29 protein-coding genes are annotated in these 41,423 nt (G+C 49.6%); 18 read left to right on the top strand and 11 right to left on the bottom strand.

All coding sequences use genetic code 11. From position 1 onward, the window contains the following. The first annotated feature begins 712 nt into the window (after positions 1-712). The 7 genes from PSHG_RS07845 (at position 713) to PSHG_RS07815 (ending at position 8,992) form a co-directional block, all read left to right on the top strand. Positions 713-1,414 (top strand): response regulator transcription factor, encoded by a 702-nt coding sequence (locus PSHG_RS07845; protein ID WP_010271594.1) that lies wholly within the window; start codon positions 713-715, stop codon positions 1,412-1,414. Further along, positions 1,414-2,343, top strand: a complete 930-nt coding sequence (locus PSHG_RS07840) for a sensor histidine kinase (protein WP_010271592.1) — start codon at positions 1,414-1,416, stop codon at positions 2,341-2,343. The genes PSHG_RS07845 and PSHG_RS07840 overlap by 1 nt, the downstream gene beginning before the upstream one ends. Positions 2,344-2,414: 71 nt before the next feature. Then, positions 2,415-3,344, top strand: a complete 930-nt coding sequence (locus tag PSHG_RS07835; protein ID WP_454184947.1) for an ABC transporter ATP-binding protein — start codon at positions 2,415-2,417, stop codon at positions 3,342-3,344. Beyond that, on the top strand, positions 3,337-4,086 hold the full coding sequence (locus tag PSHG_RS07830; RefSeq protein ID WP_010271590.1) for an ABC transporter permease: 750 nt from the start codon (positions 3,337-3,339) through the stop codon (positions 4,084-4,086). Before PSHG_RS07835 ends, PSHG_RS07830 begins: the two co-directional genes overlap by 8 nt. A gap of 401 nt (positions 4,087-4,487) precedes the next feature. Next, complete coding sequence (locus PSHG_RS07825) at positions 4,488-5,810, top strand: LLM class flavin-dependent oxidoreductase (RefSeq protein WP_010271587.1); 1,323 nt, start codon at positions 4,488-4,490, stop codon at positions 5,808-5,810. A gap of 88 nt (positions 5,811-5,898) precedes the next feature. Continuing rightward, positions 5,899-7,563: a thiamine pyrophosphate-binding protein gene (locus tag PSHG_RS07820; RefSeq protein ID WP_010271585.1), complete on the top strand. Its 1,665-nt coding sequence runs from the start codon at positions 5,899-5,901 to the stop codon at positions 7,561-7,563. Positions 7,564-7,573: 10 nt separating this feature from the next. Then, positions 7,574-8,992, top strand: a complete 1,419-nt coding sequence (locus tag PSHG_RS07815) for an NAD-dependent succinate-semialdehyde dehydrogenase (protein ID WP_010271583.1) — start codon at positions 7,574-7,576, stop codon at positions 8,990-8,992. Positions 8,993-9,128: 136 nt separating this feature from the next. Here the strand turns inward: PSHG_RS07815 and PSHG_RS07805 are convergent, their stop codons facing one another. The 6 genes from PSHG_RS07805 to PSHG_RS07780 all read right to left on the bottom strand — a co-directional run bounded on the left by PSHG_RS07805 (position 9,129) and on the right by PSHG_RS07780 (position 16,108). Next, the gene (locus PSHG_RS07805) at positions 9,129-10,055 is read right to left on the bottom strand and encodes an ArsR/SmtB family transcription factor (protein WP_010271580.1); all 927 of its coding nucleotides are present in this window, start codon (positions 10,053-10,055) and stop codon (positions 9,129-9,131) included. 268 nt (positions 10,056-10,323) lie between these two features. After that, positions 10,324-11,289 (bottom strand): ABC transporter ATP-binding protein, encoded by a 966-nt coding sequence (locus PSHG_RS07800; protein ID WP_010271577.1) that lies wholly within the window; start codon positions 11,287-11,289, stop codon positions 10,324-10,326. Further along, on the bottom strand, positions 11,282-12,265 hold the full coding sequence (locus PSHG_RS07795; protein ID WP_010271575.1) for an ABC transporter ATP-binding protein: 984 nt from the start codon (positions 12,263-12,265) through the stop codon (positions 11,282-11,284). The genes PSHG_RS07800 and PSHG_RS07795 overlap by 8 nt, the downstream gene beginning before the upstream one ends. Before the next feature lie 11 nt (positions 12,266-12,276). Continuing rightward, complete coding sequence (gene opp4C, locus PSHG_RS07790; RefSeq protein ID WP_042121567.1) at positions 12,277-13,161, bottom strand: oligopeptide ABC transporter permease; 885 nt, start codon at positions 13,159-13,161, stop codon at positions 12,277-12,279. 117 nt (positions 13,162-13,278) lie between these two features. Beyond that, positions 13,279-14,232, bottom strand: coding sequence for an ABC transporter permease (locus tag PSHG_RS07785; protein WP_010271571.1), 954 nt, complete (start codon positions 14,230-14,232; stop codon positions 13,279-13,281). A gap of 127 nt (positions 14,233-14,359) precedes the next feature. Next, a complete protein-coding gene (locus PSHG_RS07780) occupies positions 14,360-16,108 on the bottom strand; it encodes an ABC transporter substrate-binding protein (protein WP_010271569.1) in 1,749 nt (582 codons plus the stop codon). A gap of 525 nt (positions 16,109-16,633) precedes the next feature. On the opposite strand from PSHG_RS07780, the gene PSHG_RS07775 reads away from it, so the two are divergent. After that, positions 16,634-17,539: an NAD(P)/FAD-dependent oxidoreductase gene (locus PSHG_RS07775; RefSeq protein ID WP_010271567.1), complete on the top strand. Its 906-nt coding sequence runs from the start codon at positions 16,634-16,636 to the stop codon at positions 17,537-17,539. 136 nt (positions 17,540-17,675) lie between these two features. On the opposite strand, the gene murQ is transcribed toward PSHG_RS07775, so the two are convergent. The 4 genes from murQ to PSHG_RS07755 all read right to left on the bottom strand — a co-directional run bounded on the left by murQ (position 17,676) and on the right by PSHG_RS07755 (position 22,390). Further along, a complete protein-coding gene (gene murQ, locus PSHG_RS07770) occupies positions 17,676-18,671 on the bottom strand; it encodes an N-acetylmuramic acid 6-phosphate etherase (protein ID WP_010271564.1) in 996 nt (331 codons plus the stop codon). 114 nt (positions 18,672-18,785) lie between these two features. Continuing rightward, positions 18,786-19,658, bottom strand: coding sequence for a carbohydrate ABC transporter permease (locus tag PSHG_RS07765; RefSeq protein ID WP_010271562.1), 873 nt, complete (start codon positions 19,656-19,658; stop codon positions 18,786-18,788). A 20-nt stretch (positions 19,659-19,678) separates the two neighbouring features. Beyond that, positions 19,679-20,629, bottom strand: coding sequence for an ABC transporter permease (locus PSHG_RS07760; RefSeq protein WP_010271560.1), 951 nt, complete (start codon positions 20,627-20,629; stop codon positions 19,679-19,681). Between the two features lie 147 nt (positions 20,630-20,776). Beyond that, a complete protein-coding gene (locus PSHG_RS07755; protein WP_010271559.1) occupies positions 20,777-22,390 on the bottom strand; it encodes an extracellular solute-binding protein in 1,614 nt (537 codons plus the stop codon). A 1,165-nt stretch (positions 22,391-23,555) separates the two neighbouring features. Between PSHG_RS07755 and recQ the strand changes: the two genes are divergently transcribed. Next, a complete protein-coding gene (gene recQ, locus PSHG_RS07745) occupies positions 23,556-25,907 on the top strand; it encodes a DNA helicase RecQ (RefSeq protein WP_010271554.1) in 2,352 nt (783 codons plus the stop codon). A 750-nt stretch (positions 25,908-26,657) separates the two neighbouring features. Continuing rightward, positions 26,658-26,996 (top strand): hypothetical protein, encoded by a 339-nt coding sequence (locus PSHG_RS31835; protein ID WP_316244836.1) that lies wholly within the window; start codon positions 26,658-26,660, stop codon positions 26,994-26,996. On the opposite strand, the gene PSHG_RS07740 is transcribed toward PSHG_RS31835, so the two are convergent. Further along, positions 26,908-28,290: a glycine--tRNA ligase gene (locus PSHG_RS07740; RefSeq protein WP_010271553.1), complete on the bottom strand. Its 1,383-nt coding sequence runs from the start codon at positions 28,288-28,290 to the stop codon at positions 26,908-26,910. The genes PSHG_RS31835 and PSHG_RS07740 overlap by 89 nt on opposite strands. Before the next feature lie 457 nt (positions 28,291-28,747). Between PSHG_RS07740 and PSHG_RS07730 the strand changes: the two genes are divergently transcribed. The 8 genes from PSHG_RS07730 to PSHG_RS07695 all read left to right on the top strand — a co-directional run bounded on the left by PSHG_RS07730 (position 28,748) and on the right by PSHG_RS07695 (position 41,311). Continuing rightward, the gene (locus PSHG_RS07730; RefSeq protein WP_010271552.1) at positions 28,748-29,869 is read left to right on the top strand and encodes an ABC transporter ATP-binding protein; all 1,122 of its coding nucleotides are present in this window, start codon (positions 28,748-28,750) and stop codon (positions 29,867-29,869) included. A gap of 41 nt (positions 29,870-29,910) precedes the next feature. Then, positions 29,911-33,021, top strand: a complete 3,111-nt coding sequence (locus tag PSHG_RS26890; RefSeq protein ID WP_010271551.1) for an extracellular solute-binding protein — start codon at positions 29,911-29,913, stop codon at positions 33,019-33,021. Beyond that, positions 33,008-33,976: a carbohydrate ABC transporter permease gene (locus PSHG_RS07720; protein WP_010271550.1), complete on the top strand. Its 969-nt coding sequence runs from the start codon at positions 33,008-33,010 to the stop codon at positions 33,974-33,976. Before PSHG_RS26890 ends, PSHG_RS07720 begins: the two co-directional genes overlap by 14 nt. After that, positions 33,976-34,884: a carbohydrate ABC transporter permease gene (locus PSHG_RS07715; protein ID WP_010271549.1), complete on the top strand. Its 909-nt coding sequence runs from the start codon at positions 33,976-33,978 to the stop codon at positions 34,882-34,884. The genes PSHG_RS07720 and PSHG_RS07715 overlap by 1 nt, the downstream gene beginning before the upstream one ends. 93 nt (positions 34,885-34,977) lie before the next feature. After that, positions 34,978-37,134, top strand: coding sequence for a YIP1 family protein (locus PSHG_RS07710; RefSeq protein WP_010271547.1), 2,157 nt, complete (start codon positions 34,978-34,980; stop codon positions 37,132-37,134). Continuing rightward, on the top strand, positions 37,131-39,443 hold the full coding sequence (locus tag PSHG_RS07705) for a DUF5696 domain-containing protein (protein WP_010271545.1): 2,313 nt from the start codon (positions 37,131-37,133) through the stop codon (positions 39,441-39,443). The genes PSHG_RS07710 and PSHG_RS07705 overlap by 4 nt, the downstream gene beginning before the upstream one ends. Continuing rightward, positions 39,440-40,306: a carbohydrate ABC transporter permease gene (locus tag PSHG_RS07700; protein ID WP_010271543.1), complete on the top strand. Its 867-nt coding sequence runs from the start codon at positions 39,440-39,442 to the stop codon at positions 40,304-40,306. Before PSHG_RS07705 ends, PSHG_RS07700 begins: the two co-directional genes overlap by 4 nt. Before the next feature lie 15 nt (positions 40,307-40,321). Then, positions 40,322-41,311 (top strand): carbohydrate ABC transporter permease, encoded by a 990-nt coding sequence (locus PSHG_RS07695; RefSeq protein ID WP_010271541.1) that lies wholly within the window; start codon positions 40,322-40,324, stop codon positions 41,309-41,311. Positions 41,312-41,423: the final 112 nt, after the last annotated feature.

The raw sequence follows: 41,423 nt of genomic DNA, 5'->3' as shown, positions 1-41,423 counted from the left end.
CGCGCTAGCCCTTGAGCCCGCCAATCCTGGCTATTTTCATGCTGGAGTTGTGCCTGAAAATTTAATGGCATGACTGTTTCCGCATACATTTCCCCTGTGGACGCAAGGCGGAGCCGAAATGTATACGATTTTCCGTATACATTTCGCGGTTTCCCCCAGTTCCGGCACTTACTATATGAAATATTGCATATCTAAACCAGGAACCTGTCCGAAAAGCAGCTTTTTAGTATGATACCTTAAAAAGTTAACACCCAAGATGCTTAAAATCGACATTCTTGGGGGCATTTTGTCATTTTGGCACCTTTACATTGAAAGAAAAGAGGACCTATTAGACGGTCTCTTTAATTTCTGTGCATGTTACTCACTGCTCACTCGAAAATGGACTTTCGTATTATTAGGTCAACCAGGAATTTCTGGCGGGCTTTTCTTTATGGTCGTTTCGGGACAGTCCCTGATTGGTTGACCCAAAATATCGTGCAGTTTCTTCCTGATCAGCTTTAAGACAGACCTGCTTCCTCACCTTCCCTCGCAATCCCTTTTTGCGTAAACTACCGAATGAACGGTATTATATTAATACGATATTATACTTATGCGGAATCGTACTTAACGCGGAGTCGTACTTAACGCGATATCGTACTTATGCGTACTTTTAAGATAGTGTTTGGGAGATAAGGGTATTTCAGCGGGTGACGAAGAGGAGGGGCGGTAAACGATGAGTAAAAAAATTGTTATTATCGATGATGATATAGATTTATGCACGCTGCTTACGAAGACGTTGCAGACAGAGGGATATCAGGTGAAGGCTTGCCACTGCGGAGAAACCGGTCTTGCGGAGGCGATCACTGGCGATTACCAGCTTGTCGTGCTGGACATTATGCTTCCCAAGTTAAGCGGGTTTGAGGTGTTGACGGGCATAAGACAGAGAAGCAATGTTCCTGTTCTGATGCTGACAGCTAAAGACGGAGAAATAGATAAAGTATCCGGTCTTCGTATGGGAGCTGATGATTATATGACCAAGCCGTTTAGCAATCATGAGTTTCTGGCTCGGGTAGCTTCTCTTTTGCGGAGATATACGGTTTTTAATACAAGCGGCGAGCTTCCCGTGCAGGTGCTGGATATCGGCAAGCTGCGCATCGATCCGTTAAGGCATGAGGTGCGAACCGAACATGGCGTGATTAAGCTGACAGCCAAAGAGTTCGATCTGCTTTATTTTCTAGCGAGAAACCAGGGCAGGGTGTTCACCAAAAAACAGATCTATCGTTCCGTATGGGATGACGAGTATGCGTTTGATGACAATAATATAATGGTTCATATCAGGCGCCTGCGCAAAAAGATCGAGCCGGACCCCGAGAACCCAATCTATATTTTGACTGTATGGGGAGTTGGATATAAATTTGGCGGTGATCCCGCGTGATGGAATGGCTGTTGGTGATTATGCTGTTCATTTGCATAGGCCAGATCTTTTATATTTACCGCCTGCGGCAGATAACGAAGCAATGGTACGGAGCGCTGCGCGGCTTTCGGCAGGGCAGACAGGAAAAAATTTTTACAACCAGCAAGGGATTGCTGGCTGATATTAGCTACGAGCTCAACGGGATAATGGAAGCGAACCGGAATCAAATTGCTCAATTGAAAAAATCGGATGAAGCGAGCAGGCAAATCTTAACCGGTCTTTCCCACGATGTCCGGACTCCGCTTGCTTCTTTGCTTGGTTATCTGGAGGCGCTAAACCAGGGAATGCACGATGATAAGGAGCAAAGAGAATACATCTCGGTGGCCTACCGAAAGGCTGCGGACTTGAAAGCTCTGGTTGATAAGCTTTTTGAGTGGTTCAAGCTCAATTCCAATGAACAGCAGTTTTCCATGGAAGAAACAGACATAAATGAATACACTAGAGAGATTCTAATCGATTGGCTGCCTGTTCTGGAGCAGTCGCACATTTCGCTGGCAGTGAATATTGAAGACGATGATCTTGTCCTTTCCTTAGATCAAATGGCCTATCGGAGAATAATGGACAATTTGCTGCAAAATGCCGTTCGCCACAGCGGCTGCACTCAGATTACTATTGCGGTTCGCCCCCTGCCTGGCTCAGTGCTGCTTGAGGTAGCCAACAATGGGCGGGCTATCCCTGCCCAACAGCTGCCTTTTATTTTTGAGCGGTTATATAAAGGGAATGCTGCCCGTTCCGATAAAGGCAGCGGCCTCGGGTTAGCCATTACCAAAGAGCTGGTTACAGCGTTAAAGGGGGAGATTTCGGTCTCCAGCAATCCCGGCAATGATACTGTGTTTTCTATACGGCTTCCGCGTCAGGTGAAGGAAGCCGCCAGTAAAATTCAGAAGTAAGTAAAAAGTAAGTTTTGCTAAAGGCCTATGTCAGCCTTGGTTGGTACAATAGATACCAGAAAGGCGGAGGAATCCCTATGGGCGACTATGTAATTGAAACGGTCAGGTTGACCAAACAATTTGATAAGCAAATGGGTGTGAAGGACCTGCAGCTGCATGTTCCGCGAGGGAAGATATATGGTTTGTTAGGAAGAAACGGGGCGGGCAAAACTACAACTATGCGGATGCTGTTAAATCTCGTCCGTCCGACCAGCGGAACTATTCTGCTGTTTGGAGAAGATTATAGGAAGCAGCCGGACAAAACGTACCGAAAAATAGGCTCCATTATTGAGTCGCCGGGTTTTTACGAGAATTTAACCGGCCGGGAAAATCTGCAGATCCTGGCCCGGCTGCGCGGACAGCACCGCAAGGATGGAATTGAGCATGCTCTGGAGGTCGTAGGGCTCAGCGATGAAACCGATAAGCTGTTTGCCAACTATTCTCTAGGCATGAAGCAAAGACTGGGCATTGCCGCAGCCATTATGCATGAACCGGAAATGCTTATACTGGACGAGCCTATCAATGGGCTTGACCCGATTGGCATTCATGAAATCCGCAAGTTCTTGCTGGCGCTTTGCAAAGATAAAGGTACGACAATACTTATTTCGAGCCATGTGCTCAGTGAGATTGAGCAAGTAGCCGACATAATTGGAGTGATGCACGATGGGTGCCTGCTTGAAGAAGTGGACATGGCAGACCTGCGCAAGCGGAACAGACAGTATGTCGAGTTCGAGCTTTCCGATGTGAATACGGCGGCACTTTTGCTGGAGAGGCAAATTGGCACGACCGATTATACGGTTTACGATGATAACACAATAAGAGTATACGATTGCCTGGATAAGCGGGGAGAGATGAACCGCTGTTTCGTAGAAAACAATTTGTCTGTCACGCAGTTCCATGTTAGCTCGGACAAGCTGGAAGACTACTTTTCCGAATTGATTGGAGGCGGCGGCATTGGCTAATCTGATCTACTGCGAATTATTGAAGCTCAAACGTTCCAAAATGCTGCTTATCAGCTTTCTAGGCGCGCTGGTAACGCCGCTGATGATGATTGCCGACGGCATGAAGGTGCATTTCTCTGAGCCGGATATTGAAATTACCCTGAGCGGCCTTTATTTCAGCTGCTCTCTCTATACAATGGTGCTGTTCGGTCCAGTCGTCTATTCCGTCATTGCAGCGCACCTGTTCAGCCGCGAGCATTCGGAACAGACGCTCAAAACAGTACTCACGGTTCCTGTTTCCAAGCTGTCGTTTATGGCCAGCAAATTTATTATGCTGCTGATCTGGATTATGGGGCTGACCTTGGTTACATGGGCAGCTATGTTTATTTTAGGCGCCGCTTTTGGTGCTGTGTTTGGTATTGCCGAATTTAGCTTCATGGTTGCGATCCGGTATCTGGGTGAAATGATTCCCGGCGGTTTGCTGATGTTCTTAACGGTTTCCCCCTTTGCTTATTTGGCCGTTCGTTCCAAAGGCCTGGTGCTGCCCATTATAGCAGCGGCCACCGTCGTAATGGGAAATGTAGGCTTATCTAACGAAGCATTGGGAGCTCTCTATCCATGGACGGCTATTTATTTGGTGGTTAGCGGCGGAATTGCGCAAACGGGCTACCCGGTCAGCATAGCGGTTGCCTTAATTGCTTTGGTGTCTATTCTTGGTTTTCTTCTCAGCTTCGTGCATTTTCACAGAGAAGATATTAAATAAGAGGAGCTGCGGTCTGCTTCTTTCATTGAAAATCATCTTGCTGCGGACTCAAGGGCAGCGATGATATAAGAGCTCTTTGATCGCATCCAGGATATCAACACCCCCCTGAAATTTATACGTTTAATCTCATATCTCCATATAATTCTGACCCTTTTACTTTGATTTATCTTGTGTTACAATATCACCAGCAACTAATAATCGAGTCCGAAAAGGGTGGAGATTCGAGAACTCTCGCCGTTATTGACTATGAAAAGAAGCTCTCGGGATAAATCATCCTGAGAGCTTTTGTCATGTTGAGGAAGGGCTCCCCGGTTTTTGCCAAATGCCATGCAGCGTTAGGAGATCGGGGCAGGAATAGTGAACATGAATAGTAAAAGATTACCGACAGGAGACGGGTAGAAATGAAGAGTGGTAAAAGACAACTGAAATTAGGGCTGTTCCTGCAAGGAGCCGGCCATCATATCGCTGGCTGGCGGATGCCGAATGCCCAGTCGGGCAGTGAAAATTTGGAGCTGATCGTACAGCTTGCCCGGATTGCTGAAGACGCCAAATTCGATATGATTTTTTTGGCGGATGGATTAACGACTTCCCGGCAGGCTACGCCTTCGGTTATTGCCCGCTTCGAGCCGATAACCCTTCTGGCTGCATTGGCAATGGCCACTCAACGGGTCGGGCTCGCTGTGACAGCTTCAACTACGTATTATGAGCCTTACAATCTGGCGCGGCTGCTTGCATCGGTCGATCTGATTAGCGGCGGGCGCGCAGCATGGAATGTGGTTACAACGTCTTCACCGGATGCGGCGGCTAATTTTTCGGCGTCAGAGCATATGGAGCATGGTGAACGCTATGAACGAGCTGCAGAGTTTGTTGATGTAGTTCAGGGGCTATGGGACAGCTGGGAGCCTGGGGCTTACTTAGCTGACAAGGAAAGCGGCGTATATATGGACACCTCCAAGCTGCACGAGCTTGGTCATGAGGGGCGGTTTTTCTCCGTTAAGGGGCCGCTCAACATAACGCAAAGCCCGCAGGGGCAGCCGGTTATTATTCAGGCTGGTTCGTCGGGCGTGGGGATGCAGCTTGCTGCGAGGTACGGTGAAGTTATCTTCACCGCACAGCAAATGCTTGAGGATGCCCGTGAGTTTTACGCCAAATTGAAGCAGATGCTTCCGCAATACGGTCGCACAGCTGATCAATGCCACATTCTCCCGGGCTTGCTCCCGGTCGTTGGCGCCACGGAGAAGGAGGCAAAGGAGAAATACGAGCATCTGCAAAGCTTGATCGATGATTCATTCGCTTACGACTCCCTGTCGGAGAGGTTTCATTATGACATGCGCCAGTTCGATCTTGATCAGCCGGTTCCGGATATTCCGGAAACACCGGGGCATAAGAGCCGGCCGCAGCTGCTGTTGAAGCTGGCCCGCGAGAAGGGATATACTCTTCGCCAGCTGTACCGTGAAGTGGCCGGAGCCCGCGGGCACCGTATTATAGTCGGTACACCCGTGCAGCTGGCGGATCATATACAGCAGTGGTTCGAAGGCCAGGCTGCGGACGGATTCAATATTATGCCTCCGTATGTTCCGGACGGGCTGCTCGATTTTACGAATGGAGTCGTCCCGGAGCTGCAGAACAGGGGACTGTTCCGCGAGGATTATGAAGGCTCCACGCTCAGGGAGCATCTCGGGCTTAAGGTTCCGGTTAACCGTCATCAAGGAAAATTGTCATAGAAGGGCTCAACCGAGCTTGTCATCTGAACAGGAAATTCACTTGAATAGATTGAGCCCGGCAAGGGACTATGAAGGGAGAAGGACCAGCATGACCACCTGGAGCAGAGATTTACTTTTTCAAATACTCCGGCATTATGATGTCCCTTATGTTTTTGGCAATCCGGGCACATCGGAGCTGCCGTTCATCGATGGCGCAGAGAAGCACGAAGGCTTTGAATATATTACCGCACTGCATGAGGCCAACGCTGTCGGTATGGCGATGGGATATGCAAGACAATCCGGCAAGCCCGGAGTTGTCATTCTGCATGTGGCACCGGGCCTAGCTAACGGCATGGGCAATCTGTACAACGCATACCGGGCGGGCATACCGCTCGTCGTCATCGCAGGCCAGCATCATACACGGCTGCTGCTTGAGGAGCCGATCCTGGCGGGTGACCATGTCGGCCAAGTGAAAAGCATGACTAAGTGGGCGCATGAAGTGCGCCACCCGCAAGAGATGCCGCTTGCCCTGGTGCGAGCCTTCAAGGTAGCCATGACCCCGCCTCACGGTCCGGTATTTCTTTCGATCCCGTACGATATCTCAATGGCGGAATCTCCAGTGGAGCAGCTGCCTGCTCTGCTAAAGGTCGCCTCTTCCTTCGCCGCAGAGAATGCGGCGCTAGAGCTTATCGCAGATGCGCTGCTTAAGGCGGAACGGCCGCTAATTATAGCAGGGGATGGGGTCGGAGATGCGCATGCCCATCTGGAGCTCCAGCATTTAGCGGAACAGGCGGGGATCGGCGTGCTGGCTGAAGGTATGCCAACGCGGCAGAGCATCGACAATCACCATTCCCATTTTCTCGGGACTTTGCCGATGAATGCGCAGGCCATTCGTCTTGCGTTCAGCGGGCATGACGTCATCTTCTATGTGGGCGTGAGCGTACAAGCCCCTCTGGCCTTATATGATAATGGCGGAAGCCTTGTGCCGGAGGGGGCGACGATGCTGTATCTTCATGACGACCCTTGGGAAATCGGCAAAAATGTCATAGGCGGGATTGGCGCCTGGGGCGAGATCAAAACCAGCTTGCAGGTTTTGAACGCAGAGGTGGCGAAGCGGGCGCCCGCTGTCCAAGCCGTGATCACCGAGCGTTCAGCCGGGATTATAGCGAGGGCACAGGCGCGCCGCGTTGAACTGGATGCGGCTTGGCAGAAGGAACGCGATCTCGGCAAGCTGACCCCGAAGGTAATCGCGGGACTGCTAAACGAGAGCCTGCCTAATGACGGGAGCTTCGTCATTGTTAATGAAGCGGTCTCCAATGCGCTGCCATTCACCGATCATATTCATATGTGGGAACCGAATCACTATACAGCAGGCAAAGGCGGAGGGCTCGGTCACGGCTCAGCCCAAGCAGTAGGCGCCGCGATTGCGGAGCCGGGGCGTGTCATAGTCAGCGTGCTGGGCGATGGTACGTTTTTGTATTATCCGCAGATTTTATACAGCGCTGTACAGACGAATGCTCGCGTCCTGTTCCTGATCGTGAACAATCGTTCCTACCACGTGCTGAAGACAGGACTCAAGGCAATGGGCTCCCCGCTTGGCGGCATCCGTATTCCATCATTGGACCTGGATGGCCCGGCCAATCTGGTGATTATGTCCGAAGCGTTTGGCGTACCGGCTGAGAGGGTGGAAACGATTGATGAGTTGCCTGCTGCATTGCGGCGCGGACTGGATGCACAAGGGCCTTATCTGCTGGATATTCACATAACGAATTAGGAGGGATACAATGGATGCCAATCTTTATATAAACGGGGAATGGGTCAGTACGGAGAAGCGCCATTCCGTTGAAAATCCGGCTACCCTGGAAATCGTAGGCAGCATCGCATACGGCGGCAGGGCGGAAGCGGAGGCGGCGGTTTCAGCGGCCTATGCCGCAGGTCCCGGTTGGCGCAGCAAAACAGCTAGCGAGCGCGCAGCCCTGCTGTGGCGCTGGCATGATTTAATCGATCAGCATAAGGAAGAGATTGCGCGGATTATGACGCTAGAGCAGGGAAAGCCGCTGGCCGAAGCGCTGGGCGAGATGGGTTATGCGAACAGCTTCGTGTCGTGGTATGCGGAGGAAGGCAAGCGGGTGTACGGCCAAACGGTGCCTGCATCGGCGCCTGACAAGCGGATCCTCGTCATGCACCAGCCGGTTGGGGTGATCGCGGCGATCACGCCTTGGAATTTTCCCGCCGCGATGCTGACTCGCAAGGTAGCCCCGGCTCTGGCTGCGGGCTGTACCGCTGTAGTCAAACCGTCCGAATTTACACCTCTGACGGCTTACAGGCTCGTTGAGCTGGCTCATGAAGCGGGTATTCCTGCAGGCGTGCTGAATGTCATCACCGGCAACGACAAGGAAATTGGCGAGGCATGGATGGCGGACGAGCGCGTAAGCAAGCTCTCCTTCACCGGCTCGACGCGCGTCGGCAAGCTTCTGTACAGGCAAGCGGCAGACACGGTTAAGAAGCTGTCGCTGGAGCTTGGCGGACATGCGCCGTATATTATTACCGCTCATGCCGATTTGGATCAGGCCGCGAAAGATTTGATGGCACCGAAGTTCCGCAACGCTGGACAAACCTGCATTTGCCCGAACCGTGTATATGTACATGAATCGGTGCACGATGAATTTGTGGCCAAATTGACGCAGGCGGTAGCCGGGCTTAAGGTAGGCAACGGATTGGAGCCGGACACTAATATCGGCCCGTTGATTAACCAATCCGCGGTGGACAAGATGAACCGCCATGTTGCCGATGCGCTGGAAAAAGGGGCCGTTAGCGCGGCTACAGTTCCGGCGCCAAAGAGCAGCGGATATTTCGTGGAACCGGCTGTCATCACCGGCGTAACGGACGAGATGCTCTGCATGCGAGAAGAAACGTTCGGTCCGCTCGTTCCCGTGACGACTTACCGGACGACAGAGGAAGTGATTCAACGCGCGAACGATTCCAGGTACGGGCTGTCTGCTTATGTATTTACACAGAATTTGAAGGAGGCATTCGAGATCTCCGAAGGTTTGGACTACGGCATTGTCGGTCTCAACGACGGGCTCCCTGCAACCGCACAAGCGCCGTTCGGCGGAATGAAGGAGAGCGGTCTTGGCCGTGAAGGCGGCCATTGGGGCATTGAGGAATTTCTGGAAGTGAAATATGTTTCGATGAAGCTGTAATCATTCCATCAATCAAAAAACATCCGTGAACCGGCGCTGAAGCGCTGTTCTGCGGATGTTTTTTAACCACATCAGAAAATATAAGTTATCGTATCCGAAAATCCGCTTTCCGATTGGCATGAAAAAGTTACCGCACCTAGGAAATAATTGTGGTTTGGACGCCGAGATAATCCAACAATTCCTGTTCCACTTGCCGGATACGATCCAGTCTCAGGCTGTAAGCTGATACGGTTTCCCCAACGACATGGGCATTCAAAAGACCTGCACAGCGCAGGTTGAATATATGGTCATGGGTAATCCCTTTGGAAATGCCGAGATGACGCACCACTTCGATAAAGGAATGTGGTTCATTGCGCAAAAAATGCAGGATGCGAAGACGGCTTTTCTCACTCAGGCTGCGGAGGAGCCGGTACAATTGCAGAGAAGGCTCATCTTCGGCGGATAAGGGCTCGAGTCTGGCGGCATAATAGCAGATCGTAAGACTGCCGAAGGAGTAAATGATATTTCCGGGCTGAAAGTGGAACTGGGGTACCAGAACAAGCTTTTCCAACCCCTTAACCGGTTCAAAGCAAAATCCGTTTGTCAATTTTGCCGCTTTTTCAAATGGGCTTAATCCTTTTAGTTCCGGCTTTTCCTGCGTTTCCGCATGCAGTGCAGCGATGATTTTCTGGTCAACATTTTTGAAATAGGCGTAATTCCACTCGAAAAGCATGTCATGCAAACGGTCACGCACCGCTTTCATATCCTCGGGAAAAGTCTGTACGTACGGAGACAGCACTTCGTACAATTCACCTAGAGAAAGTCCTTCTAACCATGCCAAAAAATCCTCAACACTGTCTTTGCCCGGGGATACATAATCAAGCAAATGGAGCAGCTTCCATTCCAGATCGATTCCGGTTCTGTCCAGTTGTTCGGCAAATCGTGGGGACAATGAGGCTTGAACCTCCTGTGGCCAGGTAGGACCCAAATCAATCCTTTTGTACCAGCTTTTGCACAGAAACGTATGGAGGCTATTGATCAGCTCGTTGACGGGTCTGAACGATATTTCCAATTGATAAGACACAAATTGCACTCCTTTTTCTTACCTGAAATGACGGATCTGAATTCCTGCAATGCTCCATACCTTTTATTTCAGCATTTTGCATTGACTCCCCGTTATCTTCCAGTCCAGCGAGGGCTAGATGAGTATCATGCTCTTTAAGTATATTTTATTACAACCCGGGGACGAAATCGAATTTAAGCAAATGCTGGCGTTATTATTGTATAGGATTCTGCAGCCCCGCGGCATCTTTTTTTTCTTCCAGTGAATATATTCTATTGATTAAATCGGATCAAACGAGATGACAGGCTACATAATGGTCGTTTCCAACATGCCTGAATTCAGGAACCTGCTCCTTGCATTGCTCTACCGCATAAGGACAGCGTGTATGAAATTTACACCCTGCCGGGGGGTTAGCAGGGCTTGGAATATCTCCTTTCAAGACGATTCTTTCCCGTTTCAATTTGGGGATCGGCACCGGAATCGCAGACAGCAGCGCTTTGGTATAAGGATGAAGCGGGGTGCGAAACAGCTCGTCCCGCGGGGCCATTTCCATCATGGTACCCAAATACATGACTCCAATGCGGCTGCACAGATGTTCGACTACGCTCAAATCATGCGATATAAACAGATAAGTCAATCCGCGTGTTTGCTGAAGCTGTTGAAACAGGTTAATAATCTGGGCTTGAATCGAGACGTCCAGCGCTGAAACTGGTTCATCGGCAATAATAAAATCCGGATTGAGCACGAGCGCGCGGGCAATCCCGATTCTTTGCCGCTGTCCGCCGGAAAACTCGTGAGGAAACCGATTGTAATGGTAAGGCGAGAGCCCGCACGCCTCCAGCACCTCCAGCACCAGATCGCGGATTTCTTCCTTCGCTGCCAGTCCGTGATCCAATAGTGCTTCGCCAATTGCGTCACCTATTCGAATACGCGGATTGAGCGAGCTGTAGGGATCTTGGAAAATCAGCTGCATTTTCGGCCGGAGTTTGCGCATTTCCGCTTTAGGCAGCTCATGAATAGGGATGCCTTTGAAAAGCACCTGCCCGCCGGTTTTTTCATGCAGACGCAGGATCGTGCGGCCAACGGTGCTTTTGCCGCTGCCGGATTCGCCGACAAGCCCGAAGGTCTCCCCCCGATTTATGCTCAGGCTGATATCATCTACCGCTTTGATATGACCTATTGTACGGTTAAACAGTCCTGCGGTTATCGGAAAATATTTTTTTAAATGGTTTACTTCCAACAATGCATCACTCATGCCGTGCCTCCTCTTCATACAACCAGCACGCCACTTGATTGCCAGCTCGCACTGTTTTTAGCTGGGGCTGCTGGGATCGGCAAATTTCCATACAGCTTTCACAGCGGTCATGGAAGTAGCAGGATGCAGACAGCTCCAGCGGATTCGGGACCTGCCCGGGAATGGAATATAGTTGTTCCTTCCGCTGGCCGATCACGGGCTTGGATTTGAGCAATCCCTGCGTGTAAGGGTGCTTGGGGTTTTCAAAGAGCTCGACGACATCCCCTTGCTCTACAATTTTCCCGGCATACATAACGATGACATAATCAGCCATCTCGGCCACGACACCAAGGTCATGAGTGATCAGCATGATCGACATATTCGACTGCTCTTTGCTCCGGCGGAGCGTATCCAGCACCTGCGCCTGAATCGTCACGTCGAGAGCGGTTGTCGGTTCATCGGCAATCAGCAGCTTAGGCCTGCAGGAGATCGCGATAGCGATCATAATTCGCTGCAGCATTCCTCCGGACAACTGATGCGGATAAGATTCCGCGATCTGTTCGGCGCGGGGGATCCCGACTAGTTCGATCAATTCAAGCGCGCGTGCGCGTGCCTGTTTCTTGCTCAGCCTTTGATGAAGCATAAGCGGCTCCATGATTTGCTTGCCAATCGTGAGGACCGGATTGAGGGAAGACATCGGCTCCTGAAAGATGATCGAGATCTCATTACCGCGAATACGCCGCATTTCTTCCTTGCTGATGCGCAGCAGGTCCCTGTCATCGAACAGGATTTGCCCATCGACGACTTGACCGTGCGGTCCCTCGACCAATCCCATGATGGACATTGCGGTAATGCTTTTTCCGCAGCCCGATTCACCTACAATACATACGGTTTCTCCGTGATGGATGCGAAAGCTGATTCCGTCTACAGCCTTGACTGCCCCGGCCGCTGTATGGAAGTGGGTACTAAGGTTGCTTATCTCGATTAAAGGTTTCATGGGTTCCAAGTTCACCTACTTATGTTCTGTTTTGGATCGAGAACATCGCGCAAGCCGTCGCCAAATATATTGATGGCAATGACTGTTAAAAAGATAGCCATGCCGGGGGGAATCCACAGCCAAGGGCGCTTCTCGAAATCTATTACATTATTGGCTGCATCAATCATATTGCCCCACGTCGGGGTCGGCGGCATAACACCAAGCCCGAAGAAGCTGAGCGCCGATTCAGCGAGGATGGCTCCTCCGATGCTTAATGTCGCGATAACAATTAATAGCGGGAATACATTGGGCAGCAAGTGGTAGAACAGCTTCCGCCTATCGCGAAGACCGAGGACATCGGCAGCCTGCATATACTCCCTTTCCCGCAGGGTAAGCATTTGGCTGCGAACGAGACGGGCGATACCCGGCCAGCCAATGACGCTGAGCATGAGCATAACTAGATAGAGGCGGTAATCTGTCGGAACCTTCCATTCGGACATCAACGCCCCCATGATGAAGAGAATCGGAATTCCAGGGATGGTGAACAGCAAGTCGGCTATCCTCATAATGATTTGATCGACAATACCGCGATAATAGCCCGAGATGATTCCGAGAACCGTTCCGATCGTCATGGAAAGCAGCATAGATGCGAGGCCTACCGTCAGTGATATTCTTCCTGCCTGCAGCAGCCTGGTCAGCACATCTCTGCCCAGCAAATCAGTGCCCAGCCAATGCTTGGCGCTCGGGGGCTTGTGCATCATAGCGGGATTGACCTTGCCGTCTGCATAAGGAGAGAAGATCGGCCCGATAAAACATATTAAAAACATAAATACGATAAAAGCGAAGCCGGCAACTGCCAACTTGTTTTTGCTTAATTGACGAACGGATTGCCGCCATAAGGAGGAGGAAGCCTCCATAGCATATCCGGCTTTTCCGGTTTGGTTTGTAGGCTGCTGATCTGTAGAGACTTGAGTGGACAATTGCCGATCCTCCTTTCGTTACTACAATAATTTTAGAAGTTTCCAGGGTAACTGTTAAAGCCTGACGCGCGGGTCGGAAGTATGATAGAGAATATCCGAGATGAGTGTACCGATGACCGTCAGTATCGCTAGAAACATCGTAAAACCCATCAGCAGCGGATAGTCGCGAACGGTAAACGATTGCATATACAGCTGTCCTATACCCGGCCAGTTAAATATTTTTTCGATGATAATAGAGCCTCCGAAAAGAGCGGGAAGCTCAAAGCCGACCAGGGTAATGGCGGGCAGCATCGCATTTTTCAAGGCGTGACGGTAAAGCACGGTTCTTTCTTTTAGTCCTTTGGCACGGGCCGTGCGAACGTAATCCTGGCGAATGACTTCCAGCATGTTGCTGCGGAAGTAGCGGGTAAGCGAGCCAACCCCAAGAAGTACCATAACGGCTACCGGCAGGAACATATGATGCAGAACATCGACCAGATACTCCCAGCCTTCCGCACGGCTGCCTGTCGTAATCATTCCTCCCGGAGGGAGAATCTTCAGATCGACTGCGAACACCTTGATCAGGAACAGCCCGATGAAGAAAGAGGGGATCGACATGGCGGCGAATATGCCGATCATGACGAGCGTATCAAACAGCGAATACTGCTTATAGGCAGTAATAACACCGATAACGACAGCAAAAAACCAGGTGAAGAATGTCGCTACTACCGCTAGCAAAAAGGAGTTCCATATGTAATCCTGGAATAGCTCGAATACAGGCCTCTGCTGAGCCAGGGAATAACCAAAATCGCCTTTAAAAATGTTGGCCATCCAATTGACATAGCGTTCGAGCACCGGTTTGTTCAGGCCGTAGATTTCCCGCAGCTCTGCTTTGCGCTCCTCAGTGAGGCTCAGATTGTTATCGACATAATCGCCCGGTGTCAGGGAGTAAAGGAAGAAAATTAGCAGGGATGCGCCAAAAAGAATCAAGATCATATATAAGCATCTTCGGAGTAAATACGTTTTCATGCTTTTCTCCTTAATCGGACATCTTCCGCCTCAACAGCTCAGGCGGGAGATGTCCGGTATTAGTGACTATTAACGGGGAGAGGGCGGAGCACTGGAGTCATGTACTGATAGACGTGCGCATGAAATTTTACTGCAGCTCCCAGTTCGGCAGGCTGTGTCCGATCCCGGCAAGCGGGTTCAGTTCAAATCCGTCGATGCGTCCGTTGATAGCAATAACCGATTTGGTATAGCTGGTAAACATGACCGGCAGTTCATCGTTTAAAATTTTGAACATTTCATGATAAATCTTTTTCCGCTCCTCAACATCGCTTGTGGCTAAACTCTGCACATAGAGTTCGTCAATTCGCGGATTATCGTACCCCTTTGTCTCTCCTTTAATAAAGCGAAATACCCCTTGTGAAGGATCACTGATAATCGTGGTGGAGAATGAGGCCATATCATAATCTCCGCTGCTGACTTTAGCCGAAAGCGTATTGAAATCCGGGAACTGCTCAGGAATGAAATCAACTCCGATCTCTCTGTAGTTCTCAGTGGCGATCGCTATGAAAATGTCGGTATTGGCGCTTTTCGAACCGAGGTAGTTGATTTGCAGCTTTTTGCCGTCCTTTTCACGAATGCCGTCTGCTCCAACCGTCCATCCCGCTTCATCGAGCAGCTGCTTAGCTTTTTCCGGGTCATAAGGATATGGGTTAATATCTTCTTCCGTATATGACCACAAAATCGGAGAGGAAGGAATGTTGGCGATGGAGCCGGCGCCTTGTCTGGAATCAACATAGATGAGCTGGCGGTCAAGCCCGTAGGTTAAGGCCTGGCGGACACGCTTGTCCTGAAGATGCTCCCTCTCCAAATTAAATTGATTGTACCCGTAGTTGCTTGCAGTGCTAGGGATGAGATCCAAGAACCCAAGCCCCTTTAACTTTTCAATGTTGTCGGCGGTAGCCGAGAAGCTGCCGTAGTCCACTTCTCCCGTTTCAATAAATTGCCATGTGTCGCCCTCAGTCGTCTTGTAAATGAAATATTCCGTCTTTGGTTTTCCGAAAATATAATGTTCGTTAGCTACAAAACGCACTTCTTGCCCGGGGATAAATCTCTCCAGCTTGTAAGGTCCGTTTGTGATTGGGGTAGCATGCAGGTTCTTAATATAATCCAGATTACCGAATTCATAATCCTTGCCATAATACTCTTTGGATAAAATTTGTCCGCCCAGCACCGTCAGCGCCGTTGCATTCGTTTCCTCCAATGTCACCGAAATTGTACGCTCATTTATGACCTGAATGCCTTCGATAGAATCCGCTTTACCTTCCTTGTAAGCTTGGCCTCCCTTAATTCGGGTTTCGACTACATTGTTGATGCCGTCGTAAGCAGGATCATGCAGCAAAGTCCAGGTAAATTCGACATCCGCAGTTGTCATCGGGGACCCATCGCTGTATTTCAGACCATCACGAAGAAAGAACGTATAGGTCAATTCATCATCTGAAATTTCCCAACGCTCGGCTAAGCCCGGGATCGGAAGGCCGTTCGGATCAAGCCGTACCAGCGGAGTATACAGCACAGAATTAACGTTGCCGTCATAGCCTACTTGCGTGAAATAAGGAGTGAACGCTCCGCTCGGATTGACAAGGCTGACAATAATTGTATCCGTGCGCTGACTGGCTCTGTCCGGTATTTTTGACAGATCAATCGCTGCCAGCGGTTCTTGCAGCAAACTGCTGTCCGCTTCAGGACCCGAAGACGGGTCGGAGGAGGACTCAGGATTATTGCTGGATGGAGGAGACTGTGATTCTGGTTCATGGTTAGATGAATCCGAGGAGCACGCAGTCATTACGATAGAAAGAAGCAATAACAATATAAATGCTATGTACCGTTGTTTTTTCATGACAACCACCTTTTACGTTTAATTAGGAACTTTCATACTGAGAGTTACTGCATTACGGATGAATAACATTGCCAGTGAAAAAGTCCACCCCTTTCGCAAAAAAAGTAAAGATAGCAAAATAGCGGAAATAATACTATAATTCCAATGAGATAAGTATGAATTATAGTTGCAGAAGTGTATCATTAAGCCTATTATAGCCAGTTTTTGTTATTCTGTAAATAAGGTACTTGGTTAGTTTTCTCCTTAGACAGAAATATATTTGTGTCATTTGAAAAGTGAACTGGTGCTCCTGATTTGCTGCTGCACTCGCTGGAAATGCAGGCACTTGCTGGAGTGCAGCAATCTGGGCAGATTGTTATTCGCTCATTATGGAGATGAATGGCCAGGCTGCAAATAGCATAATTATAGATTTACCACTAGCCGTGTAGATTTACATACTTCAGATTTTGCAAAGACTTGAATCCGCATGGCACTGTGACAGGATTTCGTGTAGATCAATTACTGGAGAAGGGCTGGAGCAGGCTTATGAACTACGATTGCGCGATTGTTGGCGGCGGACCGGCGGGCTTAAATGCGGCGTTGGTGCTGGGCAGAGCGAGACGAAGTGTGGCATTGCTGGATAACAGCCAGCCGCGAAACCGAGTGACGCATGCCTCTCATGGTTTTATTACAAGAGACGGGATTCAACCGGACGAATTTCGCCGTATCGCTTATAAGGAGGTGCTTCGTTACCCGACAGTCCGACACTGGCCGGTTGAGGTGACGGAAATTCAGAGGACTGACCAAGGGTTTCTCCTTTTTACTTCGACGGGTGGACGGGTGCAGGCCCGAAAAATCATTTTGGCGGCCGGATTTAAGGAAGTGCTGCCGGACATTGAGGGAGTCAGTGACTTCTATGGGAAGAGTCTGTTCAATTGTCCGTTCTGTGACGGCTGGGAATTAAGGGATCAACCGCTGGTGGTCATTTCCGATTCACCGGATGTCATTCATAAGGTTAAGCTGCTGTATAACTGGAGCCGGGATCTTGTCGTATGTACGAATGGCAGTAACAGCTTGACGGCCATTCAACGGCAGCAGCTTATATCCAGGGGGATCCGGATTGTGGATACGCCCGTAGCCGCCTTTTTCGGACGCGAAGGCCTGTTGGAACGGGTGTACTTCACGAATGGCACCCATATAGAACGCACTGCTGGCTTTATCGCGCCGGCATTGCAGCCCAATGCCCGGTTCAGCACAGTGCTGAGTTATCAGACAGAGGAGAGCGGGGGAATTGTGACCGATGAAATGGGGAGAACAACGGCTTATGGTGTTTACGCAGCGGGTGACTCGGCTTATGTCATGCCTTCACAGTTGATTTATGCTGCAGCGTCAGGCAGTAAGGCAGCGATAGCGGTTGTAGCCGATTTGACAGAGGAGGATTGGCAGGTGTAAAAAGAACGGAAATACCAGGTCCTTTCTGAGATCCGTGAGACCAATCTTCCATATTCCGGAAGCAAGAGAAAAAGAGGCTGACGCCGATCATCGACGTCAGTGGGGTCCTCGGGTTGCAATCTAGGTTTTATTCTGATTAGTCCTCGCCTGTTTGGGCGCCGTCTGCAGCTTGCGGCAATAATCGGCCGGCTACAATCTCTTGCTTGTTGGCTTGTGCAGTAAGATTGGTTTTCTCCTCGCAGATGGCTTCTTTAAGGCGGCCTGCGTGCTTTTCAAGAATGGCGGCAGCTTCCTCTGCATCCACGCCGGTCTCCAGCATGAGAATCGCTTTTTTAACCTGCATGCCCGCTTTTTTCAAAGCCTCGTCGGCTTCCACATCCGATACACCGGTAACCTGCTTGACGATGCGAATAGAGCGATCATAGAGCTTGGTATTGCTTGCTTTCATGTCTACCATCAGATTATTGTACACTTTACCGAGCTTGATCATGACTCCGGTAGTTAACATGTTGAGGACCAGCTTTTGCGCGGTCCCGCTTTTTAATCTGGTGGAACCCGAAATGACTTCAGGGCCGACTACGGGCGCAATGCAAAGATTGCATATTTCGCTCAGCTTGGAATTTTTATTAGTGACTACCCCGATTGTCGGCGCACCGATTTCCCGTGCCTGGCGCACAGCTCCTAATACAAACGGAGTGGAGCCGCTGGCCGTAATTCCCACAACGACATCATCAGCGGTGACTCCTATATCGCGAATGAGCCGCGCCCCTCCCTCGGAATCATCTTCAGATCCCTCTACAGCGGTGCGGATTGCCGTATCGCCTCCGGCAATATAGGCTTGAACCAGAGCGGGGTCGGTTCCATAGGTAGGAGGGCACTCGCTGGCATCCAGGACGCCGATTCTTCCAGATGAACCAGCCCCTATATAGAACATTCTCCCGCCATTTTTCAAAGAGTGGTACAACAAGTCGACGGCTTCGGCGATAACGTCAATCTCCTCACGTACCGAGAGAGGAACACGCTGGTCCTCATCGTTCATCAGCATGAGCATGTCGCGTGTATCCACCTCATCAATCGCGATAGTAGCCGGATTGTTCATTTCCGTTGTTAATTGCGCGAAGTATGAAGACATAAATAATCCATCCTTTTCTGGACGCGGGCAGGTCATAACTTGCCAGCTTTTGCGTGTCTTAGTCCCTGTTCCGTTGATGTTAGCATCCGCACATGATTTGCAGCTTAAGCTATCTTAGCCTTTGACCGATCCTACAGTCAGACCGGCGACGAAGAAACGCTGCAGTAGCGGATATAAGATAATAATCGGAAGCGTTGAGGTAATGATAACTGCGGATTTGATGGACATCGCAATCGTACTGCGGTCTGCCGCACCCGCCCCGTCTCCGATCATAGTAGTTCCGTTAACGATGTTGCGCAAGAACAGCATAACCGGGTACTGGTTCGTGTTCAAATAAATCAATCCATTAAACCAGTCATTCCAGAAGAAGACTGCAGTGTAAAGGCCAATCGTGGCCAACGCTGGTGTGGACAGCGGCAGAATAACCCGGTACAAAATCCCGAAGTAGTTCAGCCCGTCTATAATGGCCGCTTCTTCAATTTCAGAAGGAATGGCTCGAATGAAGTTGATCAGGATGATAAGGTTAAATTGGTTGATCGCAAACGGCAGAAGCATGGCCCATACTGTACCTGTCAGCTGCAGGTTAGAGATAAGCAGGTAAGTGGGAATCAACCCGCCGGAAAAAAACATCGAGAAGACGATCAGCATCATAACGACTTTATGGCCCTTCAGGAACCGCTTAGACATAGCGTAAGCGAACAGGGTCGTCATGAAGAGAGCGATACAAGTTCCGGCGACCGTATAAAAGATCGTATTTCCATAAGCTCTAAAGAAGTTAGGGTACGTAAAGATTTGAATGTAAGCTTCAAAGTTCACCCCGACCGGTATCAGGCTGACCTTGTTGTTGATGATCGCTTCAGGGCTCGACAGGGAGAGCGCCAGCATATAAACGAATGGAATAAAACAAACTAGGACAACTATGATCATGAACAGATAGATGAGCACGTCAGCGATTGACATGCGAAATCTTCGTTGGGCTTTAACCATGGAGTACGCTCCTTTCCTGCTTAGTAAATACTTTCCCCGGTCGCTTTTCTGCTTAGCCAGTTAGTGGTAGAGACCAGGATGACGCCGATGACTCCGCTGAACAAGCCAATCGCTGTGGCATAAGAGTAGTTTTGGTTAGTTAAACCGGTTCGGTAAACGAGCGTATCTATAATATCACTGACCATAGCATTAGATGGTGTGTACATGAGCAATACTTTCTCGAACCCAAGGCTCAACAAGGAACCGACATTCAATATCAGCATGACCATAATGGTAGACATAATCGAAGGAATCGTTACGTAGATCACCTTCTGGAATCGGCTGGCCCCATCGATATCCGCCGCTTCAAACAGCTCCCGATTGATACCGGTAATCGCTGCGAGATAAATAATCGCGGTCCAGCCTGTAAACTGCCAGGTTTCGCTAAAAATATAGATTGATCGGAAATACTCAGGTTCATTTAAGAAGTAAATGGGCTCCATTCCGAACCAGCTGACGAGCAGCCTGTTGATGATTCCCGTACTAGGAGAAAGCAGTTCATTCAAAATGGCGATGACAACAACCGTCGAAATAAATCTCGGAGCATAAGAAACGGTTTGCACGAACTTTTTGAATTTGACATGGCGCACCTCATTTAACAAAAGAGCGAACAGAATTGGAATAGGGAAGTTAATGAGAATATTAGCACCAGAAAGAATAAGAGTATTGTAGAACGCTCTCCAAAAAGCAGGGTCCTGGAAGAAGCGCTCGAAGTAGGCAAAGCCTACCCATTCCGAACCGTATGGTCCCATTCCCGGACGATAACGGCGGAAAGCCAGAATGTTACCAAACAGGGGAGCGTATTTAAACAGTAAAAAGTGACATAACGGCACAATCATCATGATGTACAGCTGCCAATAGCGGGCAATATGCCGCTTTGCAGGCGACCCTATCTCTGGTTGCGGTTTAGAGGCTATCGTGTTTTCGGTCATATCATTCACCTTTTTCGCTAGGTTAAAAAACGACAATGTCGGCTTTGTTTGAAAGGCAAAGACCTGCAGTGAAAATGTCGGTCAACGAATTTTCCCGGCAGGTCTTTATTCAGGTCTTTTAGTATCCGAGCTTCCGGAATTGTTGGATTATCTCAAATTGTCGTTGTACAGTTGAGTGAACTTCTCGATTTGCAGAACCTTCATTTCATTAACGTATTGATCCCAATCCGTTTCCAGGCTCTTCTTACCTGTCAGGAATGCGTCCGCCCAAATCTCGAACGTGTCGGCAAGCGGTGTTTGAAGCGAGCTGGCTTCTTCAGCTATCATGTCGTCAAACATTGGTGTTGGCGGAAGGCTTTGAATGGCATTGTCCATAGCCGCGACAGCAGCATTGATTTCAGCATAGTTCTCATCGTACTTCGTCATCTCTCTGGCATTCACCCATACCAGCTGAGTGACGTCAGAACCGGAACCGTAGGCCAGCTGCATGTGCTTGTAGATACCGTTAGGTGAGTTGACAATTTCATCGGCATATTTAATGGTGTCGCCTTCCATCGTGTAAGTCTCGCCCTCAACTCCAAGCGCCCACAATTTCGCGCCTTCCTCGGAGAAGAAGATTTCGTCAATTGTTCTAACTAAACGCTCAAAGTCCGGACGTTCTGCAGTTTTCTTAGGGAAGAGAACGCCGCCGCCTGTGCTGCTCTTAGGCTGGTGGTGAGCGCCTTTAGGTCCGGCCAATGGCGGATACATTTGCAGCTTGAAGCCTTCTTCTGTAGCTGCGTTTTCTACGCCGCCGATTTGGTCATAGTAGGCATAGGTTGCAAAGGACTTGCCGGTAGCCAGTTTCTGCGACCATCTGTCTCCGTCGATCGGATCGGCCATCTCCGGATCAAGCAAGCCTTCAGCATAAAGCTTGTGGAAGAACTCCATGTATTGTTTGTACTCTTCGCTGATGGCGCCAGGGAAGTAAACCTCGTTCTCATAATCCCAGCTGAGTACGTTAGTACCGGAAGATGAATTCTTACCAACACTAACGCCGAAAGAAGGCATCGTCATCCGGTAAAGAACACGCGGACCAGCCAGAATAGTGAGCGGATAAGAATCCGGATGCTCGTCTTTGAATTTCTTGAGAACCGTATACAGCTCATCAAAGGTGGTAGGAGCTTCCAGGTTGTATTTTTCCAGCAAATCTTGTCTCATGATTAAGCCGCCGTCATAAAAAGGCTTGTCATACAGTGAAGGCAAATTATAGCGCTTACCATCTTTCAAATTCGTGGCGTTAACTTCATCTTCCAGTCCAAATTCCTGGACGCGCGCATTGAAGTGCGGGGTCCAATCGGAATAATCACTGATCGGCACAATAGCCCCGTTCAGAGCGAGGGAGGCGTTTTCACCGCGAATCGACTGATAAAGGATAACGTCAGGAGCATTAGTTCCGGTATTTAGTGCCAAAGAAACTTTAGTCGTATAATCGGCAATCGGGATGACCTCAAAGTCAATGTCTACGTTAAAGCGTTTTTCCACTTCTTGGATCACAAGCCAGTCTTCCTTAAAAGGAAGGGTTGCATTGTCAGAATAATAAACCGAGAATTTCAGCGGTTCTTCCGTACCTTCAGGTGAAGACGGTGATCCTTCCGGACTGGAGCTAGGGCTGGATGATGGCGAAGGGGATGGATTGCTGTCGGACGCGCCGCATCCTGCAAGCGTTGTCATAGCCATCATGGATGCAAGAGCGAGGTAACCCATTTTTTTCTTAATCATACTTTTGCTGACCTCCCTGATTTTGAATACAAAAAAGCAGGATTGCTAAAACCGGCTAGTATTCTATGAATTACGCCAGTATTGGTACGCTCGAGCGAATCATAACATATATTATTTCCGCGGTCAATGATATTTTATGAAATATTATTACATTGGTGTAAGGGCTTTCGCAAAAATTTATAGTGCACGATAAGGAAGATCCTCTATGTCATTACTCGCTAGGAAATCAAAAAAAGATGAGAAACGCCCGTCAGCAAACACCATTCATATCGCTCTGCCAGCGCTAATTTGGAAAATATCGGGGTTCTGGTGCAGCATAGACATTAATTTTGCCAGTAAAACCGGGATGTGCCGTGCAGCTTGGGGAAGGACCGGTGAAATAGCAGTAAGGATGGGTAAAGGGAAGCGTCCTGGGCGATAACAAATCATTGCAAATTGAAAGGAAATAATTCGCTTTATAAGCTTGTAAAAAGGGGTTTTCAATCGAGTCGTTATTTTGTCTTTAAATGTGCAATAAAATATATGCCGGTGAATAGCATGATAACTTGTATGCCTTAGAGGGAATAAGCTGTGGATTTTAGGCTCCTTTTGTTAGTTGTTAGCTTGCCGCTGCTTGCAAATGAAATCGAATGACGCTCCTCGAGAATCCCAGCAGGGAGTGATCCTCGGGGAATCTCCGCTGGGAGCGACCTACTAATGATCAACATAGTCTTCGCGAGAGGTGCGGACAATATCCGGCAGGCTATTCAGCGCTAACGCTCACCCTCGCTCTTATTTGGTGAAAAAGACGGCGATTTTTTTTCTAACGCTCCTCCTCGCTCTTATTTGTGACAATTAGGCGGAAAAACCGCATTTGAGGCAAATAAGGACTGTGGCAAACCACTGCGAGCGTTAAAATCTGGGAGAGGCGTGAAGGCACCACAAATGGCGGCTCCCGCCCCCATTGTCGAAAGTGCCGCGCCATCGGCTCCCGCCCCGCCCCTATCGGCGAAGATTAGGATTTAGAAGCGTTTTACGATACTGCTGCCAGCAAGAGACATGTTATAATAAAAGGATATAAACGAAACTGCAATTTACCCGGGTAAAGTATAAAGCAAGAGGCCGAGACAGCAGCAGTTGCAGCTTTTGTTCTTTAAGCGTTACAGCAAGCAAGGAGTGGATAGGCATGCTCGAACAAGCCCAGCAGCATTTGCAAAATATATTTGGTTATAAAGAGTTCCGCGCAGGACAGCGAAAAATTATTGCCCGTCTATTGGAAGGGAAAGACACCGTAGGCATAATGCCGACGGGTGGCGGTAAGTCGATCTGCTATCAGATCCCGGCACTGGTTATGCCCGGAACGACATTGGTCATTTCACCGCTTATTTCTTTAATGAAGGATCAGGTTGATGCATTAACCAATCTGGGAATATCGGCGGCCTTTATTAATAGTTCGCTCAGCCATAGTGAGACGGATCAGCGGCTGCGGCTCGCGGCACAGGGAGAGTACAAGCTGCTGTACGTGGCTCCCGAGCGTTTGGACTCCCCGCGGTTTCAGGCCTTAGTTACCATGACATCCGTACCTTTGATCGCTATTGACGAGGCTCACTGTCTCTCGCAATGGGGACATGATTTTCGCCCCAGCTACCGCTCGATTGTGACCTTTTTGCAGCAGCTGCCGGTACGACCGGTGGTTGCCGCTTTTACCGCTACGGCTACCGAGGAGGTAACACGGGATATTGTAGACCTGCTTAGTATGAAGCAGCCTCAGGTCCATATTACCGGCTTCGACCGGGCCAACCTGACGTTATTAGTGAGAAGAGGGGTCAATAAGACGGATTATATCCTTAATCATCTGGCCAATCATCCGGGAGAGTCGGGAATCATCTATGCTTCCACCCGCAAGGAGGTCGATGAACTGCATCAGCTGCTTAACCGTAAAGGAATTGCTGCGGGTCGGTATCACGCTGGTATGAGTGATCAGGAACGAAAGCAGAGCCAGGATTCGTTTGTCTACGATGAAACTCAAATTATGGTTGCTACCAATGCATTTGGCATGGGTATCGATAAATCCAACGTTCGCTATGTTATTCACTACAATATGCCGAAAAATATGGAGTCGTATTACCAGGAAGCAGGCCGCGCAGGGCGTGACGGGGAACCGGGGGAATGCGTGCTGTTATTTAGTCCGCAGGATATTATGACCCAGAAGTTTCTGATAGAGCAGTCGGTTGCCGATGAGAGCAGAAAAAGCAATGAATACAAGAAGCTGCAGACGATGATTGATTACTGCTACACCCAGCAGTGCCTGCGTCATTACATTTTGCGCTATTTCGGAGACGAGTCCGGCTCCGCAGCATGCGATAATTGCAGCAGCTGCAAAGATTCTGGCGAACTGATTGATATTACCGATGAGGCGCGCAAAATTTTCTCGTGTATTTACCGGATGCGTGAACGTTTTGGGGTCACAATGGTCGCTCAGGTTCTGAAGGGATCTCGCAGCAAGAGGATTACGCAGTTTGGCTTTGAGCGCTTGTCTACGTATGGGCTGATGGCGGAAAGGACGGAAAAGGCGATTGCCGACTTGATTCATATCCTGATTGCAGAGCAGTATCTGGCGTTAAGTGAAGGGCAATATCCGGTTGTTCGCCTGCTGCCGCGAGCGGTTCAAGTATTGAAGGGACAGGAGCAGGTGATGTACAGAACGCCTAAAGTGTCCAAGGCCAGCGGAGAATTCGGCCCTCTCTTCCAAGAGCTCAAGCAGCTTCGCAAGCAGCTTGCGGATCAGGAAAATGTCCCTCCTTATATTATTTTTGCGGACAGCACCTTGCAGGAAATGGCGAGAATGATGCCTGGCAATGAATATGAAATGAGGGCAGTAAAAGGTGTAGGGGATGCGAAGGTTGCTCGTTATGGCCCGATTTTTCTGCAGAAGATCCGGGAGTTTGCGGAGAAGGAGGGGGTAAAGAAGGCGGATGGCAGAGAAATCAGCCCAGTCAGAAGCGGCGCGGTCAGCACCAGCTTAGGCAGCGCTGGTAATGAGGGCACGGGTTCAGTTAGAAGCGGCGCAGTCAGCACCAGCTTAGATAGTGCAGGCATTGGCAGCAGCGGCTCAGGCGGGATCGGGTCAGGCAGCTTCAGCTTTGGGCGCGACTCGGATTCTTCGCTGGCTGACAGCAGCCTAACCACCAAAGCGGAGCAGTCTGCTAAAGCAAAGCAATCTGCGCAAGCTTCCTCCTTGCCAAGTCATTTGGTAACATACAGGCTTATTGCCGATGGTGCGGGATTACAAGAGGCTGCGGAGGAAAGAGGAATGTCGATCATCACGATACAGGATCACTATCTCCGGGCAGCGTTAGAAGGCCATCCGGTCCCTTGGCAGGAAATCGTCACCCCGGAGGATGAAGCGCTGATCATCGAAGCGATGAATGAACTGGGCAATGACAAGCTGAAGCCGATCAAAGAAGCGCTGCCCGAGCATATCGATTATTTCATGATCAAGGCGGTGCGGGCGAAGCAGCAATGTGAGGAAGCTTGAATCTTTAAGAAGCAATAGGCTAAAAAAGGGGCTGTCCGAAAAGTGGCCGTTCAGCCCGATAGCTAGAATAAGCAAACCCCAAGCAGCTAACCCGAGGCCAGCGGCCCCGAGGCGAATTGTATGCGAAATTGTGTGCGAATTTGTATGTGAAAGTGTATGGGAAAGTGTACACGAAATTGTATGTGAAATTGTATGCGAAAACTGTCATACCATTGAATTTTCAGGCACCACTCCAGCATGAAAATAGCCAAGGTTGGTGGGGTTCGTTGAGGCTCGCGAGCTCGCGTCGCGGGCTGCGCGGGCTTGATGCCTGCGCTTTGTACGAAATGTCGTACAAATTCATGCGGTTGAAGTGCGCTTACCGGAGATTTGTATGAAATGTCGTACAAATACAGGGGATTGAAGTGCGATTACCCAAGATTTGTATGACAAATCGTATAAATGCAGGGGATTGAGGTGCGATTACCCGAGATTTGTATGACATATCGCACAAAAGCAGGGTTTTAAGCTACCAAGGAGCTCCAGCCAGTGTTTCAGACGAAATGTCGTACAAACTTCAAATCCATGTGGTTAAGGTACGATTACCCGACATTGCTCATCATGCGGGGAGTAAACGCGGTGAGTTTTTTTCACAGAAAAACCGCATACAATCACAATCGCCGAGCAGGATGATCGCTTTGTTTTCCCGAAAGAGATTGCGAGAAGACCGCGGACTGCGATCTATGCTCAACGTAAGTGTAGGTAGAAAGCGTGTTCGGCCACCTCAAGGGCAATCGGACGTTCCGACGGTTCTCCTTACGGGGACTGGACAAGGTTCACGTTGACAAGGTTCACGTTGAGTTTGGGATTGTGGCATTGGCCCACAACCTACTGAAAGTAGCAGGCATCCGCCTCGCTACTTTCTTACAAAAACAACATAACAAAAAAAGTTGGATGGAAAACATTATGATATGTTTTTCCGCCCAACTTTTTATTTTGGGGACTTTCTGGACAGCCAGTACTAGAAGCCAAGCTTGCTTTCAATATAAGCCTTCAGCTCAGCGATCGGCAGGCGAACCTGCTCCATCGTATCCCGGTCCCGCACAGTGACCTGGCCATCGCTCTCCGAATCAAAGTCATAGGTGATACAGAACGGTGTGCCGATCTCATCCTGCCTGCGGTATCTTTTGCCGATTGAACCGGTCTCGTCATAATCGACCATGAAATCGGCAGTTAACTCGCTAAATACTTTTTGCGCACCGGCAGACAATTTCTTAGACAGCGGCAGAATTGCGGCTTTGTAAGGAGCCAACGCCGGATGCAAATGAAGAACGGCACGGCTGTCGCCATCTCCGAGCTCCTGATGCTCGTAAGCGTCAATAAGGAAAGCGAGGGTGACCCGGTCGGCACCGAGGGATGGCTCGATGCAGTAAGGAATGTACCGTTCATTCGTCTCCGGATCAATGTATTGGAAGTCTTCGCCGGAATGCTCCATATGCTGCTTCAAGTCATAATCGGTACGGTCGGCAACTCCCCACAGCTCGCCCCAGCCAAATGGATATTTGTATTCAAAGTCAGTGGTCGCATTGCTGTAATGGGACAATTCCTCTTTAGCATGGTCCCTCTGTCTCAGGTTTTCTTCGCGCAAGCCGAGGTCAAGCAGCCAGCTGCGGCAAAATTTCGTCCAATACTCAAACCACGCCATATCCTCCCCGGGCTTGCAGAAAAATTCCAATTCCATCTGCTCAAACTCACGGGTACGGAAGGTGAAGTTTCCTGGTGTAATCTCATTACGGAAGCTCTTGCCAATTTGGGCAATCCCGAAGGGCAGCTTTTTGCGCATTGTGCGCTGTACATTTTTGAAGTTTACAAAGATGCCCTGGGCCGTTTCCGGACGCAAGTATATTTCGTTCGTGCTGGATTCCGTTACTCCTTGAAACGTTTTAAACATCATATTGAACTGGCGGATGTCCGTATAATCCTGAGCGCCACAGTCCGGACAGACGATTTGCTCCTCTTTGATCTTCTCGGCCATCGCTTCAAAGGACATGCCGTCCGCGATCATTTCAACGCCTTTTTCAGCCATCGCATTTTCGATCAGCTTATCTGCCCGGTGACGCGCTTTACACTGTTTACAGTCGATCATCGGATCGTTGAAATTACCGACATGCCCCGAGGCGACCCAAGTTTTGGGGTTCATCAAAATAGCGGCGTCCAAGCCGACATTATAAGGGGACTGCTGGACGAATTTTTTCCACCAGGCCTTTTTGACGTTGTTTTTCAGCTCAACACCTAACGGGCCGTAATCCCAAGTGTTAGCCAAGCCGCCGTAAATCTCCGAACCGGGGAAAATAAAGCCGCGGTGTTTGGCTAAAGCAACGATTTGATCCATGGACACACTCATCTTATAACTCTCCTTTACTCATATACCCAGCTCTATGCAGACACGAAAAAAACCCGCTCCACATAGGCATTAGACATGCCCAGGGACGAGCTTTCATGACCCGCGGTTCCACCCTGGTTGACCTCTCCTTCAGAAGCGAAGCAGAGCATCCCCTCTTTAAACATAAGGCTCCAGACTGCCGTTTCCCTGTACATTATCCCCGGGCTTTCACTGTCCCCGGATCGCTGGGCGGACAAGAGATGCAGGTACTATAGGTCTTTCATCGCCTTAGAACAATTTATGGTTCAACTTGTCATTATGATACTTCGTTTTACAAGCAAATGCAAGTGATCTCATATGGATTGGCAACCGTTCTGCGACAGTATAATTTTATCTTCACACCAAATTCACACGGAGTGCCCTACAATAAAATGGAAATAAACCGCTTACAATCACAGGGTGAAAGGAGTGCCTGAGCGTGGCCCGTATTTTGATGAATCATGTCCACAAAAGCTATGGGAAAGACAACCAGTATGCTGTCAAAGACTTCAATCTGGAAATTCTTGATCAGGAATTTATCGTATTTGTTGGGCCTTCCGGCTGCGGCAAATCCACGACATTGCGCATGGTAGCAGGCTTAGAGGATATCAGCGAAGGCGAAATTTACATCAATGACCAGCTGATCAATGATTTGCCGCCTAAAGACCGGGATATCGCCATGGTATTTCAAAATTATGCGTTGTATCCGAATATGAGTGTTTACGAGAATATCGCGTTTGGTTTGCGGCTGAGGAAGGTGCCCAAGCATGAAATCGACCTTGGCGTCAAGCGTGCGGCACGGGTACTGGAAATCGAGCAGTACCTGGACCGTAAGCCCAAGCAGTTATCAGGAGGACAACGGCAGCGCGTAGCATTAGGCAGGGCCATTGTCCGCAACCCGCAAGTGTTTCTGATGGATGAGCCGCTTTCCAATCTGGACGCCAAGCTGAGGGTGCAGATGCGTACCGAGATTACGCGTCTAACCAAGCAGCTTGGAGTGACGACAATCTACGTTACGCATGATCAAACCGAAGCGATGACGATGGGCAGCCGCATTGTAGTTATGAAAAATGGCATCATCCAGCAGGTGGACACTCCGGAAATGATTTATAACTATCCTTCCAATATGTTTGTAGCGAGTTTTATCGGATCTCCTCCAATGAACTTCATTCATGGCAAGCTGCACGAAGGAACTAACGGCGAACTGGAATTTCATACTCGCCGCTTTTCATTGGAAATCCCCTCCGGTATTGGTCAGGCCTTAAAAGAAAAGCAGTTCATGGAGCGCTACATCGTACTGGGCATCCGCCCGGAGAATATCAGTCTGGATCCGATCGTATTCGACGCTTTTCCGCGTGCGACCTTCGAGGGCTTGCACAAAGCCGATGAATTGATGGGAGCAGACCGCTTCATTCATGTGGATGCCGGTACGGATTCCAACATTGTCGCCCGTGTGAATCCACGCAATCGCTTTCAAGATGATGAGAAGGTCAAGCTTGCCGTAGATATGAATAAAGCTTTATTTTTTGACCGGGATACGAACGAACGGATCATGAAATGATGGCCGCCCGGAATCCAAAGTGGAAAGGGGATAGCAGCATCATGGCAAGCTTGAGGGAAGAGAGCCGCAGCAGAAGGTTAGCAGCTAAGGCGCGGATTAAAAAGCTAAGCCATCTTGCCGTTGTTCTGCTGTTGTTGCTAACAGTATTGTTTAGTTCAACACTCGCGGACGATACATATGCAAGAGCCAGTCAGCCGCTGGGACAGCATGACCTCCATGCCGTTTTGAACGAAGTGATGCTGGAGGACGATTTAAGCCGTTTTTTACAAGAGCAGCTGGGGCCTTTTTATTACCAGGTAAAGCAGCAGTGGGAAGCAGAGAATATACCAACGGCGACACAATCGTTTCAGGTTAAGGCAGCAGATTATTCTGCGGCTTCTAATGAGGATTCGCTGAGAGTAGCTCATTATGATGGCCGGAACGATGTGCTGATTTGGCAAAATAACCGCGAACAGTGGATCGAGCTGGAATTGGATGTTCCCGCAACCGGCTTGTATGAGATGCGGGCCAGCTTCACGCATTGGCGGGATGCCGAAGGGGAACCGGTTTCGTTCCGGCCGATCAACATGGCTTTTATGATCAATGGGGAGTTCCCTTACCGCGAAGCCCGTTCTATCAGATTTCCCCGCTTTTATCATGACGATTATCCATGGAAGAAAGACGAGGACGGTCATCATATCCGCCCTTCGCCTATTGAGATCGAGCGCTGGATTGAACTTCCGGTCACGGACCGCGAAGATTCCTATCATACGCCGCTGCTCTGGTATTTGGAGGCCGGGACGCAGACGCTAACAATTCAAGGCAGCTCTTCTATCGTCTTGGATCAGCTTTCCTTCGGCCCGCCAACAACTATTAACAGCTATGTCGCCGTCCAGCAGCAATATCCAAGCACAGCTTCTCCTGATGCCGAGCCCATTGTCATTGAAGCTGAAGCGATGTCAGAAAAAAATGAAGTTTCCATTCAAATCCTGAGTGATAATGATGCGTTTATGTCGCCGAAAGCGGATGGCAAAATTATTTTCAATGGGGTAGGTGGCAACCGCTGGAATGATGGCGGGGAAATGATCACCTGGGAGTTTGAAGTCGAAGAGGACGGGTTATACCAAATCGGTATGCGTGTCTTGAATAACCTGCAGTCCAACGTTACGGCTCACCGCAAAATTTATATAGACGGGCAAGTTCCTTTTGAAGAATTGCTTGCCTATGCGATTCCTTACAACCGTTCATGGCAAAAGGTAGTGCTGCAGGATGAAGAGCAGCAGCCTTACGGCTTTTACTTAACCAAAGGCACCCATACGTTATCGATGAGTGTAACCTATGCCCCGCATAAGGCTGTCCAGGTACTGCTGGAGCAGGTTAATCAGGAGCTCGGTGTCGTATCGAGAGATCTGCAGGCATTGACTAAAGGAGATGATGACCGCAACCGGACATGGGACATCGCCCAGAATTTCCCTGAGATTCCCGACAACCTAAGAAGAACGCGGGATAAAATCAGCTTGATGGCAGAGCTGTGGCTGCAGGAAAACTACGCAAGGGATAACAACTACCAGTCTCTGCTCACCTCGATTTCCGATATTGATGATCTGCTTGACTACCCGAATGATATTCCTAATAAAAAAGACACTTTGTCGCTGATTCAGACGAAGGTAGCCTCAATCACCAACCAGTTGATTAAATCGCCTTTGACGCTGGATCAAATCATTATTGCTCCGTATGAACATAAGCTGCCGAGAATGACCGCAAACTTTTGGGAAAAGTCGCTGAACGGAACGATGAACTTCCTCCGCTCATTCTCGGAAGAGACTACGCTAAGCGGGGCGGATGGCGAAGTGCTTACCGTGTGGATGAATTACGGGCGGGACTACGTTAACCTGCTGCAAGAGCTGGCGAATCAATATTTCACTCCGCAAACCGGCATTCCGGTGAAGATCGAGCTGCTGCCGAGTGAGGACCTGCTTGTGCTCGCCAATGCTACCGGCAATGTTCCGGATGTAGCCATTGGGATTGGGGAGGGCCGCCCATCCGAGTTCGCTTTCCGAAATTCGGCGATTAATCTGGCGGAATTCGCAGGCTTCGATGAGCTGATTCAAGATATGGCGCCAGGAGCAATTATGCCGTACTACTATGACGGAGGCTACTATGCTTTGCCGGAAACTTTGCAGTTCCGCTTGCTGTTCTACCGTAAGGATATCCTCGAACATCTTGACCTGGAAGTGCCCGATACTTGGGATGACGTGTATGAAATGCTGCCAACTCTGCAGCAGAACGGCTATAACTTCTTTCTTCCGAACGGCGAGTTTTTGCCCTTTATATATCAAAATGGCGCCGACTTCTATGCCAATGACGGCATTAACACGGGGCTGGATTCCCCCGAAGGCTTCGCTTTCTTCCGGGAGATAACGGAAATGTTCACGATGTACGGGATCGAACGCCAGGTGTCCAGCTTCTACCAGCATTTCCGGGATGGCTATATGCCGATCGGCGTTGCTGATTTGAACATGTATCTGCAGCTGCTGGTGGCCGCTCCGGAATTGACCGGCTGGTGGGGAATCGCTCCGCTTCCGGGGTATCCGAATGCAGAAGGAGTTGTCGAACGCTGGTCCGGAGGCAATATTGGCGCGCTGGCCCAGGGACTGGCCGCATTTGGCGGCGGCTTCTCCTCGTCAGGCAGCGGGGGTCAGACGGCTGCCATGATTATGAGCAAGTCTCAAAAGCCGGAAGAGGGCTGGGAGTTTATCCGCTGGTGGCTGTCAGCACAGGTTCAGGAGCAATTCGGATCGGAGCTGGAAGGATTTTATGGAGCGGAATTCCGCTGGAATACCGCGAATTTGGACGCCTTCATGCGCTTGCCTTGGACGGAGGAGGAGAAGATTCCAATCCTGGAGCAGTGGCGCTGGTACAAGGCGATGGTGAATGTGCCGGGCTCCTACTTCATACCGCGTGAATTGAACAATGCCTGGAATAGAACGGTCATTGACGGGATGAATTACCGCCGCTCGCTAGAGATGGCCATTATGAACATCAACAGGGAAATGGTGCGCAAGCAAAAGGAATTCGGCTACCGGGACGAAAACAACCGGGTGATTAGAACCTTTAATCTGCCGGTAGTGAATGAACCGTGGGAAGGAGTGGAGCGCTATGTCAGCGATTGAATACCGGCCTGATACGCTGAAGGGCGGTGTTGGCACTCGCAGCCGGTTTCGCCTGTTTGCAAGAGAAATATGGAAATACCGTCTGTCGTATTTATTCATTGCTCCGTTCCTGATTACCTTTACCCTATTTATTCTCATTCCGGTGTTGGCGGCGATCGGCTTAAGCTTCACCTTTTTCAACGGGATGGAGACACCGCGCTGGATCGGTTGGGCGAATTATGAATATTTGCTCTCCTCCGATTCTCTGTTTTTGCAGTACGCCCTGCCCAACACGATTAAATTCGCCGTTATTGTCGGTCCGGGCGGCTATATCGCTTCCTTTATCCTGGCCTGGCTGATTGCTCAAATTCCCGATAAAGCAAGGCTGTGGTATGTTCTTGCTTTCTATGCCCCATCGCTTGCCGGGGGCGCGGTGATGACGATCATCTGGGTGCCGATGCTGTCAGGTGACCGGATTGGCTATTTGAACAGTCTTTTGCTGAGCATGAATTTAATCGATACCCCCAAGCTGTGGGTGCTGGATAAAGACTTGATTATGGGCTCGATGATCGCGGTTACTCTGTGGTCTTCCATGGGAATTGGTTTTCTCGCTATGCTGGCAGGTATTCTGAATGTTGACAAGCAGCTGATAGAAGCCGGGAGACTGGACGGTATCCGCAGCCGCCTGCAGGAGGTATGGCATATTACGATTCCGGTCATGAAACCGCAAATGCTGTTTGCCGCTGTCATGGCCATCGTTGGAGCATTCAAGGCGGGGCACATCGGGGTAGCCCTGTCCGGGCAAAATCCGACACCGCAGTATGCGGGGAATCTGCTTGTCAATCATGTGGAGGACTATGGGTTGATACGCTTTGAGATGGGCTATGCCTCAGCCGTATCCGTAGTGCTCCTGATCATTATCTTTTTCGCAAACCGGCTAAGCTGGAAATTATTTGGTACGAAGGGTGATGAATAATGGCCGCTATCGAACCGGTAAAAAAATCGGGCCGCCGGCGTTTCCGGTGGAGGAGGCCGGAATTTATAAAATGGGAGAGGGCCCAGATCTGGCTCGCTTTCTGGCTGTTCCTGCTGGGAGTTTTCATGCTGCTGCCTTTGATTTACATTTTCAACCACGCACTGAAGCCTTACTCGGAGCTGTTTATATTTCCGCCTAATATATTTGTCATTAACCCGACGCTGTCCAATTTTTCAGAGCTGTTCGTAGTGACCCGGGATTCGCTCATTCCCGCCTCACGCTATTTGTTCAATAGTGTGTTCATTGCCATTTTAGCTACCGCAGCGGTTGTGGTGGTCAGCGCGTTGTGCGCCTATCCTTTATCGAAACACAAATTTCCTGGCGCCAATGCATTGTTTATGGTGATCATCATCTCGCTTATGTTCGTTCCGGAAACGATGCAAATACCGCGCTATGTAGTTGTCTCCAGTCTGGGCATCATGAATACATACTGGGCACATATTCTGCCTTTTGTGGCAGCGCCGGTCAGTGTCTTTCTGATGAAGCAGTTTATGGACCAGGTGCCTAATGAATTGCTGGAGGCGGCAAAAATCGATGGTGCCAAAGAGTTTACCATTTTCTTGCGGATAGTCATGCCGATTTGCATGCCTGCAGTGGCAACGAATGCGATCCTGCAGTTCCAGGGAATATGGGGCAATACGGAGACATCTGTACTGTTCATGACGGACGATGCGATGAAGACCTTCCCGTTTTTTCTGCAAACGTTGACGCAAAACCTGGCTAATGCTGTAGCCAGACAAGGGGCCGCTGCGGCCGCAGCTTTGGTCATGTTCTTGCCGGTCCTGTTCGTGTTCCTTGTCTTCCAGCGTAAAGTGATCGCCACAATGGCCCATTCGGGAATCAAATGAGCATGCTGCATAATCCCGTTTCAAACAGATGGTAACAAGCTCGGCTTATAAACGCAAAATGCTGAAATAGAAGAAAGGAGGAAATGAGCGACCATGAAGAAATGGGCTAATCGATGGGCGCTTCTTCTCGCCATGGCGATGCTTGGTACCTTGTTCGGCGGAAGCGTATACGTGAGTGCTGAAGTGACGTATCCGACCTTTACCCGCGACAGCTTTGGTAACATTATTTTTACCCAGCCCTCCTATACGCCGATCCGGGTCCTTGGCAGTGAGCTGACGATTCCCGATCCGGATAATCCGGGGGAAGAAATTCCATCACCGCTGGCGAATCCGAAGGATGTGTTTGTCGCTCCGAATGATCATGTCTATATAGCGGATAGCGGGAACAATCGGATTGTGCATCTGGATGCTAACTACAACTTTATCCGGTATTTGACGGTAGACGACAAGCCATTATTGAATCCGGAAGGGGTGTTCGTCAACGAGGAAGGCCATGTTTTCATAGCGGACACAGGCAATAAACGAATTGTCCGGCTGAATGCGGAAGGCGACCTCGTTCTGGAGATTGGCAGACCGGAGTCCAGATTTATCCCCGACTCTTTTCAATATGATCCGGTCAAGCTCGTCGCGGATAAACGCGGTTATCTGTATGTAGTTACTTTAGGAGGCTATCGGGGCTTGCTGCAGCTGGACCCGGATGGAAGCTTTCAAAGCTTTTATGGCGCTAACCGAACGGAGTTTTCCGCATTGGATGCATTAAAGAGAACGTTATATACACGGGAGATGTACGAGAACGAATTAAGCAAATTGCCCGGTACGATCAGTAATGTGGCGATTGCTCCCAACGGCTTTATTCACACCGTTAGCGCAGGAGAGATCACGTCCAATCAAATCAAGCGGCTGGATGTGCAGGGACGCAACCTGCTGATCCGTTCGGATGAGACGATCACAGGAGGCAGCGGCGAGCGGCTATCTTTCGGGGAAACCTTGTATACCCGTTATTCCGGGGGCAAAAAGCTGCTGCCCCAGCTCGTAGATCTTGCGGTTGACCAGTACGGGAATATGATCGCGGTCGATCGTCAGTTTAACTATGTCAACCAGTATGACCCTTACGGCAATCTATTGTTTTTCTGGGGAGGGGAATCATCGACCTCCACGACGCAGCTAGGTTTGATCAAAAACCCGGTAGCCGTGGACGTCAATTCGCGGAATGAATTGATGATTCTCGATGACCAGGGGGGCGTGCTGCAAATTTTTGAACTGTCCGAATTCGGTCAGCTTGTCTATAAAGCCAATGAGCTGACGAATAACGGTTTTTATAAGGAAAGTGAAGAATACTGGCAGCAAATTCTGAGCCTGAATGCGCAATTTGCACCCGCGCTTACCGGCTTAGCCAAAGCCGCCTATGCGAATGAAGACTATGAGAGGTCGCTGTCTTATTTTCACCGGGCAGGCGACCAAAAAGGGTACTCGGACTCCTTTTGGCAGATTCGGCTGAACTGGTTTCAAGAAAGATTCTCTCTTTTTGCGACGTCAGCGCTGATTGCAGGGACCTTGTATCTGGCGTGGGGAGTAATCAGAAAGCGGGTGCCTTGGCTGCAGAGAAGAAGGAAGAGAGGGACAAAGAGGTATGAGGTTGTAGAACAGATAAGGCACGCTTTTTACCTTCTTAAGCATCCGCTGGACGGTTTTACCGCACTGCGGTTTGAAGGAAAAGGAGGCTATCTGGGGGCGTTCGTCCTGCTCCTCGGGATGTATCTGTCGCTGGTGATCACCCGCATGCACACCAGCTTTACCTTCAACAAAATTCCGCCTAACTCGGTCAATGCAGCTGCCATATTCGTTCAGTTCGCCCTGATCTGGCTGGCTTGGGTTATTTGCAATTATTTGATCAGCTCGATCTATCGCGGCGAAGGACGATTCCGAGATGTCTTTATTGGCAGCGCCTATGCTCTGACGCCATTTGTGCTTCTCGGTATACCGCTTGCTCTGATTTCTAATGTGATGACAGGCTCGGAAGAAGCGATTTACCGGTATTTACTATACGGCATTTACATCTGGGTCGGGGCGATGTTCTTCTGGAAGGTTCAATCTCTGCAAAATTATGGGGTCGGCGAAACGGTAATCAACCTGCTGCTTTCCTTATTTGCCATGGTTGTAATGGGCGTCATCATCTTCATTATTGTAGGCCTGTCTAATGAGTTGCGGCTGTTTATTTATGAGATTTACCAGGAGGTGTCGCTGCGGTGATCAAGCTGAAAAATTACGCAACCGGTCTACCGGCCAGAGCGCTGTCCGGGCTCCGTTCCCATCTGCCGCAAACGATACTGGTGGTCCTTTTCCTGCTGGCTGCAGCTGTTCTGCTGCTTCGGGTCGACATCGTTTTTCGCGATACCGAGACAGTCAAGGCGATTCCCCCTGCACAATCATCGGCGCCCAATCCAATGAAGGAGCATGATCAGCTTCCAGCCGTTGAGCAATTTCAGCCAGTTGCAGAGAATTCCGCGCTAGTTCTTAGGTTTGATGAGACGAGCGGTCATTTCGCGGTCGAAGACAAGCGCACGGGCAAGACCTGGCTGTCCTTCCCCGATCCGGATGATTGGCCGCACGAAACGATAGGAGGGATTTGGAAGGATCATTTGCGTTCTCCATTGATGCTCTCAACGATGGATTTTTCTATTTACAATTCCCAGGCTAAAGTCACGAACTGGATTGTGGAGGATGGGATAATTGAAGACTATGAGGCTATAGAGGGCGGAATCAAGCTGGTTTATTCCATGCCGAATCTTCAAGTGAAAATCCCGGTACAAATCCGTATTCAGGATGATTTTGTAGAGACGACGATTTTGAATGACGGTGTGGAAGAAGGCAAGAACGGGCTCTTATGGGTGAGGCTGTTTCCGTTCTTCTCCGCGGAACACAGCCGCGGACAGGATGGCTACCATTTCATTCCTGACGGGTCCGGGGCCCTGATCGACTTTAACCGTCAAGGAACAGCTGGCAATTTAATATACAAAGCGCCGATATACGGTGCGGACTGGGCCTTCTTTACGGGGAATCAAACGCGTCAAAAGGTAAGCATGCCGGTGTTCGGCATGAAATCGGAGGAGCATGCTTACGTTGCTGTCGTTCGCGATGGCGCTGAACATGCCGACATTATCGCATCCCCGGCTGGAGCGTACAGCCAGTATAACTGGATAGGAACGGAATGGCGCTATCGTTCCTTGTTCCGTCAAATTACGAACCGTTCACGAAATACGGGCTTTGATAAGTATCCGGAGGAAATCCGCTTCGGCCATGACCGGCAGGTCCGTTATTATTTCCTTGAGCCGGAGCAGGCTACCTATGCGGGCATGGCCAACCGTTACCGCCAAGTGCTGATAGAGGAAGAAGGCTACGAACGCCTTCAAGCAAACGGGGATTTGCCGCTGCATTTATCTATTATTGGCGGAGCCGAGGAGAGGGGGAGTTTCTCCAACCGTTACATTCCGATGACTACCTCATCTCAAGCGATGGAGATTGTCAACAGCTTGTACGGCAGCGGAGTTGAGAACATGCGCATCAATCTTATAGGCTGGCAGAAAAACGGGTTTGCCGAGTTCGGACAAATGTTTCCGGTTGATAGCCGCTTGGGAGGCAACGAAGGTTTATCGCAATTTGTGGAGTTCGCCCATTCCTTGCAAATTCCTGTAACCTACGGGGTCAACTACTTCTTGCATAACGGGAAGGGGGGCTTCTCCGAGCGTTATCATGCAATGAGAGATATGTCCGGGACCATTCTTAACTATTACGATTGGGGAAACCGGAAAATGGCTATTGTCAGCCATGCCTATGCCCGCACCGCGATCGAGAACGATTTCGCCGAGATGAAGAAGTTAAAGCTTGATGGAGTTACTTTCGGCTCCGGCTATTGGTACGGAGAAGGGCTGGGCCAGAGCTTAATCAGTGACTTTAACGACCGTTATGGGGCTGACCGGACGGAGGCGATGGCCATTCAGAAGCAGTATTTTGAAATGGCGAAAGAACAGTTTGCCACCGTGACGGGGACCTCTACTAGCGGGTTCGTAAACCAGCATGTTGATCATATTATTTATCTCTCTGATGATTACTCTTACGATTTGTTCTCATCCAAGGCTGTTCCTTTCCTGCAAATAGCTACTCACGGTTTGCTTACGTACATGTCCGAGTACGTAAACGAAAGGCAGGAATATGAGGTGCAATTGCTAAGGGATCTGGAATTTGGGGCAGTGCCGGGATTCCTTATAACCAGAGAATCTACAGATTTGCTGGCCAGAGCCTTCGGCTTGTCGCCCCTTAGCTCCCAATACAGCGATTGGGAAACGGAAGCTGTCCGTCACTACCAGATCTTTAATGAAGTGCTGGGCGATGTGCAGGATCAATTCATTATCAATCATGAGCAGCTGGCCCCTCAAGTGTTCGCTACCACATATGAGAATGGAAAGCGCGTAATCGTGAATTATGGCTCAGCGCCGTATGTTAGCGACAGCTTGCGGGTCGAAGCCAAAAGCTATTCTGTGCAAGGGGGGATGAAGAGATGAGAGCTAAAAAACTTAACGCCAGACTCCTCCGCAACCTTGAAGGCTCTTTATTCATCCTGCCATGGCTGATCGGCTTTCTCCTGTTTGTGGCTGCGCCAGCCGCCTTCTCTCTCTACATGAGCTTCCATAACGTCAAAGTAAATGCGACCGGTTTGCAGATGACCCCTAACGGCTGGGACTATTACCGATTTATCCTGCTGGAAAATGGAAGCGTGCTCTACAACGACTTGATCCCGTTTTTCAGCCAGGCGGTTGTCATGATCCCGATCATTATTATTTTTTCTTTGTTAATAGCGATCATGCTGAATCAAAAGTTTGCAGGCAGAACTGCCTTCCGGACTATTTTCTTTCTGCCCGTAATTTTCACTACCGGGCAGGTAGTGTTGGAATTTATCGCACAGGGAGAAGGCGGGCTGGACTTTCTGGCCAGATATAATGTCAACGATATGCTGACCAGCAATTTGCCGCCTTTGATTTCCAACACGATCATCCGGATCATGAGTTCGTTTATTCTCATTCTTTGGTACTCAGGCGTACAAATCCTGATCTTCCTGGCCGCTAGACAAACGATTTCTCCGTCCGTGTATGAGGCAGCCAGGATCGATGGAGCAACCCCATGGGAAACGTTCTGGAAAATAACGCTGCCTGGCATGATTCCGTTTATTTTTCTTAACATCATTTACACGATTGTAGACTTGTTTACTTTCCCTACCAATCCGATCATCCGCCGGGTAACCTCGGCCGATTATGGAATGTCCAGCGCTCTTGCGTGGATTTACTTTACAATTATTCTGATATTCCTAGGCATTATTCTACTGGCCTTCTCCCGAATAACCCGTGGCTTACAAACCGGGAATCGTTAAGCGAGGTGAGACCATATGGCTAAACAAATACCAACAGCCAATCGCCCGACTTGGAAAAGCCGCAGAGGGTTTCCCCTTCATTGGTTCGGCCGGACGGGACTTAGAAAAACAAAGCAGGTCATTCTCGGCAAAGAAGCAGATAAAGGCTTGCTGTTCAAGCTCTTTCTCTATGTGCTTCTGCTTGATACAGCCTATATCTATCTAAATCCGTTGTTCTACATGGTCACCACGATGGTCAAGGATGCAGTCGATTTGTTGGACCCGGCTGTACAATGGGTGCCGCGGACGATCTATATGGGCACGCTGCAGGACGCGTGGGATATGCTTAAATATGTGCAATCGTTCTTCGTCAGCTTAGGCTTGTCGACAACGATCGCTGTTTTCCAGACGCTCTTCTGCGCCGTTGCCGGGTATGCCTTTGCCCGTTTGCAGTTTCCATTCAAGAGGCTGCTGCTGTTCGGTCTGATTCTTTCCTTCATCATTCCGCCTCAGGTCACGATTTTGCCGATGCTGATCGCCGCCAGAGAATTGGGCTGGGTGAATACCTTTTATCCGCTGCTGCTTCCGGCTCTGTTCGGGCATGGCCTCAAGGGGGCTTTGTTCGTCATCATTTATCGCCAGTTTTTCAGCACCCAGCCCAAGGAGCTGGAGGAAGCGGCGCGGATTGATGGGGCCGGTGCGTTTAAAGTATTCTACCGGGTAATGATGCCGCTTGCGCGCCCGGCTATTATCGTCGTATTTCTATTCTCTTTCGTATGGAACTGGAACGACTCTTATTTTCCCTCGATGTTCTTGATTAATTCCGACCTGACGCCCTTGTCCATGGGGATTTCTCAAGTTTCCTCCCAGCTATCGGCGCTGGAGCAGGAATCGGGGCCATCGATTTTCTCCGAGCCGCTCAAGATGGGCTCGTCGTTTCTCATTATTTTACCGCCAATTTTACTGTATATTTTCACGCAGCGTTATTTTGTTGAAGGGGTAGAAAGAACGGGACTGGTGGAATAACTAGCTATGCCAAACTAGAACAGAGCCGGTTTGCGATGGATGGTTGAGCGTGGGACTGTCCACGAAGTCCCTAATAAAAAGGCCGGGCGAGAAAACGTAATGATATGCTCCA

This window comes from Paenibacillus senegalensis JC66 (assembly GCF_000285515.1).
Classification (GTDB): Bacteria; Bacillota; Bacilli; order Paenibacillales; family NBRC-103111; genus Paenibacillus_L; species Paenibacillus_L senegalensis.
The sequence above is the reverse complement of the archived record's forward strand: the minus strand, read 5'-3'. Positions and strand labels throughout refer to the sequence as shown.

Bases quoted from the DNA above. Each gene is read 5' to 3' on its own strand.
- PSHG_RS07845 (WP_010271594.1), top strand. From the start codon at position 713: ATGAGTAAAAAAATTGTTATTATCGATGATGATATAGATTTATGCACG.
- PSHG_RS07840 (WP_010271592.1), top strand. From the start codon at position 1,414: ATGGAATGGCTGTTGGTGATTATGCTGTTCATTTGCATAGGCCAGATC.
- PSHG_RS07825 (WP_010271587.1), top strand. From the start codon at position 4,488: ATGAAGAGTGGTAAAAGACAACTGAAATTAGGGCTGTTCCTGCAAGGA.
- PSHG_RS07820 (WP_010271585.1), top strand. From the start codon at position 5,899: ATGACCACCTGGAGCAGAGATTTACTTTTTCAAATACTCCGGCATTAT.
- PSHG_RS07815 (WP_010271583.1), top strand. From the start codon at position 7,574: ATGGATGCCAATCTTTATATAAACGGGGAATGGGTCAGTACGGAGAAG.
- PSHG_RS07800 (WP_010271577.1), bottom strand. From the start codon at position 11,289: ATGAGTGATGCATTGTTGGAAGTAAACCATTTAAAAAAATATTTTCCG.
- PSHG_RS07795 (WP_010271575.1), bottom strand. From the start codon at position 12,265: ATGAAACCTTTAATCGAGATAAGCAACCTTAGTACCCACTTCCATACA.
- opp4C (WP_042121567.1), bottom strand. From the start codon at position 13,161: ATGGAGGCTTCCTCCTCCTTATGGCGGCAATCCGTTCGTCAATTAAGC.
- PSHG_RS07785 (WP_010271571.1), bottom strand. From the start codon at position 14,232: ATGAAAACGTATTTACTCCGAAGATGCTTATATATGATCTTGATTCTT.
- PSHG_RS07780 (WP_010271569.1), bottom strand. From the start codon at position 16,108: ATGAAAAAACAACGGTACATAGCATTTATATTGTTATTGCTTCTTTCT.
- PSHG_RS07775 (WP_010271567.1), top strand. From the start codon at position 16,634: ATGAACTACGATTGCGCGATTGTTGGCGGCGGACCGGCGGGCTTAAAT.
- murQ (WP_010271564.1), bottom strand. From the start codon at position 18,671: ATGTCTTCATACTTCGCGCAATTAACAACGGAAATGAACAATCCGGCT.
- PSHG_RS07765 (WP_010271562.1), bottom strand. From the start codon at position 19,658: ATGGTTAAAGCCCAACGAAGATTTCGCATGTCAATCGCTGACGTGCTC.
- PSHG_RS07760 (WP_010271560.1), bottom strand. From the start codon at position 20,629: ATGACCGAAAACACGATAGCCTCTAAACCGCAACCAGAGATAGGGTCG.
- PSHG_RS07755 (WP_010271559.1), bottom strand. From the start codon at position 22,390: ATGATTAAGAAAAAAATGGGTTACCTCGCTCTTGCATCCATGATGGCT.
- recQ (WP_010271554.1), top strand. From the start codon at position 23,556: ATGCTCGAACAAGCCCAGCAGCATTTGCAAAATATATTTGGTTATAAA.
- PSHG_RS07740 (WP_010271553.1), bottom strand. From the start codon at position 28,290: ATGAGTGTGTCCATGGATCAAATCGTTGCTTTAGCCAAACACCGCGGC.
- PSHG_RS26890 (WP_010271551.1), top strand. From the start codon at position 29,911: ATGGCAAGCTTGAGGGAAGAGAGCCGCAGCAGAAGGTTAGCAGCTAAG.
- PSHG_RS07720 (WP_010271550.1), top strand. From the start codon at position 33,008: ATGTCAGCGATTGAATACCGGCCTGATACGCTGAAGGGCGGTGTTGGC.
- PSHG_RS07715 (WP_010271549.1), top strand. From the start codon at position 33,976: ATGGCCGCTATCGAACCGGTAAAAAAATCGGGCCGCCGGCGTTTCCGG.
- PSHG_RS07710 (WP_010271547.1), top strand. From the start codon at position 34,978: ATGAAGAAATGGGCTAATCGATGGGCGCTTCTTCTCGCCATGGCGATG.
- PSHG_RS07700 (WP_010271543.1), top strand. From the start codon at position 39,440: ATGAGAGCTAAAAAACTTAACGCCAGACTCCTCCGCAACCTTGAAGGC.
- PSHG_RS07695 (WP_010271541.1), top strand. From the start codon at position 40,322: ATGGCTAAACAAATACCAACAGCCAATCGCCCGACTTGGAAAAGCCGC.